We start from the raw sequence: 57,671 nt of genomic DNA on the forward strand, positions 1-57,671 counted from the left end.
AGAACATCTTTTTACCATGAAGTACTTTGGCATAATAATCTACTTTAGTAGTTACTGATAAGTTGGATAAAAGAGCTTCTGGTATAACTCTCAATAATTGATTTACTGAAATTTTATGATCTTTAAAAACTGACATAAATAGCTGATTATCAGATAAAAAGATACGTAAATATTATCAAATAAACAAGCTAAATAGTTGATTTTTAGTTTCTTAAATAGTAATTTATTGTGTTTTATAAAACAAAAAAGTCGGAAGAAAAATCTTCCGACCATGACTAGCTGTTTAGCCTGCTTTTTTTATTTTAGTATAATATTGTAACCTATGATTTCTTTCTTTTTAAAAGCCAAACATTGGCAACTATTTCTTTTATTATTCGGAATTCCATTTCTGTTTCAATTTGTGTTTTTTGTAAATGTTTTTTCTAGTATTGATATGGAAGTTGGTCCAAATCCTAATGAGTTTTTCAACTTCTTTAGTTATTTTCCAATGATTTTAATTCTTTTTGCAGCAATATTCTTTGGGTGGTTTTGGTCAATGGCAATAGGTTTGCAGCATAAAATACCAGACACTATTAAAATGAATGTAAAACGATTTAAATTCTTCTTTTTTGTTCTATTAATTTACATTTTACTACTAAGTTTTTTGATGAGTAACTTTTTAAATAGTTCTTTAACAACAATGCAAGAATCAGAAGTGGTTTCAATTATTCCGTATTTTACAATCATTATTCCGATGCATTTATTCTCGATGTTTTGTATGTTTTATATGTTGTATTTTGTTTCAAAAACAATTAAGACAGTTGAGTTACAAAGAGAATTACGATTTAGCGATTTTACTGGTGAATTCTTTTTGCTATGGTTTTATTTTATAGGCATTTGGATTATTCAACCAAAAATTAATAAAATGGTAGCAAATGATATTACTATCTAAAGAACAACACTTTCTAACTATTGATTTTTTAAGTTTAAAAAACTAACTTAGCTAACTTTTGTTGTGAGTCTTAAAAAGATATGATATCTGTAATATTGTTGACACATTTTTTAAAAACAATACAGCTAAACAGCAGTTTAGAAGGTGTAGGTTAGATTAATAAAAACTTAAATATGAATTTACCTTTTTCGAATAAAACCAACTATTTATACTTTTTTTTAATTCTATTTTTTTCAATTCATAGTTTTGCTCAAAACAAATCAAATGTTGTTAAAGACTCCGTAAATATTGAATCACCCAAGGCAATTTCAAGTGTAAATATTATAGAAGAAATTGAAATTGCTACAGAAAAAGTTAAGGACATAAAAAGAAAAACGCAATCAAAATCTTCTATTGTAAATATTGATTCAATTTACCCTGCTTACAAGGTATTTGTCACTAAAAAGCGTCGACAAGCTAAAAAATATATTTCTTCGAGTCCTAACAAACAAAAGGTAAATAATTTACTTAATGAGTGGAATCGTTATTATGAATATTTAAAATCTTGGGAAACTACTATTAATAATCAACTAGAAAAAAATAGTCTGATTTTAAATGATGTAACTTTTGATAAAAAGACTTGGGAATTAACTCTAGAAGAAGCTAAAACTCAAAATATCCCTTCAGAAATTGTAAAAAGTATTGGTGCTATTCTAGACGACTTTGAGGGTTTAAAAAAATCAATTAGAAGTCAAAACAACAAAGATTTAGTATTAGAATCAAAGATCAATTATCTAATGCTTATCACCAAAGATGTGATAGAAAAAATAAACAATTTAAAAAATACTAAAGCCTATAACATTTTTTACAAACGACACAATGTTCTATGGAATATCTCCTTTAAAAAAGCAAAAACTTCTGAAGATGACACAGGTGAAAAAACATATTTTGGAAGTGTCTCATTAGATTTTTTAAAAACCTTTGAAGGCTTATTTTATTTCTTTGGATTTCTAATAATCGTTTTAATATATTTTATTAATTACTTAAAAAAAGGTTTTGATACTTATCAGCCAAAAGATGGTCAAATAGAAGTAAAAACAAAGTCAATAATTTACAATCAATCTAGACTTGTTATCGTTTTCTTAAGTTTAATTTTTGCTAAAATAGTATTTCCAACTTTACCAGATATACTAAACAATCTACTTACGTTATTTTTGTTGCTTGCTACTATTCCAATTGTAAAACCTTTTATATCAAAAAAGTTTGAACCTATAGTTTATGTTGTTATTCTATTTTTCGCTTTAGATGGTGCAAAAACATACATTTGGTTTGAGTCTTATCAATATCGTATCTATTTATTAGTTGAGGCTTTTTTAGTGATTATAAGTCTCTATTATTTTACACATCCATACAAACAAATAAAAGCACTTACAAAAACTAAGTTGTCACAGTTTTTAATTAAACTAACACCAATATTTTATGTTTTAGTAATAGTATCCATACTATCTAATATTTTAGGGTACACTAATTTAACGGATATTACCTTAAAGATTTTTACACAAGGAGTTGTTTTAAGTGTAATATTTTATGGTGTTTTAAGAATTTTTGAAGCTATTTCATTAGCTATTACACATCGTCATTACAGTATAAAAGGTTCTTTTGATGTGAATAGGAAAATTAAGGTAGAATCAAAGTTAACGATGTATGTTAGACTCATCACATTTGTAATTTGGGTACTACTATTTTTACAGATTTTAGACCAATTAAACCCAATAATTAATTTCTTTAGTGATATATTAAGTGAGCCTTATATTATTGGTAATATTTCATTTACAATAGGTTCTATTGTAGCATTTTTATTGATTTTAATTTCTTCTTTCCTTATTACAAAATTAATTTCTTTTGCACTTGATCAAGGAGATACTACATTAAAGTTTTTGCATTTGCCAAAAGGAATTCCAAGAGCTATTTCTGTAATTTTACGTTATTTAATTTTGGCTTTTGGGGTAGTTTTTGCTGTATCATCACTAGGTGTAGATTTAACCGAGTTTAATCTTATGGCTGGTGCTTTAGGACTTGGTATTGGTTTTGGATTACAAAACGTAATTTCAAACTTTGTATCTGGACTTATTCTTATTTTTGAACGTCCAATTTTAACAGGAGATACAGTAGAGGTAAATAACCTTATGGGAACTGTAAATAAAATTGGAGTACGCTCTTCTAAAGTCAGTACATTTGATGGTGCTGATGTTGTTGTACCTAACAATAATCTTGTTTCAAATGATTTGATAAACTGGACTTTATCTAGTAGTTTAAAACGAACGGAAATATTGGTTGGAACCTCATATAGTTCTGATCCAAACAAGGTTTTAGAGCTTTTATTTGAATGTGCAAACAACCATCCAAATACTGTAAAAGACCCTAAGCCAAATGCTTTATTTAGTGATTTTGGTGATAATTCACTAAACTTTAGATTGCGTTTTTGGACTCATTTTTCAGTAGGTTTACAAACTAAAAGTGATATATCAGTAGCGATATATAATACGTTTAAAGAGCATGGTATTGAAATACCTTTTCCACAACAAGATGTATATATTAAAGATTTTCCTAAACCTGAAAAAGATACAGATAAATAAAATTATTGTAAGATAGAATTAAGGAATAGGTTATCGAAACTATTCAATAATCTTTACAAAATCTTCAAAAGCTACATAATAAGGTTGGTCTTTAAAAACCGGACTTTCCACACTTTCTGCATTGGCAATTCCTACGCCTGCAAACCACACTTTTGCGTTTTGTTTTATAGCGTGGTTTTTAAAAGTTTCCATCCAAATGGTATCATAATCTGCATTTGGGTTTTGTAGGTTTTTGGTAGCTTTTACCAAAACAAAAATAGTAGGTTCTCCTTTTTTAAATAATACAAACTGAGGGTGCCTTTTTAACTGGCTGTTTATCGCTTGAAATTCGTACCCCATTTTAGTGAGTTTTTCACCTACAATATTCATTGCTAAATTATGCAATTCTTGTGCTGTTAAAATCTGCATGATTTATTTCTTTTTATTACGTCTGTTGTAATTTTTATCTCCTCTTGTTTTAGGTTTTTTGTACTTCTTTGCAATTTCCCTTCGGTAAGAACCACCTAAATTAACTTTACTGTTCTTTTCGCTTTTTTCATGAAATGCAGGTCCAGGAACATATTCTAAACCAGTTCTGTTTTTAGATTGCTCACGGTCTTCTTTAGGGCGTTCATCTTCGGTTAAGAGTTTAGAAATTTCAACATCTTCAGGTATTTCTAAAACAGGAATCTGATAATTCATCAAATCTTCTATATTTTCTTTTGCTTTTTGTTCTTTTTCTGTTGAAAACAGAATAGTTTTCCCTGCTTTTTCAGCACGACCAGTTCTACCAATTCTATGCATATAATTTTCTGGGAAATCTGGAGTGTCAAAATTAAAAACATGAGAGACTTCATCAAAATCTAAACCACGAGCCATAACATCTGTAGCAACTAAAATTCGGTTATTGCCTTCATCAAATTGTCTTATAGAACGTATTCTGTAATTCTGAGTTTTGTTAGAGTGTATCACACAAGTTTCGCTACCAAAAACCTCTTCTAAATGTTTAAATAATAAATCTGCACTTCGTTTAAAAGCAACAAAAATTAAGACTTTATTATAGGTCTGTTTATCACTTAATAGGTGATTCAGTAAATTTACTTTGGTAAAAAAATTAGGAACATTGTAAGAAACTTGCTCAATATTATCCAAAGGTGTTCCACTTACAGCAACAGAAATCTTAGTTGGGTTTTTAAAGAAATCGTAAATCAAATCATCAACATCTTTGGTCATTGTTGCAGAAAATAATACGTTTTGTCTTCTAGCAGGAATCACATCAAAAATATTCATCAACTGAAAACGGAATCCCAAATCTAACATTACATCAACTTCATCAATTACTAATTTCTGAATCGATTTTAGTTTTAAAGCATTGCTCAATGCTAAGTCATACAAACGCCCTGGAGTAGCTACAATAATATCTTGTCCTTGTAAAATGGCTTGTTTTTGAGTATTGATATTTGTACCACCATACACACCTAAAACACGGGTGTTTATATATTTTGATAGCTTTTCAATCTCATCAACTACTTGTACAACCAACTCACGAGTTGGTACTAAAACCAAAACTCTTGGATGTTGTTGTTTAGAAAATTTTAAATCTTGCAGAATAGGCATCATGTAGGCAAAGGTTTTACCTGTACCCGTTTGTGCAATTCCAACTACATCTTTTCCTGATCTTACTACAGAAAATGCTTGTTCTTGAATTGGAGTTGGGTTTACAAAACCCAAATCATCAACAGCATATTGTAATTGTTTAGAAATCCCTAAATCTTCAAAAGTCATCACCAAATATTTTTTGCAAAGGTACGTTTAAAGTTTTGAGTTCTAAATTCTTGAATTAAGATTTAAATCGATGGTATTTTAGTAGTTTTGTCTTCGTAAAAATCCATACAAATGATTACAGATACGCATACACATTTATATTCTAGCCAGTTTGATGAAGATCAAGAAGCAATGATTCAACGAGCTAAAGATGCTGGTGTTTTACGATTTTTTATTCCTGCAATCGATTCTACTTATACTGATAGGATGATGGAATTAGAACAAAATTTCCCAAAAGATGTGTTTCTAATGATGGGTTTACATCCAACATCAGTGAAAGAAAATTACAAAGAAGAGTTAGCACATGTAAAAACATGGATAGATCAAAGAGATTTTTACGCCATTGGAGAGATTGGGATTGATTTGTATTGGGATAAAACGTTTTTAAAACAGCAACAAGAAGCATTTAGAACTCAAATTCAATGGGCAAAAGAGAAAAAATTACCCATTGTAATTCATTGTAGAGATGCCTTTGATGAAATTTTTGAAGTACTAGAAACTGAGAAAGACGATGATTTATTCGGGATTTTTCACTGTTTTACAGGAACAAAAGTTCAGGCAGAACAAGCTATTTCGTACAATATGAAATTAGGAATTGGAGGAGTAGCAACCTTTAAAAATGGAAAGATTGATCAATTTTTAAACGAAATAGACATCAAACACATTGTATTAGAAACAGATGCACCCTATTTAGCGCCAACTCCATTTAGAGGAAAACGAAATGAATCTGCTTACATTACCAACGTGGTAGATAAATTGGTTGATATTTATGGACTTTCTTTTGAGGAAATTGCCAAAATTACGACTCAGAATTCTAAAGATGTTTTCAATGTTTAAAATTTTTATTTTTGTTATTGTTTTGATGCTTTTTGTAGGATGTATCTCAAAAAAAAATACTATACAATTTAAAGGTATTTATCAATCATCAAAAATTGATGATTATTACTTTTACCTTAGATTTTATGAAAATGATACTGTTATTGAAACTTCTTCAACAGGAAAACCAAGGCATTTAAAAAATTGGTTTAATAAAAATAAAGAAAGTATCTCAAAAGGAAAATACTACTTAAAAAATGATAGTTTATTTTTTGAAACAAAATCAGATTATGGAATAATATTATACAAAGGGTGCTTTAAAAATGGAAAGCTATTGCTAAAACATTACAGTAAAATAAATCAGCATAAGAGTTTAAATGTTTATTCTTTTAAAAAAATTAACTTTAGGTAAAATAGTATTTGAAAACTCAAACCACATACTACAAAACACCTATAGGAATTGCAGAAATTGTTGGTGATAAAAACGGAATTCGATCAGTTTCTGTTTTAGATGATGATGCTATTGCAGAATCCATTCTAAATCAAAAAACACCAGAATGTTTAAAAGAGTGCATAAATCAATTAGAAGAATATTTTAAAGGAAAAAGAACCACTTTCAACTTACAATTAAATCCAAAAGGAACCGATTTTCAAAAAAAGGTATGGAGAGCTTTATTAGAAATTCCTTTTGGTAAAACCAGAACCTATTTACAACAAAGCAAGACTTTAGGTGATGTAAAAGCCATAAGAGCAGTAGCATCTGCAAATGGTAAGAACCCAATTTGGATTATCATTCCTTGTCATAGAGTTATTGGGTCAGATGGTTCTTTAACAGGTTATGCAGGTGGTATTTGGAGAAAAAAATGGTTGTTAGCGCATGAAAATCCGGTAAAACAACAATCACTATTCTAAGAATAGTTTACATTAAAAAAACTATTTTTACGTTAGTTACGTTTCTTATTTAGATGCTTCAAAAATATCTTTTTTTTATTTTTTTATGTGTTGGATTTTCTATCCAATCACAAACTGTATCTAAAGATTTTAGGGTTAAAAATATTGAGGTTAAAAAAGATACCATTCAATTAGATTCTGTGGCATTGAATCCGCAGAAATTTAAAATTTTTGATGCGAGTTTACAATTGATTCCAGAATCAAAATATCAAATGGATTTTTCTAATGCAATCTTAATCATTGATGCAAAAAAGTATCAAAAAATTACAATAGAATATTTTAGGTTACCAGATTTTATTACCAAAGTTTACACGCCTTTTGATGAGAATCTCATTTTGCCCAATGAGACCAATACTGGTAAATTATATAGTTTAACCACGAATAAAAAAGCATCCGAAATTAAACTATTTGATGGTTTACAAACCAGAGGTTTTATCACTAGAGGAATTACTACAGGAAACAATCAAAATGCAGTGACCAATTCTTCTTTAGATTTAGAAATCTCAGGAAAATTATCTAAAAATGTAGGATTGAGAGCCAATATATTTGATACCAATATCCCAATTCAACAAAATGGATATTCTCAAAACTTAACTGATTTCGATCGTGTTTTTATAGAGCTTTTTAGCAAGAATTGGAAAGTAAAAGCAGGAGATATTTCGCTTCGAAATAACGAAAGTTTTTTTATGCCCATACAAAAACAAATTGCAGGTTTACGAGTAGAAGCAAACATCAATAAGAATTTAAAAGTAGCAGCATCTGGAGCTGTAGTTCGTGGTAAGTTTAACAATTACAGAGTTACTGGTAGAGAAGGAAATCAAGGTCCGTATAAAATTTTTGGGGTTAATAATGAACCTGCCATTTTAATTATTGAAGGTAGTGAACAAGTTTTTATTAATGGTGAAAAAATTCAAGGTGGGGCAGATAAAGATTATACGATTGATTATAATTTGGCAGAAATAACATTTAATACCACATTTCCCATTACTAACGATATGAGAATTGTTGTAGAATTTCAATATGCAGATCGAAATTATACTCGATTTTTAACTTACGAAGAAGTAGAGTATAAATCTGACAAATGGAATTTTAGCGGATATTTTTTTAGTGAGAATGATGCTAAAAATCAACCTATACAACAAAGTTTAACGGATGCTCAAAAACAAATTTTGGCAAACGCTGGTGATGATACTAATGCAATGGTTTCAGAAAGTGCTTTTGTAGATGCTTTTGATGAAAATAAAGTATTGTATAAAAAAGTAACACAAGGAGCTGTTGAGGTTTTTGAATATTCTCAAAATCCTAATGACATATTGTATTTTGTTACATTTACCAATGTTGGTCAAAATAATGGAGATTATGTTTTAGATAGAAGTACTGCAGTTGGAAATATTTATTTGTATGCAGGTGTTAATCAGGGTAATTTTAGTCCTATTGTACGATTAACTGCACCAAATAAATTTCAAGCATTTGTTTTTAAAACCAATTACAACTCTCAAAAGAAAACAAAAATAGATGTAGAACTTGCAGTAAGTAATAATGATGCAAACTTATATTCGTCAATAGATGATGCTAATAATGTTGCACCAGCTGTAAAATTGAATTGGGAACAAGTATTACTTGATAGAAAGTGGCAATTAAAAAGTAAAATTTCTCATGAGTTTGTCCAAAAAAACTACACTATAGAAAACAGGTGGGAACCAATAGAATTTAATAGAGATTGGAATATTTTAACCAACAATGCAACAAAAAACTATTTTCAATCCCAACTCACACTTCAAAACAAAAAAAAGGACTTTATTCTCTATCGATTCAATCATTTGAATTACTTAAATACTTTTAATGGTAACAAACACGAGGTACAATCTAAAATGAATTTAAACAAAACTACTTTTTATGTTGATGGTAGTTTTTTAGAGAATACATCTACCTTAGAAGACAATTCTTTTTATGTAGTCAAGGGGAAAGTTGAACAAGATTTTAATAAAAAATGGTTGGGTGCATTTATCAATTTTGAAACCAACAGCAGACAAAACATCAATACCAAAGATTTTATCAATACCAGTCATCGATTTAAAGAATATGAGGCTTATTTTGGTGTTGGTGACAGTACTAAAGTTTTTGCGAAATTTGGAGTAAACTTAAGAACTAATGATAGTATAAAATCGAATGCTTTTACAGAAATTAATGATAGAAGAACTTTTTACGTAAATAGCAGATTAATTAAAAATAAAAACACCAATTTAAATATTTTTGCCAACTATAGATTCACAAAAAATCAATTTACTGAAGATGAGAAAACTTTGAATTCTAAAGTTGTTTTCAATCAGAAATTATTTAAAAATTTCATCAATTTAAATACAGTTTATGAAACTTCTTCTGGTAATGTTGCAAGACAAGAATTTATTTATGTAAAAACAGAACCTGGTTTGGGGTATTACACTTGGATTGATTACAACAATGACGGAATTCAAGATTTTGATGAATTTGAAATTGCAGAATTCCAAGATCAAGCAGAGTATTTGCGTTTGCCAAAACCTAACTTGAGGTTTATAGCCACCCAAAGAGCAAAATTTACACAATTATTAACGTTAAATCCAAGAGTTTGGAGTACCAAAAACGGACTTTTAAAAGTGATTTCTAAATTCAATAATCAAACTTATTTAAGTGTAGAAAATGAGCAAGAACGTATTGGAGATTCTTTTAACTTTAATCCTTTTCAATTGAATGAGGATGATTTAATTGGGTTAAGTTTTAATGTAAAGAACAGTTTGTATTTCAATAAAAATCTTCAGAATTATAGTACAACATATACCTATGGTAAAAATAGAAACAAGCAACAATTTTTAATTGGGAGTCAAGAGAATAATGTTGAGCTTCATCAAATCGATTTTGCACATCAATTTAAAACATTTTGGTTGTTTGAGTTGATGGGAAAAACATCAGAAAATGATTTGCAAACAGAAAATTTTAACAATAGGAATTCTACCATAAAAGCAAGTGAAATTCAACCAAAAATAAGTTTTTTGTACAATAAGAACAATCGTTTTACAGCATTCTATCATTATAAAAATAAAGAAAACACATTACAAGATTTCGAAACACTTCATCAACAAAAATTTGGAGTTGAATATTTTTATATCAGTAAGAAAAAGAACCAGATTTCTGCGAATGTAAATGTGTTTTTAAATGATTTTACAGGAAATACAAATACACCAGTAGCCTATCAAATGCTAGAAGGTTTGCAAGCAGGTAAAAATTATACTTGGAACTTAATTTTCAACCAAAAACTGAATTCCTTTTTAAATTTGAATTTAGCTTATTTAGGAAGAAAGAGTGAGAATTCTAAAGCAATTCATACAGGAAGTGTACAATTAAGGGCTATTTTTTAGTTAAAATTTTAGCTATCTAAACTGTTAAGTAACAATTATTACCTAATCTATACGTATTTTTTCTTTTCTTTGTAAGCAGATGCGTGTACTAATAGCCATACTTTTATCCAACTTAATTCTTTTACAGAGTTTTAATATTGGTTTAGAAGACTTTTCTAAGATAAAAGTCTTGTTAGAGCATGCACAATATCATCAAGAAACTTATGGTGACTCTATGATTGATTTTTTGGTAGAACATTATGGAGATAATGAGAACAATGCTCCAAATCATAAAGAGCATAAAGATTTACCTTTTAAGCAAGATTCTCTTAACCACAATCATTTGCCTTCTGTATTCACCTTAAATTCATCAGTGTTAAAACTGAAGCAAAACATAGCGATTCAAGTTAAAAAAAATTATTTTTACAAAGAATCCTCTTCTTTATTTGAAAAACCATCCGTTTTTCAACCTCCCAAATTCGCATAATTCTATAGTAACTTTTTAAGCCTGTTTACAAGAAACAGGTGTCTATTAATTATTATTTTATTATGAAATATGTTAGAATACATTATAAAATTTAGCTTAAAAAATAAGCTCATCATTTTTTTATTTATTGCATCAGTAATTGGTTTTGGTATTTATTCTTTAACCCAAATACCTATTGGTGCTGTACCCGATATTACCAACAATCAGGTGCAAGTTATTACTACATCACGTAATTTATCTACACAAGATGTAGAGCAATTTATTACGTATCCTGTAGAATTAGAGATGGATAATTTACCTGGAGTAGAAGAAATTAGATCCGTTTCAAAATTTGGTTTATCTGTAGTTACTATTGTTTTTAGTGATGATATGGGAACGTATCTTCCAAGACAATTGATTGCTGAAAAAATCAAATCTGCCTCCGAGAAAATTCCAAAAAGTTTTGGTGTACCTGAAATGGGACCCATTACAACAGGTTTGGGGGAAATTTATCAATATATTTTAGACGTAAAACCAGGTTATGAAAACCAATATTCACCAACAAGATTAAGAACTATTCAAGATTGGATTGTAAAACGTCAATTATCTGGTATCCCAGGAGTGGTAGAAGTGAATACTTGGGGTGGATTTCTAAAACAATACGAAGTTGCTATTAACCCAAACAAGTTGAATGCAATGAATATTTCTATTGCAGAAGTGTATACTGCTTTAGAAAAAAATAACAGTGTTGCTGGTGGAGGTTATATCGAAAAAACAAACGAAACTTTTTTTATTCGTGGTGAAGGTTTGGTTAAAAATCTAGATGATATAGGCAACATTGTTGTAAAAAATGAAGGAACACCTATTTATATCAAAAATGTAGCTAAAGTAGGTTTTGGAAGCGCAACTCGTTTTGGTGCTATTACCGGAAATGGACAAGGAGAGAAAGTGCTTGGGCAAATAATGATGTTAAAAAATGGGAATTCTAAAGAAATTATAAACGCTGTAAAAGAACGTGTTGCATCCATTCAAAGTTCATTACCAGAAGGTGTTTTTATTAATGGATTTTTAGAAAGAAGTGAGTTGATAGATAAAACAACTTTTACGGTTGCAGAAAACCTCATTTTAGGGTCATTAATTGTAATTTTTGTTGTGGTGTTACTATTAGGAAATTTACGTTCTGGTTTGGTAGTAGCTTCAGTAATTCCTTTGTCTTTACTTTTTGCAATCTCTTTAATGAATGTATTTGGTGTGGATGCTAATTTAATGAGTTTGGGTGCGATTGATTTTGGAATCATCATTGATGGTGCTGTTATTATTGTTGAGTTTATTGCTTATAAAATTATCACCCAAAGTGATAAATTAAAATCCCTTACAAAAGAAGCTAAACAAGAAGAACTTGATAAAATTACTTTAAAAAGTGCTTCAAAAATGATGAATTCTGCCATTTTTGGACAACTCATTATCTTAATTGTTTTTATACCAATATTATCTTTAGATGGTGTAGAAGGAAAAATGTTTAGACCTATGGCATTAACATTTAGTTTTGCTTTGGTGGGAGCTATGTTGTTTTGTTTAACTTATGTTCCTGTAGTTTCTTCATTATTTCTAAAACCAGAAAAGCAATCTAAAAAAAATATCTCTGTTCGTTTAATGAAAGTATTAAATTCTTGGTACAAACCAGTAATTCATTGGGCACTCTTTCATAAAAAAATAGTTGTTGGTTTTGCAGTATTTCTTTTAACCTCTAGCATTTGGTTGTTTAGCACAATGGGTGGAGAATTTGTACCTACTTTAGATGAAGGAGATTTTGTAATCCAACCAGTTTTAAAAACAGGAACCTCTTTAAGGAAAACCATAGAAATTACAACTAAAATAGAGCAGATTTTATTAGATAAATTTCCAGAAGTAGCTCAAGTTGTAAGTCGTATTGGAGCTGCAGAAGTGCCTACAGATCCTATGTCTATGGAAGAAAGTGATGTTATCATCAAATTAAAACCTAAAAAAGAATGGGTTTCTGCTTCTAGTAAAGATGAATTGGCAGATAAATTTAAAGAAGCTTTGGCTATTATTCCTGGAATGGAGGTAGAGTTTACGCAACCTATAGAAATGCGTTTTAATGAGCTCATTACAGGTGTAAGGGCAGATGTTGCTATTAAAATATTTGGAGAAGATTTATCAGTTTTAGCCAATAAGGCCGACGAAGTAAAGGAATTGATTAGAAATGTACCTGGAGCATCAGACATTATTATAGAAAAAGTAGAAGGATTGCCGCAAATGAGTGTGACCTACAATCGTAGTAAAATTGCACGATATGGTTTAAATATCTCAGATATTAATCAATTAATTTCTACAGGATTTGCTGGTGGAACTGTTGGGAATGTTTTTGAAGGTGAAAAGCGTTTCGATTTGGTGGTTCGTTTGGATGAAAGAAACCGAAAAAATCTAGCAAGCCTCCAATATCTCTATGTTGATGCACCAAATGGAAATAAAATTCCGTTAAGTGAATTAGCAGAAATAAAATATACTACTGGTCCTGCAAAAATTTCTAGAGATGATACCAAACGTAGAATTGTAGTTGGCATTAATGTAAGAAACAGAGATTTACAATCTGTTGTAAATGATGTTAGAAAAATTATCAATAAAAAACTAAAAATTCCTGCAGGTTACAGCATAACTTATGGTGGTCAGTTTGAAAATTTACAGAGTGCTAAAGCACGTTTAATGATTGCAGTTCCTATTGCATTAGTATTGATTTTTATTTTACTTCATTTTGCTTTTGGTTCTGTAAAAGAAGCCTTAATGGTGTATTCTGCAATTCCATTGTCAGCTGTTGGTGGAATCTTATTCTTATGGTTAAGAGATTTGCCTTTTAGCATTTCTGCAGGTGTTGGTTTTATTGCACTTTTCGGTATTGCAGTGCTTAACGGAATTGTATTAATAGAACATTTTAAAGAATTAAAAGAAGAAGGTGTAATAGATATTGAAGAACGCATAAAACGAGGAACATCAGAAAGATTGAGGCCTGTTTTGCTAACAGCAGCAGCAGCAGCTTTAGGATTTTTACCAATGGCTATTTCAACTAATGCAGGAGCAGAAGTACAACGTCCGTTAGCTACCGTTGTTATTGGTGGTTTACTTACTGCAACTATTTTAACCCTAGTTGTATTACCTGTTTTATATGCTTGGTTTGAAGAAAAAAAAGAAATTAAAATGAACAAAACTATTCTTCTAATTATTTTAACTTTCTTTACGTTTATACAAACAAATGCCCAATCTAAATTAACATTTGAAAAAACGTTGTCTCTTGCACTTAAAAACAATGCTGGCTTAAAAGCTGAAACTTTAAAAGTTGATGAAAGTAATGCCTTAGTTAGAAGTGCATTTAGTTTTGATAAAACATCATTGTATTACAGTTATGATGAAAATAATTTAGCAGTAAATAACTTACCCTTAAAAGTCTTTGGAGTTGCACAAGATTTTAAATTCCCAACAGTTTATTTCTTTGAAAAAAAAGCAAAAAAAGCCAAATTAGGTATAGAAAATAGCAATTATAGTATAAAACAACAACAACTTCAAAAGGCAGTTTATAGTCATTTTTATCAATTAAGTTATGTAAAGAATAAAGCTGAAACGTATCGTTTTTTAGATAGTTTGTACCAAGATTTTGCTAAAAAATCTGAACGTAGGTTTGAACTAGGTGAAACCAATTATTTAGAAATGATTACTGCAAAATCTAAGCAAAAACAGATAGAAATCCTTTATAAACAGACCTTGCAAGAGGTTATGCATTCAAGAGAAAAATTAAAAAGTATTGTACAGGTTGATACATTAGAAACTGTTGATGAACCATTGCAAAAATTAACAATACAAGAGATTTTTATTAAAGATAATTTAGGAATACAACACTTAGAGAATATCAAAAATTATCAAAACCTTTTATATAAGAAAGAAAAACAAAATTTGTTGCCAGATATTAGTGTAGAATATTTTCAAGGAACAAATTCGCAATTGAATTATAATATACGAGGATATCAAATAGGAGTTAAAATTCCAATATTATTTTCTGGAAATGCCTCGAAAATTAAAGCTTCTAAAATTGCAAAACAAGTTGTTTCAGCAGAACAAGCAGATTACAAAATAAAATTAGAAGCCAAATACAAATCGCTTTTAGCAATACTCAAACAGCATGAAGAAGCTTTAAATTATTACGAGTTTCAAGGGGAAAACTTAAAGAATGAAATTATAAAAACGGTAAACCGAACATTTAAAGAAGGAGAAATTGACTTTTTCCAATACATTCAAAGTTTAGAAACGGCAAAAGATATTGAGTTGTCTTATCTTAATAATCTAAATGCTTACAATCAAACAGTTATTAGTATCAATCACCTTATTTTAAATATTTTTTAAAAATGAAAAACATATATATATACTTATTTTCACTATTCATTTTAGCTTGTGGAAACAGTGAAAAATCAGCAGAATCTAATCTAAAGGAATTAGGAACAGATAATTACATAAAAATTAGTAAGCAGCAATTTGAGAGTCAGAACATGCGTTTTGGACAATTAATAGAACAACCTTTTAATACTACAGTAAAAGCAAATGGTGCTATAGATGTTCCACCAGAAAATAGATCTAGCGTAAATACGTTTATTGGGGGTTATGTTAATAAAGTTCCATTATTAGTAGGAGATAAAGTAAAAAAGGGTCAATTTGTTGCTAGTTTAAGTAGTACAGATATTGTAGAAATTCAACAAGAATATTTAGAAGTTTTAGCACAATTAGCATATCAAAAAAACGAATATACAAGACAAAAGACCTTGTTTGAAGAAAAAATTTCTTCACAAAAAAACTATCTTAAAGCAGAAAGTGTTTACAAAAGTAGTTTGGCAATGTATAATGGTTTGCGTAAAAAATTACAAATGCTTAATATAGAAGCTAGTAGTGTTGAACAAGGTAAAATTACATCAGAAATTAAGCTTTATGCTCCTATAGATGGATATGTAACCAAAGTAAATGTTAGTAATGGGGCTTTTGTTTCTCCATCAAGTAAATTGTTAGAAATTGTAAATACAGATCATATCCATTTAGAATTAGATGTTTTTGAAAAAGATATTTTAAACGTTAAAAGGCATCAAAAAATAGTGTTTCATGTTCCTGAAGCTTCTAACAAAAACTTCGAAGGTGAAGTGCATTTGGTAGGAACTTCTATAGACAATAATAGAATTATTAAAGTTCATGGACATTTAAATGACGACCAAATTCAGCTTATTACAGGGATGTTTGTTGAAGCATCAATTATTGTTGAATCAAAAAAAGGAATTTCTATAGCTAAAACTGCTGTATTAAAAAATGAATTAAATTCTTATCTTCTAGTCTTAAAAGAAGAAAAAAATAATACTTATTTTTTAGAAAAATTACCTTTAAAAATTGGTCTCGAAAATGAAAAATTTGCTGAAGTATTAAATCATAGTAGTTTTAAAGATAAAAAAATAGTAACTCAGGGTGTTTTTATGTTAAATGAATTATAGTTAAAAACGTAAATGAGGATAATCTTAATTATATTTTAAAAAAAGATGTATTTCATTTGGTTAATTGTTTTAGATAACATTTTTATTATGTTTGCAGTATACGATAACATTGATTAAAACATTAGAAAAATAGATTATGAAAAAAATAATAATAGCTTTTGGACTCTTAGTAAGTTCTTTGGGATATTCTCAACAAGAAATTAAATTGGATATTGCTGATGCATTAGTCATTAGAAGTTTAGAGTTTTCTTATGAAAGTTACCTGTCTGACGAATCCTCTTTTGGAGTATCAGCTTTATTTAACCTTGCAAAACAGGATGTTAATTTTCGATATAATGAAAATATGATGATTACCCCTTACTATCGTCATTATTTTACATCAGATTATAAATGGAACTTTTTTGGTGAAGGTTTTTTGGGTATTAATTCTGGGAAAAAAGAATCTATAAAAGATTCTGGAGTTTATGATGTTAAATATACTGATGGTGCATTAGGAATTGCTGTTGGAACAAAATATGTAGCTGAAGGAGGTTTGATGATTGATGTATATGGTGGTGTTGGTAGAAATTTGTTTGGTTCAGATTCACCAGTTATAGTTCCAAGAGTAGGTTTAAATGTAGGTTGGAGATTTTAAACAATTAATTATAAAACAAAAAAACCATCTCATTTGAGATGGTTTTTTTGTTTTATAAAACTACTAATTGATTATTCTGCATCTTGCTCTAACAAATCAAAGAATTGATTTAACTTAGGCATAATAATAATTTTTGTTCTTCTATTTTTTGCTTTGTTTTCATCAGTATCATTAGGTGCTAATGGCACATATTGACTTCTACCTGCAGCGATTAATCTTTGAGGTTTTACACCATATTTATACTGTAAAATCCTTGTAATAGAAGTTGCTCTCTTTGCAGATAAATCCCAGTTATCTTGAATGAAATCTCTTTTAATAGGAGTAGAATCTGTGTGACCTTCAATCATAACTTCCATTTTTGGTTGACCTTTAATCACCTTTGCAATCTTTTCTAAAACAGTGTAAGCTTTATCAGTTACGTTGTAGCTACCACTTTTGAATAATAATTTATCAGAAATTGAAATAAATACAACTGTCTTTTCTACATTAACTACAATATCTTTATCTTGAATACCATCTGTTAAGTTTTTAGTTAAGTGGTATTTAATAGCAAGATTAATAGAATCTTTTTGAGTCATAGCCTTTCTAACCCCATTTATGTATTTATCTTTTTCACTTAATTGAGTAATAACACTTTTAATGTTATCTGATGAAGACTGGGTTAAAACGGTTAAATTCTCTACTTGTTTAAGTGCATTTTTTTTATCTATTTTAAGAGATTTTACCTGCTCTTTTAACGCAAATACTTGAGTATCTTCTTTTTCTTTTTCGATTAAACACTTTTGTAAGTTCGTTTTTACAGCAAGAAGTTCTTTTTCTGCTTTTTGGTGTTTTAATTCTAAAGCCGCATGTTCTTTTTTAGAAACACAAGAACTTACTAAGATAATTGACAATAGGGCAACTGATAATCTTTTCATTTGTTTTGTACTATTAATTAGTTAACAAATTTAGCAAAATCAATTCATAAAAAGCGGTAATATCCATTTTTTATGAAAATTTTAAACACTATTTTTGTGTAAACATATTTTAATGAGAGTTCAAAAAATAACATTTTATATTTCAATTGTTCTTATTGTTTTAAGTTGTAAACCAAAAATTCATTTAAAAGATCATACATTAAGAGGATTTATTTTTGGAACAAGCTATAAAATAACATATTTGAACGCTGAGAATAACTATCAAAAATCTATTGATAGTTTGTTTTTTTCGATAAATAAATCACTTTCAACCTATATTCCAACTTCTGATATTTCAAGAATTAATAGAGGAGACACAACTGTTTTAGTTGATGACTATTTTATTGAAGTATTCAATAAATCAAAACGAATTTTTAAAGAAACAAATGGTTATTTTGACCCTACTGTGGGTAATTTAGTCAATGCTTGGGGTTTTGGACCAAAAAAAGAGAAAAATGATTTGTCAGAAAGAGAGGTCATACAACAGATGCGGTTTGTAGGATTCCAAAAAGTAAAATTACAGGGCAGAAAAGTTAAAAAAGAAAGTGATAGTATTTATTTAGATTTCAATTCTATTGCAAAAGGCTATGCTATTGATGTAATTGGTCGTTTTTTAGAATCTAAAGATATTGAGAGTTATCTTGTAGAAATAGGAGGGGAAATTAGAACAAGGGGTAAAAAAGAAAATGCTTCTCCTTGGGTAATTAAGTTGGTCAATCCTCTTCATAAAAATGAATTAGATCGTTTTAAAAAATTAAATTTATCTAATAAATCTATGGCTACTTCAGGCAATTATAGAAAATTTAGAATTGCAGATAATGGAGAAAAATATGTACATACGATAAACCCTAAAACAGGATATGCTTTAGAGAGTAATTTATTGAGTGCATCAGTCATCTCTAATTTAGACTGCGCAGATGTAGATGCTTATGCAACTTCTTTCATGGCTATGGGTTTAGAAAAATCTAAAAAGTTTTTAGAAAATCATAAAAATTTACATACAATATTATTATTCTCTAATAAAGAAGGTCTTCTAGAAGAATATATAATAAATACCTATAAATAGGTGCTAAATTGCTTTAAATGAATAGTATTTTTGCTATATTGCAAGCCAATAATTGGGGATAATTATTAAACTATGAAAAAATTACTACTAGTATTACTATGTTTTGTTGCTGTTTATACCACTACAGCACAGTCTAATAAAGATATTGCAAACGTTTATATTAAAAGATCACAGGAAAGTCTTGATAACCTTGAGATAGAAGAATCGCTTGAACACTTTACTAAAGCGATGAAATACATGGATACCATCACTTCTGCTAAAGTGGCTAGATTAGGTACATACATTCATTATGAGTTAAGAAATTTTCAAGAAGCGCAATCATTAGCAAAACAATACTTCTTATTAAATAGAAATAAAAAATCTGAAGAATATCGCGGGTTATTAGAACTTTATGTAAACATTAATGAAGAATTAGAAATTCAAAAAAGAGAAGAAGCAAGATTAGAAAAAGAAAGACTTGCAAAAGAAAAAGAACTAAGAAGAATAGATTCTTTAAAAACACTTTGGAATAATAAGTCAGAATCACTTTCTTTAAAAGTAGATAGTATATATGATTTCAATAAAAACAATTTAGCACTCTACGTAGCTAATGGCTTTTTTGGAATATTAAGTGACAAAGGAGAAATAATTATAAAAGCTGATTCTTATGAAGATGCTCTAAGTTTTGATGGTTTTTTTATTTTAAAAAATAAAAAAGAAGATCCTACAAAAATTTATGCTTACAATTCAAATTCAAATTCAGGCTTTGTATTACCAAGTCCATCAGATTTTAATACATTATCAACACATTATGGTAAAGTAATGTTACCGAGAGGAAATGGAAGGTTAGTTACATATCCAAACAATTCTTATGAGCCTATGGTGTATGATTTAAATGTGAAAAGGTATGTGAAAATTGCAAATAAAAAAGAATTATTTAAAAATTTAAAGAAAAATGATGTTATTGATAAATATAATAAAGATGATGAAGTCAAGGTAGATAAAGAATGGTATCGTTTTGGAGGTCACTTAGGTGGTGGTATTCATCCTTTATACTTTGCCAATAGATACCAAGTTTATTCTTTTTTATGCTCTATTGATGGGCGCGTATTAAGAGCTAGTTCAACATATCAATACATAGGGTTTTTCCATAATAATAAATACCAAGCATTAAAAGGAGATGAAACTATTTGGATAAATCAAAACGGTACTAAGGTAGGTGCTCCAGATAACGAATCTGGAAAATATGTAGGTCTATCTAAAGTGGTAAAGTTAGAAGATGGTACTTATCAAATTATGCAAGGAGGCTTTATTATTTTAGGTGATGAAAAATTAGAGAAATTACAAGATTTTTTAAGAAATAACTCAAGTAAATAACTACTTATAACATACAGGAAGAATTTCATTCTTCATTAAACAAAATCGTTCTAATTCTTTTGGAGCGATTTTTTTTGTATAATCAATTTCATCTACCTTAAAGCCAATAGAACGAAGTTTGTCAAAGTAATCTCTACCATAAACTCTAACATGGTCGTATTGTCCAAAAATTTTAGCACGTTCTTTTTTATCTGTAATGGTATCGTCTTCAAAAGTTGTTGCTCTAGATAAATCTTGTGGAATTTGAAAAATACCAAACCCTCCAGATTTTAATACACGATACAATTCTTGCATAGCTTTTTCATCATCAGTGATATGCTCTAATACATGATTACAAAAAACCACATCAAAAGAATTATCGTCAAATGGTAAATCACAAATATCAGCTTTTACATCTGCTATTGGTGATTCTAAATCTGATGTGATATACTTTAAGTTTTTTTGTTTTCTAAAGATTTTTAAAAAACATTGTTCAGGAGCAATGTGTAGTACGTTTAGTTTTTTTTCTGAAGTAAAAAAATTAGTTTCATTTTTTAAAAAAAGCCACATTAATCGATGTCTTTCTAATGATAAAGTAGAAGGAGATAAAGCATTTTCTCGCTGTTTGCCATAGCCATAAGGTAAAAATTTTCGAAAACTTTTACCATCAATAGGGTCTGTAAAGGTATTCCCTTTAAGAGATAAAGCTATTATAGGTCTTACAAGATAACCTGCTTTTATCAACCAAGGTCTAGGAATCGTATTTAGTATAGATTTAAAAACAGTTTTCAATAGAAATATTATTGATATTCTTCTCTAACAGGACAAAATACATCTGTAATCTTACAATCAGTCAAAGCTTTTCCTGAGTGTTTTGCCAATGATGGAATTTTTAAAATTGAACCTGGAGTGTAAATTTTTGTTATTCCATCAACAGTCATTTCAAATTCACCTTCAGTAACTTGCGTAGTTTGCTCATGAATATGAGAGTGTTTTGGTATTTCAGCCCCCTTTTTCACTTCCCAAAAAGCAATAGTAAAGGTTTCCATATGAACAAATCGTCCATTAAATCCTGCTATAATTTCTTTAGGATTTATATCGTTAATTCTCATTTATGATCCTTGTCTAAATTCATCTTCTTCATCGGTAACAATACCTAATGCCTCATGCACATATTTAAATGTAGAAAGTAATTCTGGTTTTCCGTTTACAATGGCTACATCATGTTCAAAATGTGCAGATGGTTTACCATCTAAAGTAGTAATTGTCCAACCATCAGCATGTTGTCTAATTCTATGAGTTCCCATGTTAGTCATTGGCTCTATAGCAACTACCATTCCTTCGACAAATTTTTTCCCTCTTCCTCTTCTCCCATAATTTGGCATTTCTGGATCTTCATGCATTTCTTTACCTAAGCCATGACCAACTAATTCTCTAACAACACCATAACCATGTTTTTCTGTGAAATTTTGTATGGCAAATCCTACATCTCCAACTCTATTCCCAGCTTTAAATTCCCTGATACCTACATATAAACTTTCTCTAGTGATGTCTAATAATTTTCTTGTTTCAGTATCAATTTCTCCTACTGCAAAAGTATACGCATGATCTCCGTAAAATCCATTTTTCTTAGCACCACAGTCAATAGAAATGATATCACCTTCTTTTAGGGGTTCTTTGTTTGGTATACCATGCACAACTTGAGCATTAGGACTCATACAAAGTGTATTGGGAAAATCATACAACCCTAAAAAACCAGGAACAGCTCCTTCTGCTCTAATAAAATCTTCAGCTAGTTTGTCTAAGTACAAAGTTGAAACTCCAGGTTTTACTTCTTTAGCAAGCATACCTAATGTTCTAGAAACTATAAGTGCACTTTCGCGCATAATTTCTATCTCTTCTTTGGTTTTTATTTTAATCATATTGAAAAAATTGAACCGCAAAGTTACTATATTTTATATTAGTTAAAAGAAAGTCTTTATTTGAAAAATGAGAAAAATCCTTTTTTCTTTTTTACAGGCGGTTCATGGTTAAAGATGATTTTGTAAATCGCTGTCCATCCTAAAAAACCACCCACATTTCTATCGTCTATAAATAAATCTGCATGAATTTTTCGACTGTATTTTTCATCAAAGACTTCTTCTGGAAAGTTTTTATTTACAGCGTAAAATTCTAATCCGTTTTCTTTACAAAAATCAACAGCTTCATCTAATTTTCTTCCACTTCTATAAGTCCAAAGAATTAATCTATGCCCTTGAGATTGTAGTTTTTTTAGGGTGTGAAATGCAAAAATCATTTCTTTACCTATTTTAGGATATGCATCTTCTACAATGGTGCCGTCAAAATCAACAGCAATAATTAAAGGATTAGTGGGTAACATTAATTATCGTAAGAATGTTTATAAGCTTTACCAGAAACAATTTTTAAAATATCTTTTTCAAGAGATTCACGAGCATATTCTACATACCTCCCAATTTCTTTTCCGTCTTTGTAGAAAATAAAAGTTGGTACTCTTAAAATATTTAGGCCTTCTTGAAGGTTATCAGGTGTTTTTTTGTTTCTGTTAACAGTAACTATCTCTAAGTTGTTTAAATTAAAATTGGCTTGCTCTAAAATTTTATAAAAACGTGGCGTTTCTCTTTTACTATCTCCACACCAAGTTCCCATAAAACCTTTGATTTTTAAACCTTTTAACTCTTCTTTTAATTGAGAAATTATTGCAGCATCGGTTTTATAAGCTGCGTATCTTTGGTCAAACCAAGTTTTGTAAGGTACTTGGTTAAATGATTCTTTGTTAGCAAATCCGACTAAATCTCCATTTTTATTTTTCTCAGCGTTTACTTTTTTTTGAGTAGCACAAGAAAACAAAGAAATAGTAAAAATCAATAAAAATAGATTTCTCATAGATTAAAAAATTAAATTACAATAAAGAATGCTGAGTCATTTCTTTTGGTTGTTCAACTCCCATTAAATCTAATATTGTAGGAGCAACGTCGCCTAAGATACCACTTTTTATTGATTTTATTTCTTTATCAATAAGTATAAAAGGAACTGGATTTGTGGTATGTGCAGTATGAGGAGAGCCATCAGGATTCATCATAGTTTCACAGTTACCATGGTCAGCGATTAGTAAAATAGAATACCCATTCTCTAAACCTGTTTCAATAACATCTTTTGCACATTCATCTACAGCTTCACAAGCTTTTACAGCTGCTTCCATAATTCCTGTATGTCCAACCATATCTCCATTTGCAAAATTTAAACATACAAAATCTGCTTCTCCTTTTTCTAAATCTTCACATAAAGCATCTCTTAATTCATAAGCAGACATTTCTGGTTGTAAATCGTAAGTCGCAACTTTTGGAGAATTTCTAAGAATTCTTTTTTCACCTTCAAAAGGTGCTTCTTGCCCTCCAGAAAAGAAAAAAGTTACGTGAGGATATTTTTCAGTTTCGGCAATTCTGATTTGTTTTTTACCAGCATTCGCTAAAACTTCACCTATTGTATTTTTTATGTTTTTATTGGTGTAAATTACATTGATTCCTTTAAAAGTATCATCGTATAAAGTCATAGTTGTGTAATACAAGTCTAACTTTTTCATATCATACTCTGGGAAATCTTGCTGAGATAAAGCATTGGTTAACTCACGTCCTCTATCTGTTCTGTAATTAAAAAACAAGACTACATCACCTTCTTTTATTGTTGCTTTAGGAGATCCATTTTCATCAGTAACAATGATGGGTTTATGAAATTCATCAGTAATATCAGCTTCATAATTTTTATTCATGGTAGCAATAACATCAGTAGTTTTTGTGCCAACACCTTTTACCACACCATCATAAGCTTCTTTTACACGTTCCCAACGATTGTCTCTATCCATCGCATAATAACGACCAGTAACAGATGCTAACTCACCAACATTTTCATTCATGTATTCTTGAACATCGTTAATGAAATAGGTTCCTGATTTTGGGTCACAATCTCTACCATCTGTAAAAGCGTGCAAATACACATTTTCTACATTGTTTTCTTTGGCTACATCAATGATGCCTTTTAAATGATCAATGTGAGCATGAATACCACCGTTAGAAACTAATCCTAATAAATGAACATCTTTATTATTTTCTTTGGCATAGCTCAAAGTATCTAATAATACCTTTTCCTTACCTAAAGTTTTTTCTTTGACTGCTTTGTTAATTCTTGCCAAGTTTTGATATACTATTCTACCAGCACCAAGGTTCATATGACCAACTTCAGAATTCCCCATTTGACCTTCTGGTAAGCCCACATGTTCTCCATCTGTTCTTAATTCTGCATTTGGGTATTTGTCATATAAACTATCGATATATGATGTTTTTGCATTGTAAATTGCTGATACTTTTGGGTCTTGGGTAATTCCCCAACCGTCCAAAATCATTAGTATAACTTTCTTGTTCATTGTCTTAAAATTGTACTGTAAAAATAACAAAGATTTTTGTGTTATTTTAAGTTTTTTACGAAACCGTTAGCGTAAATTTTTATATGATTATTGTTGTCAAGTTTTAAATAAATGAATTAGAAATTATCAAATTAACGTTAATTAAGGTTTTTTTAGTAGTTTTTTTACAGAATTGTTAAACAGCTGTTAATAAAGTGTTTTGGGTGAAACATATTTAAATATCTTAAGTCTATTAGATATAAATAACAATTATAATTAAACCCAAAAACTTATTATCATGAAAAAATTAATCTTACCAATTTTAGTATGTCTATTTGCATTCGGATCTACAAATGCAAATACTTTTAAAACACCAATTACAAAAACTTCAAAAGGAGCCTATTCTAGCAATGTAAATGCATTTTGCAAGCTGATTCAAATGGGTGACTTTGCAGCTGTAAAATCTCTTATCGCAGCTGGAGAAAATGTAAATAAAAAATCTAATGGTTTAACTCCTTTAATGTTTGCCGCTAGACATAATAAAGCAAAAATTGCAAAATTATTAATTGATAATGGAGCAAAATTAAAGACCAAATCTGATAGAGGAAATATGACTGCATTAGATATGGCAAAAAGATCAAAAGCAAAAGATGCTATAAAAGTTATTAAAGCTGCTTTATAATATTTGTTTGAATTAATTAGTATAAAGCAAAACAGGCTATCTTATTAAGGTAGCCTGTTTTTTTATTTAATTTTATCTCAAATTAAAAAAAACATAATTCATAGAATGATGAATTCTGTAAAAATTAATCAATTTAACAAAGTTTAAATATGAAATCAATATTTTAATATGTAATTTTGAGAGAATAATTCAATATTTTATATGAATACACACTTTACGTTGAATAATGTCACAAAAAAGTTGCCTAAACATTTACATAAATTTGTAGTGAGACAACCCTATGAAGAATATACAGCACAAAACCAAGCAGTTTGGAGGTATGTGATGAGAATGAATGTTGATTATTTAAGTAAAGTTGCTCACAAATCTTATATTAAAGGGTTAAAAAAAACGGGTATTTCTATAAATAACATCCCTAAAATGCAGGGAATGAACAGAATTTTAAAAGATATTGGTTGGGCAGCTGTTTCTGTTGATGGTTTTATTCCGCCAAATGCTTTTATGGAATTTCAAGCCTATAATGTGCTGGTTATTGCTTCTGATATGAGAACTATAAATCATATTGAATATACACCTGCACCAGATATTATTCATGAAGCTGCTGGTCATGCTCCAATTATAGCAAATCCTGAATATGCAGAATATTTAAGAAGATTTGGTGAGATTGGTAGTAAGGCAATTTCATCAGCAAAAGACTATGAAATGTATGAAGCTATTCGACTTTTATCAATCTTAAAAGAAAATCCAAATTCATCAGAAAAAGAAATAAACGAAGCACAAGAAAAAGTAGAATTTCTTCAAAATAACATGGGTGAACTTTCTGAAATGGCTCAAATTAGAAATTTGCATTGGTGGACTGTTGAATATGGGTTGATAGGCGATTTGCAAAACCCAAAGATTTATGGAGCTGGATTATTGTCTTCGATAGGAGAAAGCAAATGGTGTTTGCAAGAAGAGGTGAAAAAAGTTCCTTATTCTATTGAAGCAGCTCGTGTAAATTTTGATATTACCAAACCACAACCTCAATTATTTGTAACTCCAGATTTTGCACATTTAAGTTTGGTTTTAGAGCAATTTGCAAATACAATGGCAATTCGAAAAGGTGGTTTAAATGGGATACAAAAATTAATAAATTCTAAGAATTTAGGGACGATAGAACTAAGTACAGGAATACAAATTTCAGGTGTGTTCACCAATGTAATTGCTGATGAAAACGGAAATCCTATTTATTTTCAGACTACTGGAGAAACAGCTTTAGCCAACAGAGATAAAGAGTTGATTGGTCATGGAATTACAAACCATAAATATGGTTTTGGTAGCCCAATTGGTAAATTAAAAGGAATTAACATCCCCATAGAAAATATGAGTCCGAGAGATTTGGAAGCCTATCAAATTTATGAAGGCAAACAAATTACTTTAGAATTTGAAGGTGGAATAAGAGTTCAAGGTGATGTTATAACTGGAACAAGAGATCTAAAGGGAAGAATTTTATTGATTACATTTAAAAATTGTACTGTAACATATAGAAATCAAATATTATTTCAACCAGATTGGGGAGTTTATGATATGGCAATTGGTAAAGAAGTAGTATCTGCTTATTCAGGACCTGCAGATGTGAATTCTTTCCTAGATTTAGGCAAAGTTTCTGAGACTAAAACTCATAAAATAGATTATAGTTTATCTCAAAAAGAATTGTATAATCTTTATGCTCAGGTAAAAGAAATGAGAGAAGAGAATACAGCATCAGAAAAAAAAATAACAGAAATTTTTAATCAGTTAAAAAACAATTTTCCAGAAGATTGGTTGTTGTTATTAGAGGTTTATGAATTAGCTTTGCAGAATACTTATTCTATAAAATCTATCATTTTAGAAAAGTTAGAAGAATTGAAATGTAACAAAAGCTACACAAAGTTAATAGATAATGGATTAGTTTTGTGCCATAAATAAAAAATAGAAAAATGGGTTTATTTGGTATTTTTAATCAGAAAGACAAATCTGGAGAAATAAAAGAGTATTTAGAAAAAGGAGCAGTAATTTTAGATGTTAGAACTCAACAAGAGTGGGATGAAGGCCATACTGAAGGAGCAAAACATATTGTATTAAATGTGATTCCTGCTGAAGTTGAGAAAATTAAATCTTGGGGTAAACCTGTAATTGCTGTTTGTAGAAGTGGAGGTAGAAGTGGGCAAGCTACTCAATTTTTAGCTCAAAATGGAGTGGATGTTATTAATGGTGGACCATGGCAAAATGTAGATCAACACGTTGCTAAATAGTTTTAACTATTAAAACTTCTTTTTTTTAAGCGCTGAAATCTTCTGTATATTCTAAGAGATTGTGTAAGCTTTCTAATTACAGCAAAAGCACCACCAAGCATTGCGCCTACAAAAGCACCCATTGTTAAGGGGTCATAGTCGTGACCTGTAATTAAATATTTTAGATAAAAAGTTATGATTCCGATAAGAATTGAAATCAAAAAAACTTGCAGTTTCGATTTTGAAAGATGTGCGTAAAAACCACAAATTATTCCAGTAATTATAGATGTTGCTGTAATTTTTGAAAGAAACAACTTTGAGATGGAGGTGTCTTTCGAAACAAAAATAGTTGTAATAAACATGCCTATTAAAATTCCGAAAAAAATACCTAAAACTACTTTTTTAATCATTTTTATGAGGGGGAATTAATATTCATAAAAATACACAAAATTTTACATTAAATTAAATTTCTTTTTTGTGCTTTCATCACAGCTTCCATTTTACTATGTACTTGTAATTTCTTGTAAATATTTTCAATGTGTTTTCTTACTGTAGAAGGAGAGATAATCAAATTATCTGAAATTGCATTGTAATTTAACCCTTTACTTAATTGAATTAAAATTTCAGTTTCTCTCTTTGATAGTTTTATTTCTTCTTGATGAGTTGTTTTAGTGTCTAATATTTGAGGATTTCTCAATAAATTTAAAGTTTTTAATGCGATACTTGGTGTCATTGGAGCACCACCTTTAGTTACTTCTATAATACTTTTATATAACTTTTCTGCATCAATTTCTTTTAATAAATATCCATTTGCACCTGCTTTTATGGCTTTAAAAACACAATCATCATCATCTACAACGGTTAACATGATTACTTTAATTTGAGGATATTTTTTCTTGATTAATTCTGTAGCTTTTATACCATTCATTTCTGGCATCTGAATATCCATCAAAATTACATCAATGTTATGGTTTTCTTCAAGTTTACCTATTAGTTCAGCACCATTATTTGCGTGAAATTTAACAGAAATATCATCAAAAAAAGAAAGTTTTTCTCTGATGGTTTTTACTAAAAAGTAATTGTCTTCGGCAATGCAAATTTTTAAATTCATTGGGTTAGTTATTTTATAACTAAAGTATTGTTTAAATGGGTGTTAAATTATACGTCATTTGACGTATTTCTGAGTTTGGTAATAGCAATAACTTTAGTTCCTTTTTTTAGTTCTGATTTTATTTGAACTTTTCCATCAATCTCTGCCATTCTTTTTTCCATATTACTCAATCCATTCCCTAAATCTACAGTATTGATATCGAAACCAGTTCCGTTATCTTTTACAATTACTTCAAATTCATCTTCTTTCTTTTTTAGATGAACTTCTATCTCTGATGCTTCTGCATATTTAAGAGCATTATTAATGGCTTCTTGAATCACTCTAAAAATATTCATACCTACTATAGAGGTGAAAGATGTGTTTTTATCAATATCATAATTGACCTCAAAATTGATGTTTTCTGAGGCTAATTTTGCTTTTTCAACAAAAGATAATATTCTAGCGTGTAAATCTTCAACCGTAATTTCAGATTTGTTCATTGCCCAAATGGTATCTCTTAACTGATGAATGGTATCTGAAGTGAAAGAACTGATATTAGATAACTTGTCTTTTAGTTTCTGATTTGCATCTTTAGAAATGAATTTTAAATTGTCTATAGAAGAAATGATAAAAGTTAATTGAGAGCCAATATTGTCATGCAAATCTCTTGAGATTCTTAAACGTTGTTCTTGCAATCTATTTTGGGTTTTTATAGTAGCTAAGGCATCTTTTAAATCTATTTCTTTTTGGAGTTGTTTCTTTTTAAACTGATTTTTTTTGTGAACCGCATAAAAAACAATTCCTAAAATTAGAAGTGCAGAAATTAAAAGAATGCTGTATAAATTTCTGTTTTTTATGGCCAATTCTTTTTCTAATAATTCTTCTTTTTGAATTGCAATTTGCTTCTCTTTCTCAGCAGTTTTATATTTAGTTTCTATATCTGTAATTTTTGCAATAACTTTATTGTTGTAGATAGAATCATTTAAGTATTCAAATTTTGTAAAATAGTGTTTTACGCTGTCTGGTTGATAAGTATTACTCTTTACAGAAATCAATCCTTTATAAATAAATAGCAATTGTTCTGTAGCGTTAATTTTTTTTGTTTTGCTTAGTGCTGCATGGAGTTGTTTTTCCGCTATTTTATATCTTCTTTTATCGATATTTAAATTGGCTAAATTAATGTAGCTAGAAACAATACCATAAACATCATTTATTTGTTCTCTTATGGCAAGCGATTTTTTAAAAAGAGAGAGAGCTTCATCAGATTTCCCATCATTTTGATAATAAGTACCTAAGTTATTGTAGATTACAGAAAGTTCATTGTTTAATTTTAATTTTTTTGCAAGAGGTAAAGCTTTTTTGTAATAAAATTCAGAACTGTCTTTTTTCTCTAAATAACTGTATATATCTGCCAGACCATTGTAGCTGTATACATAACCAACAGAGTCTTTTAATTGCTTTCTTATTTTTAGAACTTCTTGATGGGTTTGTAAAGCTTTTTCAAACTGTTTAGAATCTTTGTATAAATTCGCAACATTATTTAAGTTCATTGCTACTAACTTATCTTGATTGAAGCTTTTATATATTTTAATAGACTCTAGAGCATAATAAATTGCAGAGTCTAAACTAAATAATTGGTTATGAGCAATACCCATTTTATTGTACAAACTAGCAATACCTAAACTATCGTTGTTGCTTTTTCTGATGTTAAGCGATTTCTTATAATACACCAGAGAAGAATCAAACTGAGCTATTCTGTAGTGAATAATTCCAATATCATTAAAACCCTGAGCAATCCCTTTTTGATTGTTTGTTTTTTCTGATAACTTAAGTGCTTGTTTGCTATATTTAAAAGCAGAATCAGCTGCAAATCCAGAGAAATACCAGCCTAAATCACCTAGATATTTAATTTTAAGAGAATCACTTATAGAAGAATCTTTCAGTTTTTCTTTTAAAGCATTTATTTGTTTTTGTTGAGAAAAAATTGAGCTAGCAAAAAGAGCCAAAAAAAAACAAATAATTAGGTTCTTGGAATTTATAATATTCATAAGCAATAAATTAGCCTACAATTTACAAATAATTTGAATATTTGTGCCTTTTTTAATTTCTGATTCAATTTTAACTTTACCATTAATTTCACTCATTCTTTTTTCCATGTTACTTAAGCCATTACCTAAAGAAACTGTTTTAATGTCAAAACCATTTCCATTATCATCAATAGCAATCAAAAGTTCATTGTTTTTTTCGTTGATAGCAATAGTGATTTTAGAAGCTTCTGCATATTTTATAGCATTATTAATGGCTTCTTGTACTACCCTAAAAATATTCATGCCTGCTAAAGAAGAGAAAGAAGTACTGTCATCGATATTGTAATTGACTTCGAAAGTGATATTCTCTGTAGCTAATTTTGCTTTTTCAATTAATGATAATATTCTAGAGTGAATATCTTCCATAGTTATTTGAGATTTGTTCATTGCCCAAATGGTATCTCTTAATTGATGAATAGTTTCTGAAGTAAATGAACTTATATTTGATAATTTATCTTTTAACTTCTGATTTGCATCCTTAGAAATAAATTTTAAATTGTCTATAGATGAAATGATAAAAGTTAATTGAGAACCAATATTGTCGTGCAAATCTCTTGAAATTCTTAAACGTTGTTCTTGTAACCTGTTTTGAGTTTTAATTGCAGCAAGTGCATCTTTTAAATCAATTTCTTTTTGTAATTGTTTCTTTTTTAATTGATTTCTTTTGTAAACCGAAAAAAACACAATTCCTAAAATTAAGAGAGAAGCTCCTAACAAAACCGAATAAAGTGTTCTGTTTTTTATAGCTAATTCTTTTTCTAACAGCTCTTTTTTCTGGTTGGCAATTTGTATTTCTTTGTCTTTAGTATCAAATTCAACTTCTAATTCTGCTATTTTAGAGTTTGTTTGTTTATTTAATATGCTATCATTAAGTTTGGTTAAAATCTTGAAGTAATTCAATGCATTTTTAACATCATTTTTATTCTCATAGTTTTTGTAGATATACTCTGTGGCATATTTTCTTAGAGGATAATATGAATTTTGAATGGCTAGTTTTTCCGATAATTTAAAATACTTTAAAGATTTAGTATAGTCTTTTTTTGCAAAGAACAAATCACCCAAATAGAGATAACTATCAGTTATACCATACAAATCATTTCTTTTTTGTCTTATTTTAAGTGCATTAAAAAACTCTTTTTTAGCTTTAGAATACATTTTCTTTTTTAAATATACTTCTCCAATATGAGTTTGAGCAAAAGGAATGCCAATACTATCCTTATTTTTTAAACATAGGCTTAAAGATTTTTTGTGATAATAAAGTGCGCTATCTAACTGATTTTTTCTTTGTTTTAAAACTCCATAATTATTGTAAGCTCCAATAAGTCTGTATGTACTAGAAACCTCTTTTTCTAAAGTTTTTATTCCTTTATTCATATAAAAAATAGCCTTTTCTAAATCTCTATTTTTTATTTGCCAACCTAGATTTATATAACTGTCTGCATAGTTTTCAAAATCATTTAACTCATTATAAATATTGCTTGCTAGAATAGTATTTTGAATAGCCAATTCTAGCTTAGATGAAAAAAAGTAGGCTAGAGATTTTTTCTTATAAACATCTGCCAAAAATTTCTTGGAGTTTAATTCTTTAGCAATGGTTTCTGCTTTAGTAATAAGCGAAAGATATTTTTTAGTGTTTGTAAGTGCTTTATCGTATTTAATAGAAAGAATTGTGTCTAAAAAAGATTCTTTAGAATTTTTTTTCTCTAAACTAAGTATAGCGTCTAAATAGTTATTGTTTTGTGCTTGATAAATTGCACAAATAAAAAAAAAGAATAAACAAAGAAGTTTCTTTTTCATAAGATGATGAAAAAAGTATTTTACTACAATTTACAAATAATTTGAATAGTTCTTCCTTTTTTCAGGATTACACTTTTTTAAAGTACCTTTTTGAGTTTAAAACTATTCTTTTTTTTAAAACAGTAATTACAAGTTGATTGTCTTTTTTACTGATAGAATTGTGACTTTAAAAGTGTTTTTTATTGAAAAATTTCACTTAAAGTAAAGTCAATATCTAAAACACCTACTTTAATTGTTTGAATTTTTTGCTGTGTTCTTTTTTGCAAAGAGTTAATTTGTAGTGGTATATGATCGAGTTTTTTAGAAATATTTTTTTCTGTTTCAATTTCTGCATAAATGACCTTTAACCTATCAGACTCTTCTATTTTTATTCGCTTGTATTTTATAATTAAATAAATACTTATTACAGCAACTAAAAATAGAAGAAATAGAGAAATAGTGTTTATATTTTCTGATAGATTTATCATCAACTAAAAGTTGTGTTATTGCAAGTAAAAAGTAATTTGATTATCACCACTACCCATAATTAGCATTGCATTTATATTTTTTTTACGTAAGTATAATGGATTATTAAACATTGCAAAAGTACCTTTAGATTTACTGTTTTTTAAGACCCAAATATGTCTTTTTTTACTTTTTTCAAAAGCATATTCATCTACTGTAAAGTTTAAGTATTTTGTATCTGCACCATTAATCATTACTTTAAATTCTACTTTTGCCCCTTTAGATAATTTTGATCCATTAGATATTGTAGCAGTTACATCACCAGAAATATCAGAAATTTTACCTTTCATATTCACAAAAGTATACCCCCAATTTTTTTGTCTAAAACTAGGCATGTTATTAGAATTGGTTGTTAAATCTGTATTTGTTGTGGTCTTCTTTTTTGTTTTTTTCTTAACTAATTCAACAACTTCTACATTAGCAAAATTTCCGTGTTTGTTAATAAATCTTTTATCAAATTCTGTACTACCAGAAACATCACCATTATCAAAATAAATTTCTCTAAAATAGAAGTATTGGTATTTACCAGATCTATAGTGTTTTTTTACCCAGTTGTCTTTTTTATCGTAGACATAGTCATAGATAGAAGTCGTATTTTTTTTGCCAGCATAATTAGATTGTTTTAAGTTGCCTTCTCTATCGTATTCATAAGTAGTTGTAGAATTTCCGTATTTGCTATTAGATTTGTACGAAGTTTTTTTACCATCTTCATAGACAGTTGTGTATGTCCCTACAATGCTTCCATCTTTACTACTAAAACTTGTTCTTGTTTCTGTCTTTTTTCCTCCTCTGTAAGAATAATTTACTTCTGCAGTGAGTTTGCCAGATTTATTGTAATCTTTTTTACTGGTAACTCTACCTTTTCTATCATTTTCATAAACAGCATAATACTTACTACCATCTTTATAGACAGACTCTCTTTTAGTAAGATGTCCTTTTCTATTGTAGGTGTATTTATATTCAGTAGAATATTTACCTCTAGTGTCACTGATGTCTTTTGTACCTGTTAAAAGTGCATCACTATTGTAATTGTAGAGTTTTTTTGTTGGACTAGAATCTGAATACGTACTATTATACCAATAATAGGTTTCAATCAGGTTTCCTTCTTCATTGTACCTTTTAATGTCTACTGATTTTTTTACAAAACCACCACTATTTTTATCGTAAGAGTAATAGTGTTGGATGACTTTCCTTACGTTTTTGTGTAAGTTTTGAGATTCTAAATTATACATTTCAGTTTGACTGAATCCGTCAAAGTGAAATAAAATGCATAAAAAAAAGATTGATAATTTCTTCATGGTTTTTGTTTTTTAAGGTTAAATATAATTATTTTAAAGGAGATGGTTGGCTTTGTTCTAGAAAACACCAACCATCTGTAACCCTAAAAAACAATCTTAATGTTGTAAATTTCTTTTTACAAATCTCACAAAAGTTTACGTAAAAAAAAATACGGCATCTGCCGTATTTTTTTCCTTTTCATAACATTTTTTTAGTTTTTTGGGGCACTGAATGATCCTTCTGTTACCGTTTTTGTAGAATTATTTGCACTTGCATTAATACCTGTAAATGTACCTGTTACTGTTGTAGCAGTGTCTTCAGTTATTTCAATTGTTCCAGATCCTATATTAAAAGTTGACATCCAGCTTGCAATTGGGTCTATAGTTCCATAAGAAATACTGTTTACATTAGTAAGGTTGTCTCCTGTTTTATATGTGCCAACACCAGTATAATTGGTAATATTAATTCTAATATATTCTCCATTTGATGTTGAGCCTTGAACAGCTAAAACACCACTAGAAACTACTGCACCTACTGTAGCTTTTAAAGATGACCAAGTTTGTCCATCTACCTTTGCAGTTAATGTACCTTCTCCAGATAACCCTAAATCTTCATCAGAACTGTTGCTACAAGATGTTAGAACCGCAACAAAAAGGAATAACATTAGTTTTTTTAAATTTTTCATACTATTTGTTTTTTAATTATTTTTGTACAAAAATGTTGTATAAACAATTGGTAATCAATACGTCATATGTCGTATTTATTTGCTTTTCTTTAGTCTTTTGTATAGTGTGGTTACAAAAATGATAATAATTAAACCAATAAGAATTGGTATTCCGTAGATGCCTAAATAAAATAAAAAACCAACTGAAGCATTTCCAAGACCACCTACTTTGTATGCATTTGGAAGTGTAATCTCAGAGAAACGATAAGACTCGAAGTTTTGTTGCGAAAAATCATCAATTTCTTTAAAATAATGCTCACTATTTTTGGTGATTTCTTTAAAATTAAAATTAGACAAGGTTTTTCCGTAAGTAACTACAAAATTCGGATCAGGTTTTTTTCCATAATCTGATAGTGAGAATTTTAATATTGTGTTTTTCTTATTAAAATATAGAGATGTTGGAGCACTAGTTTTTACATTGTCTATTGAAATGTTATCTTTAAATTGAGTGTAAAAGTTTCCATTTTCTATAGGAGATTTCCAAATAGAGCCCGTTTCTATGAGATAGATAAAGGCATTTTTTTCATCAGAATTATAACCTTCAGTAATTTTTGCATTATTGGTGTTGACTAAAAAATAGACAGTAAATTTTGTGATTTCTTTTGGAGGAAAAACAATTTCCCAAACGTACCAATTGTCATTTTCTGAATTTGGTTTTTGAAATAATTTAGCTTCATCATCGTTAATTAATCCTTTTATTTTGTATAAACCATCAACTCTTACTTCATTTACTTGGTGATGAAAATTGATATTTTCAAAAACGTTATTGATTGGGTAACCCACTTTTATTTTTAAAGTATCTGTAGAAGTGTTTTTAAAATAATAATCACCTTTAACACCAGCAAAACCCTTATACAATTGCATATAAATGTTCTCGGATTTCATCTGAATTTTCTTGTACGCAACTGTATCTTCAGGGTACAACAACGTAAAACTACCACTTCCACCAGCATTCCATACTCCAGGTTGTGCAGAATTAGAAATTAAGAAAGCTGTAAAAATGATGATGCAAAAGAAGTAAAAGGTTTTTTTCATAATTTATAATTAAAGTTTTTTGACTAAAGATTTAGCTTCTTCGAGTTTGTCTTTAGGAATTAGAATTCTAAACTCATCATTTGTTGGCCCTTTTCTTGTTAACCATTGAACATCAAATTCTAGAAGTTTTTTATCATTTTTTGCTTCAATAATTTTTAAACTTTTTACTCTTTTTTTATCAGCAAAAAGTTCAATCCTTTTATCATTTATTAAAAGATGATCAGAATATATTTTCACAAAAGGATTAACGACTCCTTTTTTTAAATGACGATAACTAATTTTCATTCTTAACCAAGGTATTAGAAAGGCTAGAGGTGCAGCAAAAACTAAACCGCCTAAAAAACTTGTTTGTCTAAATAGCATCAATACTATAGTACCCAAAATTAAAATACCAACTCCAAAATAAATATTGTCTTCTTTTTTATTTGCTTTTTCAATGTCAACAAATTCATCCCATTCTTGTTGAGAGTAGCTCCATTCTGCAAATAAATTTTCTTGATACTCCATTTTAATTTTGATACATCACAAAGTTCTATAAAACAGATTCTGAAAACAATACGTCAAATGACGTATTTAAAATTTTACTCTGTAAAATGAATGAGCTGTTTTTTTATTTCTTCTGATGATGCTTTTTCATTTGCTAGTTTTTTAGATATTTTCTCTAAAAGTAAAGAGTTTTCTTTAATAGCTTCAAAAAACAAATCAACAAATAGCCTAAATAATATCAAAAGAATTGCAGCTAGGACACCTGCATTACCAATAACCATAAAAAAGAAGGCTAGAATTACGACAAACTGTTGAATAAAAATTCTGACATAGGGCTTAAACATAATTTCTGTAGGTAAGAACTTTTGATATTTTTTATTTTTTAAAAAATCACTAAAAAATTTTCCAACATGCGTAAAAATTATTGCAGGTAATGCATATTTCATTTCTTCTAAGCCCAAAATAATTCCGTAGTTTTTTACAATTTGAAATGGTTCTTTAAAAATGGAACTAGAGTCCATTTGAAAAAGAGCAAAACCAAAAATAGATTGAACCCCAATAAAAAATCCATAATGAAAAAGAAAGAAGAATATAAGCCCATATCCACCTGTTTTATGATTGCCAAAACGAATGCTCCAAAACATTTTTAAGGCATTAAAAAGACCAATAATAATAGTTTCTACAAAATAAACAAACAGTATTGTAATTGGTGTAATTTCACCCAAGTATAAGAGAAATAATAAATAAATGGAACTTAACCAAATATATACATTTTGTTGTGTTGGATAAAAAATACTCTTGAACATTTCTATTAATTTAGAAATTTATAAACGGAAATTTAGTCTTTATTTCTACTATTTTTTGCTCTAAATTAGATAAAAATTCTTTATGTTTTTCTGAGCTAGCATTAAAAGGTTTGTGTGATAATCCTTTTTGAATGATATCAATTTCTTTCATTGATGAGGTTACTTCATTAGAAAACCATGATTCTAAAAATTTCTCCCAAATATAGTTTATGGCAGTTTTATTAGGATGAATCATGTCTTCTGCATAAAAGCGATAATCACGTAATTCATCCATCATAATTTCATAACTTGGAAAATAATGGAGGTTTTTTCTGACATCAATTACATTATGAATCGCAGCTATCAAGTGAGATTTACTTTGTGTATTTTCTATAAAACCATCTTTTAAATGACGAATAGGAGAAACTGTAAATAGAATAGAAACATTTTTATTTACTGATTTTATCAACTGAATGATAGCATCTAAACTTTGGGTAATCTCATCAACTGAAAGCAATTCTTTTAAGAATTTTTTTTGAGGGACTTTATGACAATTCGCTACAATTTCATCACTTTCTATATGTCTGTATACCCAAGCAGTTCCTAGAGTAATAACGATATGTGATACGTTTCTTAATTTTCTTTGGGTGATTGAAATAGCGCCATTTAACTTATTTAAAATAATTTTTTCATTGTTCGAACTCAAATCAGAATGACTTTCAAAAGAATGCCAACGCTCATTTTGAAAAAAAATATCTTTTCCAGAATAGGTTTTTTCATTGATGGCATTTGTAATTAATCTTTCTATAGCTTTTGGATGGAAAAGAATTCCGAATGGATTTTGTAATGTTTGAAATTTAAAATAGTTGAGCTTATCACCAATATTCTCAGAAAAACATGAGCCTAACAACAAAATTTCTGACTTATAGTTAATCAGGTTTTTAGATTCTGACTTAATTTTGATTTTTGTTTGAAGGTTCATTAGAGTAATATCAAGTTCTAATGTAAATTTAGAATAAATTTAATACTTCAACAACTTCTTGGTTTTAGAAATTCCTTTAGATTGATAATGTATAAAGTAATTGCCTTTAGGTAAATGTTGAACATCAACTTGTATAGCATGTTGTGTAGTACCGAATTTTTTATTGGTAATTTGTTTTACTACAGCCCCAATAGCATTGTAAAGTGTAATTTTTACATTTTCATTATTGCCAAAAAAAGTAATATTTATTGAGTTTACTGTGGGATTTGGGTAGATATCAATTTCTAATTCTTGGATACCAAAATTATTTGTTGAAAGCGAAGCAGAACAACCACTTTTAAAAATAGGGAGTGCATCAAAATCATCAAACAAAATAGAGGTAGCTTCCTGTTTTGTAGCACCTAACCAATCTGTTAAAATAGTACTGTAGATATTTCTAAAGTCGTATTGCATTTGCACGCCCTCTTTAATACCAACTTGAGTGTCAATTTCTGGAGCATCACCTAAAATGGTGTTATTTGCACAAGACCCAAATAAAAATAATGGAGCTGCACTACCATGATCTGTTCCTAAGCCACCATTAGAACGAATTCTTCTTCCAAATTCAGAATAGGTCATTCCAATAACTTTATTGTCTATGCCTAATAATTCAATATCATCTTGAAAAGCTTCAATTGCATCGGATAATTCTTGCAACAGAATTCCATGTCTTCCTGTTTTTTTATCTCCCTCTAGAACTTGATTGTCATGTGTGTCAAAGCCACCTAATTGTACAATGTATACTTTGGTTTTTAAGCCTCCTGAGATTAATTTGGCAACATTCTTTAATTTTTCTGCTAAATCAGAATCTGTGTACTTTTCAGATAAATTATTACCAGAGCTAGAAGCTTTTTTAATGATATCTGCATAAGCGTTGGTTTGGCTAATAGTATCGTTTACAAACTGTAAAGCATCTCCATAACAATTTTCTGGTACTTCTCCATTACTAGTTACAGTTGCTGTTCCAGGATTATCTGGATCTTCTAAAGCCATAGAAAAATTAGATACAGGGCCTTGGCAAGTTTCAGAAATAATTCTTCCAATAGTTATTGCAAAAGGATCTGTTTCGTTTTCATTTGGATAATTTTCTGGGAATTGAGGATGATTTTCGTTAAAAAAACGACCTATCCAACCAGAAGAAATATATTCTTCTGCATCAGAAGCAGAATTCCAAATATCTGTGGATCTAAAGTGTGATCTATTTTGGTTAGGATATCCTACATTTTGAATAATGGCTAGTTTTTCTTTATTCCAAACTTGTTTTATTCCTGCCATGTTTGGGTGAAAACGGGTAGCACCATCAACAGTTAATAAATCTTTTTCTGGAATGATAATATTAGAGCGAACCGCTTGTAAATTATCATATTGATTTAAATTAAAAATAGTGTTTAATCCATCATTACCACCTTGCAACTGTATCAAAACTAAAACATTTTCGTTGTCTTCTGAAAAATTATAATCTTTAGGTTTATCATTTGCAAAAAGTGGAAATCCACTTAAAGTAAAAGGTAAAGAAGCTGAAGCAATTGAACTCAACTTTATAAAATCTCTTCTATTTAATTTCTGATTTTTCTTCATAATTACATGATTTGAAATTCAGACATTTGTACCATAGTTCCTATCAAATTTCTCAATTTATTTTCTACAGAAGCTCGTAACCCAGTGTCTGATGGATTAGCTAAATAATCTGAGTATTCTACAGTCCATTCAAAATCAGGTAAACCTTGAATTAAAAAATCTTTTAAGTTGTCTATTTGGTTTTGAGAAATTTCATAATTAAAAAGCTGATTTGCCAATTCTTTTACCAAAATATTTGGGTCATCTGCATTTGTAATTTTCGAAACAACCAATAAAACTGGAATAAAGGGAGGAACTCTATATTTTTTTTTATCAATAAGTAATTGACCACCAGTGACCAATATTTTACAAAATTCTAATCTTTTAGGCAATGTATAACTATTCACCCAGGTTTTATAGAACAAAGGTTCTTGGTAATAGGCTTTCCAACCTGCTACATCTGGGTGATGAAAAATAGATTGTTCTAGATCTGTAGCCGCTAAATAAAGTAAATAAGCAAAATCATATTCTTGCTCTACAGAAATTTTTGGAGCAGAAAATAATAAAGATTGTGTTGTAGATAATAGTAAGTCTATAGGGCTTTTAATCATACAAAAGGTATTTTCATAAAAATGTTCTGATGAAAATAATACTTTTAAAGCAGGGGTGATTTCATAATCATTGTCTCTTAATATTTTTGCCAATGGTAATATAATATTTGTTTCTACATCATCAGAAATCTCTGCAGTTATAAACCACTTGTATAATTGTCTTGTAATAAATTTAGCGCATTCTTCTTGCTGAAAAATTATATCTATAACGTCTTTATATTCTTCATCTCCGTTTTCAGTAATTTCAGCATTGTTAAATCTATGAGACAAGGTTTTATTTCCTTCTGTATGTCTGTTTTTAGTAAAAAATGCATGTAAAGGATCTTCAATACCATCTCCATGTCTAATCCATCTGGCTCTCCATCCTGTTAATACTTTTGCAATTTGTACAACATCTTCTTCTGTAAAGTTGGTATAATCTCCATTACCAACAGCAGCCCCTTTTCCAAGAGTAAAAAGTTCTAATAATTCTCTTGAATAATTTTCGTTTGGAGATTTTTTTTGATTTTCATGACCACTTAAATAAATTAACATATTAGGGTCTATGGTAATCTTTTTAGTTAGTTCTTTGAAGTTACCAAGGGCATTTCTTCTTAGCAGATCCATGTAGTAAAACTCTCTGTGTGGATTTCTGTTTTCTGATACAAAATGGTTATGCCAAAACAAGGTTAGTTTTTCTATAATAGAAATGCCAGAATTTTGCATTTGTAGAAAAGACCAAGCATATAAAGATCGGTTTCTAGCTCTAAAAACACGATTTCTTTCTTGTGATGTTGGTAAATCTGGATAGATAGGAGCAGTAACCCAAGTTTTACCTTGCTTTACATCAGGATCGTTTATTTCACCTCTGTTTGTTCCATCAGGTTCATATTTTAAAGGTGGTTCCGGTAAAGGTTTATTTTCAAAAAGTTTCTCTATTGTTGCTGGTAAACCTAAGTTTACAGCCTCTGAAACTAAATCTGGCGTTATTCCAAAAGAAGTTCTCTTTAATAAATGTCTTGCTTTTTCTGCAGACCATTCTCCTGAATATATATCTAAATATGGCACGTTTTAAAGGTATGAAATAAATATAATATTAAATATCAAACCTTTAGACTACAAATAAAAAGAAAGGTTTAAATCAAATATTCTTTTGCTTTTTCCAAAGCTTTCGGAATCCCACCAGGGTTTCTACCTCCTGCAGTTGCAAAGAAAGGTTGGCCACCTCCACCTCCGTGAATCAATTTTCCTAATTCTCTGACAACTTTTCCAGCATCAAAACCACGCTCTTTAGTCAATTCTTTAGAGATATAGCAAGTTAACAAGGCTTTATCATTTTTTGGAGCAGCAGCAAAAAGTAAAAAAAGATTGTTATACTCTTTCCCCAAACCAAAAGCAAGGTTTTTAATTCCGTTAGCATCTAAATCTACTTTAGTTGCCAAGAAATTGACACCATTAATTTCCTGTAATTGATTTTTGATTTCTCCAGATAAATTTTGTGCTTTATCTTTTAACAACTGATCAATTTGTTTTTTTAGAGATGTGTTTTCTTCTTGAAGTGTTTTAACAGCTTTTACAGGTTCTTTGGAGTTGTTTAGTAAATCTTTAATTTCAAAAAGTGCTCTATTATTTTCAAAATAGAAATCTTTAACAGCATCATTAGTAATGGCTTCAATTCTTCGAATTCCTGAAGCAACAGCACTTTCAGATTTTATTTTGAAATGCCAAATATCACCAGTATTTTTTACATGAGTTCCACCACAAAGTTCAACAGATTTCCCAAATTTTACAGCCCTAACTGTGTCTCCATATTTTTCACCAAACAAAGCCATAGCACCTTGCTCAATAGCTTGTTGCATAGGGATGTTTCTTTTCTCTTCTAAAGGAAGTTTTCCTGAAATTCTATTGTTTACAAAGTTTTCTACATCACGCAATTCATCTGTAGTTAATTTTGAAAAATGAGAAAAATCAAAACGTAAATATTTAGAGTGAACAGCAGAACCTTTTTGTGTTACGTGAGTTCCTAATACTTCTCTTAATGCTTGATGCAATAGGTGTGTAGCAGTATGGTTACATTCAGTTCTATAACGTTGCTTACTGTCTACAACTGCTTTAAAAGATTCATTAAGATGCTTGGGTAGGTTTTTTACAAAATGAATGATAAGGTTATTTTCTTTCTTTGTATCTAGAATATAAATAACATCTCCATGAGCATCTTCTAAGTAACCTTTGTCACCAACTTGACCACCACCTTCTGGATAAAATGGTGTTAAATTAAATGCCAACTGATACATTTCTCCATCTTTTTTGGAAGTTACTTTTCTGTATCTAGTAATTTTTACATTTGCTTCTAACGTATCATAACCTACAAACTCTTCTACAGCATCATTATCTAAAATTGTCCAATCATCTGTAGACATTTCGCTTGCAGCTCTTGATCTATTTTTTTGTTTTTCTAGTTCTTTTTGGAACCCTTTTTCGTCTAAAGTTAATCCTTTTTCAGAGAGGATTAAAGCAGTTAAATCAATAGGGAAACCATAAGTATCGTACAATTCAAAAGCTTTATCACCTGAAATCTCTGTAGTTTTTGATGATGAAATAATATTATCTAATAAAATTAAACCTTGATCTAACGTTCTTAAGAAAGACGTTTCTTCTTCCTTAATTACATTTTCAATCAAATGCTTTTGTGCTTTAATTTCAGGAAATGCATTTCCCATCTTTTTACTTAAAACATCAACTAATCTATAAATAAAAGGTTCCTTTTTGTCTAAAAAAGTAAATCCGTAACGAACAGCACGTCTTAAAATTCTTCGAATTACATAACCTGCTCCATTGTTACTTGGTAACTGTCCATCAGCAATAGAAAAAGCAACAGCTCTAACATGATCAGAAATTACACGAGTTGCAATATCTTGTTTTTCGTTTGAGCCATATTTTGTGTTGGTTATGGCTTCTATTTCTCTAATTATTGGTGTAAAAACATCAGTATCATAATTAGATTGAACATTTTGTAAAACCATACATAAACGTTCAAAACCCATTCCAGTATCAATGTGTTTATGGGGTAAATTTTCTAGAGAACCATCTGCTTTTCTGTTGAATTGCATAAAAACCAAGTTCCAGATTTCTACCACTTGAGGATGATCTTCATTCACCAAGGTTTTTCCATCAACTTTTGATTTTTCTTCCGCAGAACGAATATCAACATGAATTTCAGAACAAGGTCCACAAGGGCCTTGCTCACCCATTTCCCAAAAATTATCCTTCTTATTACCTTTTAAGATTCTGTCTTCAGCTATAAATTGTTTCCACAAATCATAAGCTTCTTCATCCATCCCTAAGTTATCAGCATCATCACTTCCTTCAAAAACGGTTACGTATAAAATGTCTTTGTCTATTTTGTAAACTTCTGTCAACAATTCCCAAGCCCAAGCAATGGCTTCTTTCTTAAAATAATCACCAAAAGACCAATTGCCTAACATTTCAAATAACGTATGATGATAAGTGTCATAACCCACTTCATCTAAATCATTATGTTTTCCAGAAACACGCAAACATTTTTGTGAATCTGTAATTCTATTCTTTTTCGGACTTCCATTTCCTAAGAAATATTCTTTAAAAGGAGCCATTCCAGAATTAATAAACATTAGCGTTGGGTCATCTTTTGTAACCATTGGCGCAGAAGGAACAACCAAGTGCTTTTTTTCTTTGAAAAAGTTTAAAAAAGTGGAACGAATATCTTGTGATTTCATAAAAAAAGAAGTTTCCAACAAGTTGGATTGTGTTAATTTAATTTTAAAAAAACCGCTCAAAAATAGCAGTTGTAAAACATTTTGTAAATTTGTGTGTTGTTAAAAATGAGTTTTCAACAAATTCATAATTCAATACAGCAAAAATAGTATAATTCCTATTATGGCGAAAGTAAAATATTATTACGATGCAGACACCCTTTCTTACAGGAAAATTACTGTAAAAAAGAGAGACTACTATAAGAAAACTGTCTTCGGTATTTTAGGCGCTTTTTTAACTGCCTTTATTGGTTTTATTGTTTTTAGTCAATTTATAATGTCACCAACTGAACGTGCTCAAAAAAGAGAGTTGGAAAATTTAAAGCTACATTATGAATTACTTGCCAAGAGGATGGAAGAAAGTTCTGAGATTTTAGTGCAATTGCAAGAAAGAGATAACAATATTTATAGAACTTATTTTGAAGCTAATCCAATACCTGATGAACAAAGAAAAGCAGGTTTTGGAGGGGTGAATCGTTATAAATATTTAGACGGATTTGACAATTCTACAATGATAAAAAAATTAACGAAAGATATAGATGTACTTTCTAAACAGTTGGTTGTTCAGTCTAAATCTTTAGATGAAATTGTAGCTTTAGCCAAAGAAAAAGAAAAGATGTTGGCTTCTATTCCTGCTATTTTACCTGTAAAATTAGAAGACATGACAAGAATGGCTTCTGGGTATAAATGGAGAATGCATCCAATTTTAAAAATTAGAAAGTTTCATAAAGGAATGGATTTTACTGCTCCTGTAGGGACACCTATTTATGCTTCTGGAAATGGAACCGTAATTAGAGCACAAAGAAGTCCAACTTTTGGGAAAGTTGTTTATATAGATCATGGTTATGGTTACAAAACTATTTACGCTCACATGAGTAAAATAAAAGCCAGAAGAGGACAGAAAATAAAACGAGGTGATTTAATTGGTTATGTTGGTAATACAGGTCGTTCTGTTTCTTCTCACCTACATTACGAAGTGCATAAAAACGATAGAGCCTTAAATCCTATTAATTTTTATTACGGAGATTTAACTCCAGAAGAGTTTGCAGCAATGCAAAAAGCTGCTGAAGAAGAAGGGCAATCTTACGACTAAAAAAAATGTAATTGTTGAATCGTTTAACTGTTTAAAAAACATAACTTAACAATTACACATATATACAGTTAAACAATTATACAAAAAAATGCACGTAGAGTTACCTGAAAAACGATATTACAAAATTGGAGAAGTTGCCAAAGCTTTTAACGTAAACGCTTCATTAATTCGTTTTTGGGAAAAAGAGTTTGATATTATCAAACCTAAAAAGAACGCAAAAGGAAATCGTTTGTTTACTCAAGATGATATCAAAAATTTTAAATTGATCTTTAATTTGGTTAAAGAACGAGGATTTACGTTAGAAGGTGCCAAACAAAAACTAAAGAAAAACCCAGAATCTATTTTTGATCATCAAGAAATCATTAACAGATTAGAAGCTGTAAAAGCTGAATTGATTAAAATTAAAAATCAATTGTAACAAAACCTCTATTTATCATACTAATAGAGTGATTGGTCTAATAAATCTTTACTTTCTCCAAAATATTGGGTAATATTGTAAGACAAATAATCAACAAAAATTTAAATTTAGAAATTATGAAAAAATGGTTAATTCCAGTAATAGTTATCGCTGTTATTGTCTTTGGAATTTATAATTGGGCTAAAGGGTTTAATAACGAAGCAGTTGTTTTACAAGAAGATGCAAAAACTACTTGGTCTAATGTAGAAAGTGCTTACCAACGTAGAAATGATTTGATTGGAAACTTAGTAAAAACTGTGCAAGGAGCTGCTGATTTTGAAAAAAACACCTTAACAGATGTTATCAATGCAAGAGCAAAAGCTTCATCGGTTAACATCAATGCAGGAGATTTAACACCAGATAAAATGGCACAATTCCAACAAGCACAAAGTGGTTTAACTGGAGCATTGTCTAAATTAATGGTTGTTGTAGAACGTTATCCAGATTTAAAAGCAAATAAAAACTTTTTAGAACTACAAAGCCAACTAGAAGGAACAGAAAATAGAATTAATGTAGCAAGAGATCGTTTTAATGAAGGGGTAAATAAGTATAATAAGCACATTAAGATTTTTCCAAATTCTGTATTAGCAGGTATGTTTAATTTTGATGAAATGTCTCGTTACAAATCAAACCCTGGTTCTGAAAATGCACCAGATGTCAACTTCGATTTTAACAAGAAAAAAGAATAACAATGTCTAAAGTAGAAGCATTTCTTACTCCAGAAGAAGAACAAGAAATTATTTCTGCTATTCGAATTGCAGAGAAAAACACATCTGGTGAAATACGTGTGCATATTGAGGCTACATCAGAGAAAGACCATTATGAACGTGCGCTAGAAGTGTTTCACATGCTAAAAATGAATAACACCAAAGATGAAAACGCAGTGTTGATTTATGTTGCTGTAAATGACAAAAAATTTGTGATTTATGGTGATAAAGGAATCAACGATGTTGTTCCTGATGATTTTTGGAGCACAACTAAAGATGTGATGCAAAATCATTTTAAACACGGAGATTTTAAACAAGGTTTAATTGATGGAATCTTAAAAGCAGGAGAAGAACTAAAAGATCATTTTCCTTGGCAAATTGACGATGAAGATGAACTTTCTAATGAGATTTCTAAAGGATGATAAATAAAGTTTTTAGTTTTTGGTTTTTAGCTCTTAATAAAAAAAGTCTTTTTTTACTTTCTTTTTTATGCACACTAGCTCTTTTTTCACAAGGTTATAAAATTCCTGAGAAACCTAAGTTTCAAACAAGTGTATATGATTATACAAGTTTGTTAACTCCAATTCAAAAGACAAATTTAGAAAACAAATTAGTTCGTTATTCAGATTCAACTTCTACTCAGATTGTTGTTGCTATTATTTCTTCTACACAAGGTGAAAACATTGCTTATTTAGCTGCAAATTGGGGAGAAAAATGGGGTATAGGTCAGGCTAAAGAAGATAATGGAGTTTTGATGTTGTTAGCTCAAAACGATAGAAAAATAACCATACAAGCAGGTAAAGGAGTAGAACATTTATTGACAGATTTTCAATCGAAAAGAATTATTGAAAGAGTCATCATTCCTGAATTTAAAAAAGGAAATTATTATGCGGGTTTAGATCAGGGTTCTGACTATATTTTTATGACTTTAAATGGAGCATTTAAAGGAACTCGTAAAGAAAATGCTAAAGGGTTTGACTCTGGTGTTATCGTTTTTATCATATTTATCGTCATCATTTTTATCTTAATTTCTAGAGGAAATAAAAATAATAGAGGTGGAGGAAGACGTTATAGAAGACGTTCTGTAGCAGGAAGTATTTTAGATACCATTATTCTTAGTAACGCTGGTAGAGGTGGAGGAAGTTTTGGTGGTGGTTTTGGAGGGTCTTCTGGTGGTGGAAGTTTTGGAGGCGGAGGCTTTGGTGGCGGATTTGGAGGCGGAAGTTTTGGTGGAGGTGGAGCCTCTGGTGGTTGGTAAATTATGATAAAAAAAACATTTATATTTTTTAGTTTTCTAATTGTATGTAATTGTCAAAATTTTGGACAATTAAACATGTTGGGCGATTTACCAAAAGTTTTAAAAGAAGTTTCTGGAACTGAATTTGTTGAGAATTCTGAAGTAATTTGGATGTTAAATGATAGCGGAAATCAACCCAAATTGTATGCAGTTTCTAAAAAAGGAAAGATAAAAAAAGAGATATATGTAAAAGCCAAAAACCATGATTGGGAAGATTTAACATCTGATGATGAAGGCAATTTATATATAGGTGATTTTGGAAATAACAACAATAAAAGGAAGAACCTAACCATTTTAAAAGTTGACAAAAAATACTTGGATAAAAAGAATGCTGAGGTTGATAAAATAGAGTTTAAGTATCCAAATCAAGATAAATTTCCACCTAAAAAGAAAGATCGGTTTTTTGACGCTGAGTCTTTTTTCTATTTCAATAATAACTTATATATCTTTACAAAAAGTAGGGTTAAAAAGAAATACGGAAAAACTTTTTTATATAAAATTCCTGCAAAAAAAGGTAAATATACAGCTCAATTAATTGGCGAATATGACAACTGTGATGACCTAGAATGTTGGATTACATCTGCAGATATTTCATCAGATGGTAAAGCAGTAGTGCTTTTATCTCAAAAAAATATATTATTGTTTAGTGATTTTAAAAATGATAATTTTTTATCTGGAAAAGTTAGGAAAATAAAGCTAACTCATCGTTCTCAAAAAGAAGGAATTTGTTTTAAAGATAACAAAACACTTTTAATTACAGATGAAAGCGCTCATGGTTCTGGAGGAAATTTATATGAGTTAAAACTCTAAAAAATTATTATAAATTTCCAGAGCAAAAGTCCCCAACCAAATATTAAAAATAATCCACCTAAAGGTGTTATTGGTCCTAAAAACTTTAATTTTTTGTTTTTTGATGAGGAAATAACCAATCCATAAATAGAGAAAGAAAACAAAATAATCCCTACTATAAAACTATAAATAATATAGTTGTCAATTGCTAATTTATTATTCAACTGGAAACCTAAAATCAATAAAACAATAGCATGGTACATTTGGTATTTCACTCCGGTTTCAAAACTTTGTAGTTGTTCTAAAGAGAGTTTCTTTTTTAATAAATGTGCACCAAAGGCACCTAAAATAACGGATAACAAACCGAAGATAGCACCAAAAATTAATCCAATTTCATTCATATCTAAAAATCAAAACCTAAATCAAAAGTTAAACGTCCACCATCTGCACTATTAAAATAGCCAACACCGGCAACAATCATGTTTGCAGCATTAAAAAACAATCCACCACCATAAGAAGTATTTAGGTTTGATGCAGCATTTGGAAGTATAGTTAAGGCATTTGGTGTTCCCCAAACCATTCCATAATCAAAGCCACCGTATAAAACGACATTTAGCGGAATAAAAGAAGTTTTTATTTTTCTGATATTCCAACGAATGTCTGTTGAATGATAAAAAGAATTCTTACCCGTAAAACGCTCATTTCTATATCCTCTTAAACCTTCATTACCACCAATATTTGCCCCTTGATAGAATTCAAAATCTTTACCAAACGTAAAATGACCTTTGGCTTTTGAAGCTAAGACTAGTTGCCCACTTGGAATCAGTTTATGAGTAATTGCTAGAGAAGTTTTATTGTAAGAAAAGTTTCTGCTTTCATTTAAACTAGTGGTGTAGCCAAATTTTACATCAAACTCAACTCCTAATGTTGGGAATGCTGCATTATCTGAATGTTTGTAGAAGTAACTTGCTTCAGTGTTAAAAAAATGTTTTGAGTTAAATAACCTATTTCCAGCCGCGTATTGAGTTTCTAAAAAACGACCAGGTGTTCTTTCTACATCAAAGTTTTGATAAGAAGCACCAATTTTAATTTGTGCTCCTAAATCTCCTCTCCATTTAACAAATGAGCCCAAATTAAATTTTCGAATTCTAACTCTATTAAAATCTAAATTACCATCATCTTTATTTGCTTCAGGATTTTTAGAGTTATTACCAAAACCAAAAAAGTTTCTAGCAAAATTAGGGCTATTGTAATTTGCTTCTATACCTAAGTTCCAGCGATCAAAGATGTTAGCAAATTCTCCGTAATAATTCAGTTCATAACCTCCAGTTGCAAAATAATAGTATGCAGAAATAGTTTGTTGTTTTGTAAAAGGATTTCTTTCAAAATTATTTGAAGTAATCACATTTTTTAATCCAACTTTTATACCATCATCTGGGTTAAAACCTAAGGTAGGTGATAATAATACTGATGCGCTTTTTAATTTGGTATAATCATAAGTATTTGTTTTGTAATCATCAGTAATTTTTTTATGAATATTAGCTGTCTTAAAAGTATTCTTTTTTGATTTTTGGTCGTATACTTTTACGTTGTGATCATTGTTTATTTCGTAGATGTCATTATTTAAACCTCCAATAATTTTTAATTTTATAGAATTAACTCCATCAGCACCATTAACCGTAAAAACATCATCATCATCTAAACCATATATCCAGATTTCTTTTGTAATGTTATAAGAATATCTTCTTTCTAAGATGATATCTTTTTTTTCACCACCTTTTATTCTATAAACAGTAATTTTAGTATCTCCATTCAAAAATCGTTCAATTTCAAACCAATCATCCTTATGGGTTCCTTTGACTACTTGAAAACGATTTAAGGATGTAAAATACTGGTCAGAAATTTTTTGAAGATTTTTTCTTCGTCCTTTTAATTTTCTTTTAATCTCATTAATAGTTTCATCGTTAACTTCTTTTGGAAACTTGGCAAATGCACTTTCAATAACATCATCCGTTATTTGAGATTGAATTCTAGCTACTTGTTTGTCCCAAACGTCTTTGCCAGATTGTGCAATTAATGTCATGTCTAATGGATAAGCAGAATAACTAAACCATTTTGGATTCTTTAAATCTTCTGAATAAGAGCGCATACCTTTTAAAGCAGGCATAGAATTGGTTAGAAAATTTAATAAAAAACCATCACCAAAAACAGAGAAAGCTTGATCTCTATCTCTTGGTACAGGTCTATATATAATTTTATTTTTTTCTTCGAACTCTGCCCATCTCCATTGATCTTGATGTCTATCCCAATCACCAATTAACATATCAAAAAGTCTTGCTCTAATATAAGTTTCTTCGTCTAAAACGTATTTTTCATCCTTTAAGAGGTTCTTTCTTAAATCGTCTGTACTAATTAAATTGTTAGAATAGCCAAAGTTTTGTTTATCCCCATGACCTTCATCAGTTCTTTCTTCAATCATATACAACTCATCACCATAATCAAGATTAAATTCTCCCAAACCTTTCTGTTTTGGGACATAAAACAAAATTGGTTTGGTGTGATAAATATTAATGGCTTCTGCCAATTTATCAATAGTAAAAGGAGCATAAGGATGGGAGCCAGTAAAGACATCCATTAATAAACTCTCTGTAAATGTATCGTCAAATTGACCTTCTACATATTGGTCTTTAAAAACAACAGCCTGTAAATATTGTATGGCATTTTTACGTAAAGCCCTCATTACATATTCTCGACCTTGATTGTCTTTTAATCGTAAAGATTTTGATTGATGACCACCACCTCTTCTTACAGGTTTTAATCCTCCATAAAGTGTGTCTAGATTAACAGTTGGTGCAATAACCTTTGTGCCAAAGTATTTTCTGTAACGATCACCCCAAAGAAACTTATAAAAATTAGTCTTTTTAACTTCTTTATAAGTGTAAACAGATGCAGCTTTTTGTGAAAGTTTTGCGTTTGGGAATTCTAAATATTCTTTAACACTATCTTTCTGAAATACATTTGCTTCAAAAACAATTTTTCTATCTTTTGCAGTGTAAAAATGTACTGAAGAAGATCCATCTTTATAAATATCTAACCTAGCAAAACCTTGAGTTCCGTAACCAAAAACACCTCCGTTAACATTTTTTACTGCAGTTGTTTTAGATCCTGAGCCACTTACAATTTGCGGTAAATTATCTTTTACTATGTATTGTAAACTGTGCTCATGACCAGAAACAAAAATTATTTTTTCATTTTCTTGTGCTATAGTAATAATTCGTTTTCTTAATTCGTTATACTTAAAGTTTTGTTGGTCTGTATTGGTAACTCCTGATGTTTTTCTCAAAATATTTAAGGCGGAACCCAAAATAGGAGCAGGTTTTATATGACTTTTAAATGAGTAATAACCTCCATGCGGTCCATTGGTAAACATTGGGTGATGTAAGGCAATCAATGTAGTTTTACCTTGCGATTTTTTGATCATTCCTTCAAATTCATCAAAAAACTTTTTTCTAGTTTTTATTTCGCAATTATCATTAATGCCTGGGTGTTTATCCCAATTGGTAACATACCAATGTGTATCAACCACAATAATATTAATCTCGTCGTTAACTTCAATTTTCTCTAAAGGACAACCTTTTTCTGGCTGAAATGTGTTTTTACCTAAGGCTTTTTCAACTAGTTTTTCCTGTCTCTTTAATCCTTTTAAACCACTATACCAATCATGATTTCCTGGAATAAATAATGTTTTTCCAGGAAACTTTTTTCCAATATCTGTTTGAACTTTTAACCGATGTTTAGCAAGCTCATATTTTTTAGATTTTTCTTCAGGAATTCCTTTTGGATAAACATTATCACCTAAAAAAATAAGAGTAGAATTTCTCTTTGCCTTAAAAATTTCTTGATTTAAATAAGATAAAGCAGAATCTCTTTTGTACAATTCAGAATTACCAGCATCACCAACCAAATAGAATGAATGTAGTACTTCTGCATCGTTTTTTTTATAATTATGATTATCTACAACTTGCATTTTTGTAGTTGCACAAGCATACATTAATATTACAATTGATATCAGAAAAATAAATTTAAAAATTTTCATAGCTGTAAAATTAACCATTTGTAAAGAGTTTTAAATGCTCTACTGTATCAATATCAAAAAGATTTGTGTTTTTCTTTGGTGATAAAATTGAGTTAGAATTTTTATTTAGAAATACCTTTGCACCTTTATCACCTTTTATATTTAATAAATCATCAAAATAAAGCGAAGGAATTAAAGCGGGAACTCCATAGGTTTTATCGTATTTTGATGCAATAATTTTTGTAGAATTATCTTTAAAAAGTACTATCATTTCGTTTAAATAAGACAAATGAATTCCAGGTTGATCTGCCAACAAAATGAATACACTTTTAAATTTTAAATTTTCTTTTTGTAAGAATTGAATACCATGAATGATACTTGAGCTTAAGCCTTCTTCGAAATTAGAATTTACGATGATTTGTATGTCATTAAAATTAACCTGACTTTTTATTTTATTAGCATTAGCACCTAAAACACAAAAAGCATTATTTGGAGCTATTTTTTTAGCTTTTTCTAAGGTAATTTCTAATAGCGTTTTATCATCAATTTTAGCGAGCTGTTTAATACTTTTCATTCTTGATGATTTTCCAGCAGCCAAAACTAAAACAGCAATATTGCTCATTTAAGAAGTATGTATTTTACCGTTAATTTTTCGGAGTGAATAAGGTTCTTTTTTTCTGATGACAGATAAAATTTCAGCTACAATAGAAACCGCAATTTCTTCTGGAGTTTGGGCGCCTATATGCAAACCAGCAGGTGTATAAATACTATCTAAAAATTCATCTGAAATATCTGGCACAAATTCAAACAACTCATTAAACAAACGCTCTCTGCGTTTTGGAGCGCCTAAAATGCCAATATATTTTGGATTATACTCAGACAATTTTACCACATATTTTAAATCTTGCACATAACTATGATTCATAATTACGATAGCCGTGTTTTCTTCGATATCAGAAAATTGAATTGTTTCAGGACTTTCTCCAACAACAGAATTTGCGCCAGGAAAATCTGAGGTTTGTTTGCTGTCTTTTGCGGATGTAATTACATCTACTTCCCAACCTAAATTTGCTCCGGTTTTACAAAGTTTTACAGCATCGTGTTCACCACCAATAATAATTAATTTGAATGCAGGTTCTAGAATTTGAGAGAAAGTTTCAGTATTTTTTTGAGGTATAAATTCTTTAGAAAAAGAAAATTTCTTATTGTTTTTAAAGGTCACTGTAGAACCAAAATTCCCAAAAACTTCATCTTGTTTGATAAAAGTACTTTCCAGTTGTAGTTGATCTCTGTTTAAAATTGAATTGGTGAACTCAACTAAAAAATCATCTGAAACAGTAAAAGGTTCTATTAAAATGTATAAAATGCCTTCGCAACCTAATCTGTATCTACCATTATAAGTGATGATTTTTGATTTTCCATCAGCAAAAACAGATGTGCTTCTTTGAATGATTTCTTTTTCTACACAACCACCAGATACAGCACCAACTGAAGAAAAATCCTCAGAAATTAACATTCTAACACCAGGTTTTCTGTAAGAAGAGCCTTCTAAATAGACAACAGATGCCAAAGCATTTTTCAATCCTTTTTGTTGATTGATGATAGCTTGATTGATAATTTCTTTGAGTTCGTGAATCATTTAAAAAAAATGTTTTACTAATATAGAAATTTTAAAATTGTTGTGAAATTGCTTTTAATTCCATTGCAATTGTTTTCTTTCTGGCCAGTAAACTTCTGGAGAAACTTTAAAAGATTTTAGTTTTTCGATTTCCAAACTGGAAAGTGAAAATGAGTTTACTTTTAAATTTTCTTGCAATTGTTTGCTATTGCTGGCACCACTTAAAACAGTACTTTTAGAAATAGTTTGCAAACAATATTGTAAGGCTATTGCATCTGTGCCAACATTGTGTTTTAATGCTAATTGCTCTAAAAATGAATACATTTTATTGTAATGTGGATAGTTTTTATTGCTGAAAATTCTGCCATTTGCTAATGCTTCTTTAATTACAATGGATTTATTTTCGCGAATTAACTCATCAGAAATTGTGAGTAAACTTTGATCTAAAAAATTGTAAGTTACTTGAAAAACATCAAATAGTCTTTCCTCATTAATAGTAACGTCAAGAGCTTTTCGAATTACCTCTACTTGATTTGTGCCAGAGGTAGTTATTCCAATTTTTAAACGATGTTCTTTTTTTAAAATTGCTAATTGCTCTAATACTCCTTTATTTTCTAAAACTCCAGTTTCTAAAGTTGCAGAATGAATTTGATATACTTTTAAGTGAGGTAGCAATTGTTTTGAGAAATTCCATTGTTCATTTAGTTTCGCTAAACTATGTTCTTTTACTTCGTGAATTTTTGCATTTGGGTCAAAGTTTGCAGTGTAGGTATATCCCCATTTTGTTGCAATTTTGATAGAAGAGTCATTTTTTGTTTGAAGCCATTCCAAAACCAATTCTTCTGCCAATCCATAACCAGGAGCAGTATCAAAATAACGAACTCCAGAATTGTAAGCTTCTTCCAAAACTTGAAAACTTTCTTTTCGAAAAGTTTCTAAGTTAGAATTATCACAATCTTCTACTCGAACATTGATGTATTGAGGTCTTCCTAAAGCTGCTGTTCCTAAGCCTAATTTCATATTTTTATTTTTATTAAAAGTCATTTTTAAGCTTTTAACTATTGAAGATTTCTCCACAAGGTCGAAATGACAAACTAATTTATTTTTTAAGAACTACAAGATAACATAGAACAACCTACTTTGTTTCTTGCCCATTCTGGTCTTTTTGCAAACCATTTTTCGTTTTCTGGTTGTTCAGAATATGGTTTTTTTAAGAGTTGATTTAACTCGTCAATTAACGAGTAGTCACCATCATCTGCTGCATCAATAGCCAATTGTGCCATATAATTTCTAAGCACATATTTTGGGTTTACAGCATCCATTTTTTCTTTTCTTTCTGAATTCGATAAAGTTTCTTTTTGTAATCTTTCAAAATAGCTATTGAACCATAAATTCCATAATCTCTTTATTTCATCTGAAACATCATCTAAATTATAAAATGCTTTTTCTATCAAATTTAAACCTGACTTAGCATCAGAAAAATCACTTAATAATCTAAAGAAAATCGTCATGTCTGTTTCTACCAATTGCAAAGTGTCTTCTAAATTTTGAATTAGCTGAACATCGTGTTTATTGTCTGAAAATAATCCTAATTTAGACTTCATCATTTTAAAAGATTTCTCTTCAAAATCAATTTTATACTGATTTAAAACAGCTTCTAAAGGCTCAACTTCTTCTATGGTGGGATACAGTGCGTTTGCCAATTGATATAAATTCCAAAGTCCAATATTTGGTTGATTTCCATATCTGTAGCGTTTATTTTGTCTGTCAGTGGTGTTTGGTGTCCAGCCAAAATCAAATCCTTCTAACCAACCATAAGGTCCATAATCTATGGTTAATCCTAAAATAGACATGTTATCTGTATTCATCACTCCGTGTACAAAACCAACTCTTTGCCAATGAATTATCATATCTAAAGTTCGTTCAGAAACTTCTTTAAAAAAATTGATGTAGGTTTTTTTAGATGCTGTTCCTAAATGGCTAAAATGATGTTTGATGGTATAATCAACCAAGTTTTTTAAATTCTTAACATCTTTTCTAGCTGCAAAAATTTCGAAATTTCCAAAACGTAAAAACGATGGAGAAATTCGTGATACGATTGCTCCTTTTTCATAAGCAGGATTTCCATTGTATAGCACATCACGCAAAACATCATCGTCAGTTAGACTTAATGATAAAGACCTCGTAGTTGGCACACCCAAATGAAACATCGCTTCTGCACACAAATATTCTCTAATTGATGAACGTAAAACGGCTAAACCATCTGCAGTTCTAGAATATGGTGTTTCTCCAGCACCTTTTAATTGAACTTTCCAGTTTTTATGTTGATGTTCTACTTCAAATAAATTAATGGCTCTTCCATCTCCTAATTGACCTGCCCAATTACCAAATTGATGTCCTCCATAACACATTGCATAAGGTTTTGTATTAGGATATACTTGGTTTCCAGTAACAATATCTCTAAAGAATTCTGATTGTAAATCTTCTTCAGAAATCCCAAGTTCATCAGCCATTTCTTTTGAGGTATGAATCACTTTTGGTGCTTTAGTCTGTTTAGGAGTTGCATATGAAAAAACAGCTTCAGTGACTTGTCTTCTTGAATTGTCAAGATTTGGGTCAGCAGGTAATTCTTTGGTAAATGTATTTTTGATGTTTAGTTTCATGCTAATTTATCAGCGTGTAATTTTCTTAATTTTGAGAGCTTAGGTTCAATTACATAGGTGCAATAGCCTTGTTGGGTATTCTCTCTATAATAATTTTGATGCTCTTGTTCTGCTTCATAAAAAATAGGCAAAGGACTAATTTCTGTTACAATTTTATCATCATAATAGGGTTGAATTTGTTTTAAAACTTCCTCTGAAATTTGTTTTTGTTGTCCATCATGATAAAAAATTACAGAACGGTATTGTGTGCCTCTATCTGCTCCTTGTCTATTTAGTGTTGTAGGGTTGTGCGTTGTCATAAATATGACTAAAATGTCTTCAAAAGAAATACTATTTGCATCAAAAGTAATTTGAATAACTTCTGCATGACCTGTTAATCCCGAACAGATTTCTCTATA

Annotated in this window: 51 protein-coding genes (1 of these 51 running past the window's edge); 21 read left to right on the plus strand and 30 right to left on the minus strand. The window is 29.5% G+C overall.

The window, feature by feature from the left end; all coding sequences use genetic code 11:
- Window positions 1-322 precede the first annotated feature (322 nt).
- Together FP421_RS01265 and FP421_RS01270 are read left to right on the plus strand one after the other, a co-directional pair.
- Window positions 323-931, plus strand: coding sequence for a hypothetical protein (locus FP421_RS01265; RefSeq protein ID WP_159946813.1), 609 nt, complete (start codon window positions 323-325; stop codon window positions 929-931).
- Window positions 932-1,104: 173 nt separating this feature from the next.
- Window positions 1,105-3,546 (plus strand): mechanosensitive ion channel family protein, encoded by a 2,442-nt coding sequence (locus tag FP421_RS01270; protein ID WP_159946824.1) that lies wholly within the window; start codon window positions 1,105-1,107, stop codon window positions 3,544-3,546.
- A gap of 39 nt (window positions 3,547-3,585) precedes the next feature.
- Here FP421_RS01270 and FP421_RS01275 read toward each other — a convergent pair whose 3' ends face one another.
- Together FP421_RS01275 and FP421_RS01280 are read right to left on the minus strand one after the other, a co-directional pair.
- Window positions 3,586-3,954 carry a Na(+)-translocating NADH-quinone reductase subunit F gene (locus tag FP421_RS01275; RefSeq protein ID WP_159946826.1) on the minus strand — a complete coding sequence of 123 codons (369 nt, stop codon included), beginning with the start codon at window positions 3,952-3,954 and terminating at the stop codon, window positions 3,586-3,588.
- Window positions 3,955-3,957: 3 nt separating this feature from the next.
- Window positions 3,958-5,310, minus strand: a complete 1,353-nt coding sequence (locus FP421_RS01280) for a DEAD/DEAH box helicase (RefSeq protein WP_159946828.1) — start codon at window positions 5,308-5,310, stop codon at window positions 3,958-3,960.
- Window positions 5,311-5,421: 111 nt separating this feature from the next.
- On the opposite strand from FP421_RS01280, the gene FP421_RS01285 reads away from it, so the two are divergent.
- From FP421_RS01285 to FP421_RS01320, 8 genes are all read left to right on the plus strand, one after another.
- The gene (locus tag FP421_RS01285) at window positions 5,422-6,186 is read left to right on the plus strand and encodes a TatD family hydrolase (RefSeq protein ID WP_159946830.1); all 765 of its coding nucleotides are present in this window, start codon (window positions 5,422-5,424) and stop codon (window positions 6,184-6,186) included.
- Entirely contained in the window at window positions 6,179-6,577 is a 399-nt protein-coding gene (locus tag FP421_RS01290; protein ID WP_159946832.1) for a hypothetical protein, read from the plus strand. The genes FP421_RS01285 and FP421_RS01290 overlap by 8 nt, the downstream gene beginning before the upstream one ends.
- A gap of 8 nt (window positions 6,578-6,585) precedes the next feature.
- Window positions 6,586-7,077, plus strand: a complete 492-nt coding sequence (locus FP421_RS01295) for a methylated-DNA--[protein]-cysteine S-methyltransferase (protein WP_159946834.1) — start codon at window positions 6,586-6,588, stop codon at window positions 7,075-7,077.
- A gap of 53 nt (window positions 7,078-7,130) precedes the next feature.
- On the plus strand, window positions 7,131-10,508 hold the full coding sequence (locus FP421_RS01300) for a hypothetical protein (RefSeq protein ID WP_159946836.1): 3,378 nt from the start codon (window positions 7,131-7,133) through the stop codon (window positions 10,506-10,508).
- 79 nt (window positions 10,509-10,587) lie between these two features.
- A complete protein-coding gene (locus FP421_RS01305; protein WP_159946838.1) occupies window positions 10,588-10,974 on the plus strand; it encodes a hypothetical protein in 387 nt (128 codons plus the stop codon).
- A 69-nt stretch (window positions 10,975-11,043) separates the two neighbouring features.
- Entirely contained in the window at window positions 11,044-15,363 is a 4,320-nt protein-coding gene (locus tag FP421_RS01310; RefSeq protein WP_159946840.1) for a CusA/CzcA family heavy metal efflux RND transporter, read from the plus strand.
- 2 nt (window positions 15,364-15,365) lie between these two features.
- The gene (locus tag FP421_RS01315; protein ID WP_159946842.1) at window positions 15,366-16,487 is read left to right on the plus strand and encodes an efflux RND transporter periplasmic adaptor subunit; all 1,122 of its coding nucleotides are present in this window, start codon (window positions 15,366-15,368) and stop codon (window positions 16,485-16,487) included.
- A 136-nt stretch (window positions 16,488-16,623) separates the two neighbouring features.
- Window positions 16,624-17,121 carry a DUF3575 domain-containing protein gene (locus FP421_RS01320; protein ID WP_159946844.1) on the plus strand — a complete coding sequence of 166 codons (498 nt, stop codon included), beginning with the start codon at window positions 16,624-16,626 and terminating at the stop codon, window positions 17,119-17,121.
- A gap of 71 nt (window positions 17,122-17,192) precedes the next feature.
- On the opposite strand, the gene FP421_RS01325 is transcribed toward FP421_RS01320, so the two are convergent.
- On the minus strand, window positions 17,193-18,038 hold the full coding sequence (locus tag FP421_RS01325) for an OmpA/MotB family protein (protein ID WP_159946846.1): 846 nt from the start codon (window positions 18,036-18,038) through the stop codon (window positions 17,193-17,195).
- Window positions 18,039-18,150: 112 nt separating this feature from the next.
- Between FP421_RS01325 and FP421_RS01330 the strand changes: the two genes are divergently transcribed.
- Both FP421_RS01330 and FP421_RS01335 read left to right on the plus strand, forming a co-directional pair.
- Complete coding sequence (locus FP421_RS01330) at window positions 18,151-19,143, plus strand: FAD:protein FMN transferase (RefSeq protein WP_159946848.1); 993 nt, start codon at window positions 18,151-18,153, stop codon at window positions 19,141-19,143.
- A 72-nt stretch (window positions 19,144-19,215) separates the two neighbouring features.
- Entirely contained in the window at window positions 19,216-20,499 is a 1,284-nt protein-coding gene (locus tag FP421_RS01335; protein ID WP_159946850.1) for a hypothetical protein, read from the plus strand.
- Here the strand turns inward: FP421_RS01335 and FP421_RS01340 are convergent, their stop codons facing one another.
- Genes FP421_RS01340 through gpmI form a run of 6 tightly spaced genes read right to left on the minus strand, consistent with a single transcriptional unit; the run spans window position 20,500 to window position 24,916 of the window.
- The gene (locus FP421_RS01340; protein ID WP_159946852.1) at window positions 20,500-21,270 is read right to left on the minus strand and encodes a methyltransferase domain-containing protein; all 771 of its coding nucleotides are present in this window, start codon (window positions 21,268-21,270) and stop codon (window positions 20,500-20,502) included. It abuts the gene before it with no gap.
- An 8-nt stretch (window positions 21,271-21,278) separates the two neighbouring features.
- Window positions 21,279-21,590, minus strand: coding sequence for a cupin domain-containing protein (locus FP421_RS01345; protein WP_159946854.1), 312 nt, complete (start codon window positions 21,588-21,590; stop codon window positions 21,279-21,281).
- Entirely contained in the window at window positions 21,591-22,400 is an 810-nt protein-coding gene (map, locus tag FP421_RS01350) for a type I methionyl aminopeptidase (RefSeq protein WP_159946856.1), read from the minus strand. It lies immediately after the preceding gene.
- Window positions 22,401-22,456: 56 nt separating this feature from the next.
- Window positions 22,457-22,858, minus strand: a complete 402-nt coding sequence (locus FP421_RS01355) for a BT0820 family HAD-type phosphatase (protein WP_159946858.1) — start codon at window positions 22,856-22,858, stop codon at window positions 22,457-22,459.
- Complete coding sequence (locus FP421_RS01360; protein ID WP_159946860.1) at window positions 22,858-23,382, minus strand: thioredoxin family protein; 525 nt, start codon at window positions 23,380-23,382, stop codon at window positions 22,858-22,860. Before FP421_RS01360 ends, FP421_RS01355 begins: the two co-directional genes overlap by 1 nt.
- A gap of 16 nt (window positions 23,383-23,398) precedes the next feature.
- The gene (gpmI, locus tag FP421_RS01365) at window positions 23,399-24,916 is read right to left on the minus strand and encodes a 2,3-bisphosphoglycerate-independent phosphoglycerate mutase (protein WP_159946862.1); all 1,518 of its coding nucleotides are present in this window, start codon (window positions 24,914-24,916) and stop codon (window positions 23,399-23,401) included.
- A 277-nt stretch (window positions 24,917-25,193) separates the two neighbouring features.
- Between gpmI and FP421_RS01370 the strand changes: the two genes are divergently transcribed.
- The 3 genes from FP421_RS01370 (at window position 25,194) to FP421_RS01380 (ending at window position 27,850) form a co-directional block, all read left to right on the plus strand.
- Window positions 25,194-25,577 (plus strand): ankyrin repeat domain-containing protein, encoded by a 384-nt coding sequence (locus tag FP421_RS01370; RefSeq protein WP_159946864.1) that lies wholly within the window; start codon window positions 25,194-25,196, stop codon window positions 25,575-25,577.
- A gap of 201 nt (window positions 25,578-25,778) precedes the next feature.
- Window positions 25,779-27,524, plus strand: a complete 1,746-nt coding sequence (locus FP421_RS01375; protein ID WP_159946866.1) for an aromatic amino acid hydroxylase — start codon at window positions 25,779-25,781, stop codon at window positions 27,522-27,524.
- Between the two features lie 11 nt (window positions 27,525-27,535).
- Window positions 27,536-27,850, plus strand: a complete 315-nt coding sequence (locus tag FP421_RS01380) for a rhodanese-like domain-containing protein (protein WP_159946868.1) — start codon at window positions 27,536-27,538, stop codon at window positions 27,848-27,850.
- A gap of 2 nt (window positions 27,851-27,852) precedes the next feature.
- Here FP421_RS01380 and FP421_RS01385 read toward each other — a convergent pair whose 3' ends face one another.
- The 14 genes from FP421_RS01385 to alaS all read right to left on the minus strand — a co-directional run bounded on the left by FP421_RS01385 (window position 27,853) and on the right by alaS (window position 44,538).
- Window positions 27,853-28,239 (minus strand): hypothetical protein, encoded by a 387-nt coding sequence (locus tag FP421_RS01385; protein ID WP_159946870.1) that lies wholly within the window; start codon window positions 28,237-28,239, stop codon window positions 27,853-27,855.
- Between the two features lie 47 nt (window positions 28,240-28,286).
- Window positions 28,287-28,940 carry a response regulator transcription factor gene (locus FP421_RS01390; protein ID WP_159946872.1) on the minus strand — a complete coding sequence of 218 codons (654 nt, stop codon included), beginning with the start codon at window positions 28,938-28,940 and terminating at the stop codon, window positions 28,287-28,289.
- Between the two features lie 47 nt (window positions 28,941-28,987).
- Window positions 28,988-30,967 carry a tetratricopeptide repeat-containing sensor histidine kinase gene (locus FP421_RS01395; protein WP_159946874.1) on the minus strand — a complete coding sequence of 660 codons (1,980 nt, stop codon included), beginning with the start codon at window positions 30,965-30,967 and terminating at the stop codon, window positions 28,988-28,990.
- 15 nt (window positions 30,968-30,982) lie between these two features.
- Window positions 30,983-32,803 carry a tetratricopeptide repeat-containing sensor histidine kinase gene (locus tag FP421_RS01400; protein ID WP_159946876.1) on the minus strand — a complete coding sequence of 607 codons (1,821 nt, stop codon included), beginning with the start codon at window positions 32,801-32,803 and terminating at the stop codon, window positions 30,983-30,985.
- A 179-nt stretch (window positions 32,804-32,982) separates the two neighbouring features.
- Window positions 32,983-33,270, minus strand: a complete 288-nt coding sequence (locus FP421_RS01405; RefSeq protein WP_159946878.1) for a hypothetical protein — start codon at window positions 33,268-33,270, stop codon at window positions 32,983-32,985.
- Window positions 33,271-33,285: 15 nt separating this feature from the next.
- Window positions 33,286-34,605: a hypothetical protein gene (locus FP421_RS01410; RefSeq protein WP_159946880.1), complete on the minus strand. Its 1,320-nt coding sequence runs from the start codon at window positions 34,603-34,605 to the stop codon at window positions 33,286-33,288.
- Between the two features lie 191 nt (window positions 34,606-34,796).
- On the minus strand, window positions 34,797-35,270 hold the full coding sequence (locus FP421_RS01415; RefSeq protein WP_159946882.1) for a hypothetical protein: 474 nt from the start codon (window positions 35,268-35,270) through the stop codon (window positions 34,797-34,799).
- Between the two features lie 75 nt (window positions 35,271-35,345).
- Window positions 35,346-36,344: a hypothetical protein gene (locus FP421_RS01420; protein ID WP_159946884.1), complete on the minus strand. Its 999-nt coding sequence runs from the start codon at window positions 36,342-36,344 to the stop codon at window positions 35,346-35,348.
- Between the two features lie 9 nt (window positions 36,345-36,353).
- Window positions 36,354-36,851 (minus strand): hypothetical protein, encoded by a 498-nt coding sequence (locus FP421_RS01425; RefSeq protein ID WP_159946886.1) that lies wholly within the window; start codon window positions 36,849-36,851, stop codon window positions 36,354-36,356.
- A 74-nt stretch (window positions 36,852-36,925) separates the two neighbouring features.
- Window positions 36,926-37,636 (minus strand): DUF6498-containing protein, encoded by a 711-nt coding sequence (locus tag FP421_RS01430; RefSeq protein WP_159946888.1) that lies wholly within the window; start codon window positions 37,634-37,636, stop codon window positions 36,926-36,928.
- Between the two features lie 10 nt (window positions 37,637-37,646).
- Window positions 37,647-38,597: a GSCFA domain-containing protein gene (locus FP421_RS01435; protein ID WP_159946890.1), complete on the minus strand. Its 951-nt coding sequence runs from the start codon at window positions 38,595-38,597 to the stop codon at window positions 37,647-37,649.
- Between the two features lie 39 nt (window positions 38,598-38,636).
- The gene (locus FP421_RS01440) at window positions 38,637-40,214 is read right to left on the minus strand and encodes a T9SS type A sorting domain-containing protein (RefSeq protein ID WP_159946892.1); all 1,578 of its coding nucleotides are present in this window, start codon (window positions 40,212-40,214) and stop codon (window positions 38,637-38,639) included.
- A gap of 2 nt (window positions 40,215-40,216) precedes the next feature.
- Complete coding sequence (locus tag FP421_RS01445) at window positions 40,217-41,851, minus strand: DUF1800 domain-containing protein (protein ID WP_159946894.1); 1,635 nt, start codon at window positions 41,849-41,851, stop codon at window positions 40,217-40,219.
- 68 nt (window positions 41,852-41,919) lie between these two features.
- The gene (gene alaS, locus FP421_RS01450) at window positions 41,920-44,538 is read right to left on the minus strand and encodes an alanine--tRNA ligase (RefSeq protein ID WP_159946896.1); all 2,619 of its coding nucleotides are present in this window, start codon (window positions 44,536-44,538) and stop codon (window positions 41,920-41,922) included.
- Between the two features lie 160 nt (window positions 44,539-44,698).
- Here alaS and FP421_RS01455 point away from each other — a divergent pair, with 160 nt between their 5' ends.
- The 6 genes from FP421_RS01455 (at window position 44,699) to FP421_RS01480 (ending at window position 48,938) form a co-directional block, all read left to right on the plus strand.
- Window positions 44,699-45,667 (plus strand): M23 family metallopeptidase, encoded by a 969-nt coding sequence (locus tag FP421_RS01455; protein ID WP_159946898.1) that lies wholly within the window; start codon window positions 44,699-44,701, stop codon window positions 45,665-45,667.
- Window positions 45,668-45,755: 88 nt separating this feature from the next.
- Entirely contained in the window at window positions 45,756-46,085 is a 330-nt protein-coding gene (locus FP421_RS01460; protein ID WP_159946900.1) for a MerR family transcriptional regulator, read from the plus strand.
- Window positions 46,086-46,201: 116 nt separating this feature from the next.
- Window positions 46,202-46,813, plus strand: a complete 612-nt coding sequence (locus FP421_RS01465) for a LemA family protein (protein ID WP_159946902.1) — start codon at window positions 46,202-46,204, stop codon at window positions 46,811-46,813.
- Between the two features lie 2 nt (window positions 46,814-46,815).
- Window positions 46,816-47,253, plus strand: a complete 438-nt coding sequence (locus FP421_RS01470) for a TPM domain-containing protein (RefSeq protein WP_159946904.1) — start codon at window positions 46,816-46,818, stop codon at window positions 47,251-47,253.
- Complete coding sequence (locus FP421_RS01475; RefSeq protein ID WP_159946906.1) at window positions 47,250-48,089, plus strand: TPM domain-containing protein; 840 nt, start codon at window positions 47,250-47,252, stop codon at window positions 48,087-48,089. The genes FP421_RS01470 and FP421_RS01475 overlap by 4 nt, the downstream gene beginning before the upstream one ends.
- Window positions 48,090-48,092: 3 nt before the next feature.
- On the plus strand, window positions 48,093-48,938 hold the full coding sequence (locus FP421_RS01480) for a hypothetical protein (RefSeq protein WP_159946908.1): 846 nt from the start codon (window positions 48,093-48,095) through the stop codon (window positions 48,936-48,938).
- On the opposite strand, the gene FP421_RS01485 is transcribed toward FP421_RS01480, so the two are convergent.
- The 7 genes from FP421_RS01485 to msrA all read right to left on the minus strand — a co-directional run.
- Window positions 48,935-49,318, minus strand: coding sequence for a DUF423 domain-containing protein (locus tag FP421_RS01485; RefSeq protein WP_159946910.1), 384 nt, complete (start codon window positions 49,316-49,318; stop codon window positions 48,935-48,937). The genes FP421_RS01480 and FP421_RS01485 overlap by 4 nt on opposite strands.
- A 2-nt stretch (window positions 49,319-49,320) precedes the next feature.
- Window positions 49,321-53,013, minus strand: coding sequence for a metallophosphoesterase (locus tag FP421_RS01490; protein ID WP_159946912.1), 3,693 nt, complete (start codon window positions 53,011-53,013; stop codon window positions 49,321-49,323).
- A gap of 10 nt (window positions 53,014-53,023) precedes the next feature.
- On the minus strand, window positions 53,024-53,614 hold the full coding sequence (locus tag FP421_RS01495; protein ID WP_159946914.1) for a nucleotidyltransferase family protein: 591 nt from the start codon (window positions 53,612-53,614) through the stop codon (window positions 53,024-53,026).
- Window positions 53,615-54,631, minus strand: a complete 1,017-nt coding sequence (locus FP421_RS01500) for an XdhC family protein (RefSeq protein ID WP_159946916.1) — start codon at window positions 54,629-54,631, stop codon at window positions 53,615-53,617.
- Window positions 54,632-54,685: 54 nt separating this feature from the next.
- Window positions 54,686-55,630 (minus strand): aldo/keto reductase, encoded by a 945-nt coding sequence (locus FP421_RS01505; protein ID WP_159947129.1) that lies wholly within the window; start codon window positions 55,628-55,630, stop codon window positions 54,686-54,688.
- Between the two features lie 86 nt (window positions 55,631-55,716).
- A complete protein-coding gene (locus FP421_RS01510; protein WP_159946918.1) occupies window positions 55,717-57,273 on the minus strand; it encodes a protein adenylyltransferase SelO in 1,557 nt (518 codons plus the stop codon).
- Window positions 57,270-57,671, minus strand: partial view of a peptide-methionine (S)-S-oxide reductase MsrA gene (msrA, locus tag FP421_RS01515; RefSeq protein WP_159946920.1) — the 3' portion only. Its footprint extends 135 nt past the window's final position; the window shows 402 of its 537 coding nt (coding positions 136-537); its start codon lies beyond the right edge, outside the window; the stop codon is at window positions 57,270-57,272. The genes FP421_RS01510 and msrA overlap by 4 nt, the downstream gene beginning before the upstream one ends.

The sequence above is a fragment of the Polaribacter septentrionalilitoris genome (assembly GCF_009832745.1).
Classification (GTDB): domain Bacteria; phylum Bacteroidota; class Bacteroidia; order Flavobacteriales; family Flavobacteriaceae; genus Polaribacter; species Polaribacter septentrionalilitoris.

Bases quoted from the DNA above. Each gene is read 5' to 3' on its own strand.
- FP421_RS01265 (WP_159946813.1), top strand. From the start codon at position 323: ATGATTTCTTTCTTTTTAAAAGCCAAACATTGGCAACTATTTCTTTTA.
- FP421_RS01270 (WP_159946824.1), top strand. From the start codon at position 1,105: ATGAATTTACCTTTTTCGAATAAAACCAACTATTTATACTTTTTTTTA.
- FP421_RS01275 (WP_159946826.1), bottom strand. From the start codon at position 3,954: ATGCAGATTTTAACAGCACAAGAATTGCATAATTTAGCAATGAATATT.
- FP421_RS01280 (WP_159946828.1), bottom strand. From the start codon at position 5,310: ATGACTTTTGAAGATTTAGGGATTTCTAAACAATTACAATATGCTGTT.
- FP421_RS01285 (WP_159946830.1), top strand. From the start codon at position 5,422: ATGATTACAGATACGCATACACATTTATATTCTAGCCAGTTTGATGAA.
- FP421_RS01290 (WP_159946832.1), top strand. From the start codon at position 6,179: ATGTTTAAAATTTTTATTTTTGTTATTGTTTTGATGCTTTTTGTAGGA.
- FP421_RS01300 (WP_159946836.1), top strand. From the start codon at position 7,131: ATGCTTCAAAAATATCTTTTTTTTATTTTTTTATGTGTTGGATTTTCT.
- FP421_RS01305 (WP_159946838.1), top strand. From the start codon at position 10,588: ATGCGTGTACTAATAGCCATACTTTTATCCAACTTAATTCTTTTACAG.
- FP421_RS01310 (WP_159946840.1), top strand. From the start codon at position 11,044: ATGTTAGAATACATTATAAAATTTAGCTTAAAAAATAAGCTCATCATT.
- FP421_RS01315 (WP_159946842.1), top strand. From the start codon at position 15,366: ATGAAAAACATATATATATACTTATTTTCACTATTCATTTTAGCTTGT.
- FP421_RS01320 (WP_159946844.1), top strand. From the start codon at position 16,624: ATGAAAAAAATAATAATAGCTTTTGGACTCTTAGTAAGTTCTTTGGGA.
- FP421_RS01325 (WP_159946846.1), bottom strand. From the start codon at position 18,038: ATGAAAAGATTATCAGTTGCCCTATTGTCAATTATCTTAGTAAGTTCT.
- FP421_RS01330 (WP_159946848.1), top strand. From the start codon at position 18,151: ATGAGAGTTCAAAAAATAACATTTTATATTTCAATTGTTCTTATTGTT.
- FP421_RS01335 (WP_159946850.1), top strand. From the start codon at position 19,216: ATGAAAAAATTACTACTAGTATTACTATGTTTTGTTGCTGTTTATACC.
- FP421_RS01345 (WP_159946854.1), bottom strand. From the start codon at position 21,590: ATGAGAATTAACGATATAAATCCTAAAGAAATTATAGCAGGATTTAAT.
- map (WP_159946856.1), bottom strand. From the start codon at position 22,400: ATGATTAAAATAAAAACCAAAGAAGAGATAGAAATTATGCGCGAAAGT.
- FP421_RS01355 (WP_159946858.1), bottom strand. From the start codon at position 22,858: ATGTTACCCACTAATCCTTTAATTATTGCTGTTGATTTTGACGGCACC.
- FP421_RS01360 (WP_159946860.1), bottom strand. From the start codon at position 23,382: ATGAGAAATCTATTTTTATTGATTTTTACTATTTCTTTGTTTTCTTGT.
- gpmI (WP_159946862.1), bottom strand. From the start codon at position 24,916: ATGAACAAGAAAGTTATACTAATGATTTTGGACGGTTGGGGAATTACC.
- FP421_RS01370 (WP_159946864.1), top strand. From the start codon at position 25,194: ATGAAAAAATTAATCTTACCAATTTTAGTATGTCTATTTGCATTCGGA.
- FP421_RS01375 (WP_159946866.1), top strand. From the start codon at position 25,779: ATGAATACACACTTTACGTTGAATAATGTCACAAAAAAGTTGCCTAAA.
- FP421_RS01380 (WP_159946868.1), top strand. From the start codon at position 27,536: ATGGGTTTATTTGGTATTTTTAATCAGAAAGACAAATCTGGAGAAATA.
- FP421_RS01385 (WP_159946870.1), bottom strand. From the start codon at position 28,239: ATGATTAAAAAAGTAGTTTTAGGTATTTTTTTCGGAATTTTAATAGGC.
- FP421_RS01390 (WP_159946872.1), bottom strand. From the start codon at position 28,940: ATGAATTTAAAAATTTGCATTGCCGAAGACAATTACTTTTTAGTAAAA.
- FP421_RS01395 (WP_159946874.1), bottom strand. From the start codon at position 30,967: ATGAATATTATAAATTCCAAGAACCTAATTATTTGTTTTTTTTTGGCT.
- FP421_RS01400 (WP_159946876.1), bottom strand. From the start codon at position 32,803: ATGAAAAAGAAACTTCTTTGTTTATTCTTTTTTTTTATTTGTGCAATT.
- FP421_RS01405 (WP_159946878.1), bottom strand. From the start codon at position 33,270: ATGATAAATCTATCAGAAAATATAAACACTATTTCTCTATTTCTTCTA.
- FP421_RS01410 (WP_159946880.1), bottom strand. From the start codon at position 34,605: ATGAAGAAATTATCAATCTTTTTTTTATGCATTTTATTTCACTTTGAC.
- FP421_RS01415 (WP_159946882.1), bottom strand. From the start codon at position 35,270: ATGAAAAATTTAAAAAAACTAATGTTATTCCTTTTTGTTGCGGTTCTA.
- FP421_RS01420 (WP_159946884.1), bottom strand. From the start codon at position 36,344: ATGAAAAAAACCTTTTACTTCTTTTGCATCATCATTTTTACAGCTTTC.
- FP421_RS01425 (WP_159946886.1), bottom strand. From the start codon at position 36,851: ATGGAGTATCAAGAAAATTTATTTGCAGAATGGAGCTACTCTCAACAA.
- FP421_RS01430 (WP_159946888.1), bottom strand. From the start codon at position 37,636: ATGTTCAAGAGTATTTTTTATCCAACACAACAAAATGTATATATTTGG.
- FP421_RS01435 (WP_159946890.1), bottom strand. From the start codon at position 38,597: ATGAACCTTCAAACAAAAATCAAAATTAAGTCAGAATCTAAAAACCTG.
- FP421_RS01440 (WP_159946892.1), bottom strand. From the start codon at position 40,214: ATGAAGAAAAATCAGAAATTAAATAGAAGAGATTTTATAAAGTTGAGT.
- alaS (WP_159946896.1), bottom strand. From the start codon at position 44,538: ATGAAATCACAAGATATTCGTTCCACTTTTTTAAACTTTTTCAAAGAA.
- FP421_RS01455 (WP_159946898.1), top strand. From the start codon at position 44,699: ATGGCGAAAGTAAAATATTATTACGATGCAGACACCCTTTCTTACAGG.
- FP421_RS01460 (WP_159946900.1), top strand. From the start codon at position 45,756: ATGCACGTAGAGTTACCTGAAAAACGATATTACAAAATTGGAGAAGTT.
- FP421_RS01465 (WP_159946902.1), top strand. From the start codon at position 46,202: ATGAAAAAATGGTTAATTCCAGTAATAGTTATCGCTGTTATTGTCTTT.
- FP421_RS01470 (WP_159946904.1), top strand. From the start codon at position 46,816: ATGTCTAAAGTAGAAGCATTTCTTACTCCAGAAGAAGAACAAGAAATT.
- FP421_RS01475 (WP_159946906.1), top strand. From the start codon at position 47,250: ATGATAAATAAAGTTTTTAGTTTTTGGTTTTTAGCTCTTAATAAAAAA.
- FP421_RS01480 (WP_159946908.1), top strand. From the start codon at position 48,093: ATGATAAAAAAAACATTTATATTTTTTAGTTTTCTAATTGTATGTAAT.
- FP421_RS01485 (WP_159946910.1), bottom strand. From the start codon at position 49,318: ATGAATGAAATTGGATTAATTTTTGGTGCTATCTTCGGTTTGTTATCC.
- FP421_RS01490 (WP_159946912.1), bottom strand. From the start codon at position 53,013: ATGAAAATTTTTAAATTTATTTTTCTGATATCAATTGTAATATTAATG.
- FP421_RS01495 (WP_159946914.1), bottom strand. From the start codon at position 53,614: ATGAGCAATATTGCTGTTTTAGTTTTGGCTGCTGGAAAATCATCAAGA.
- FP421_RS01500 (WP_159946916.1), bottom strand. From the start codon at position 54,631: ATGATTCACGAACTCAAAGAAATTATCAATCAAGCTATCATCAATCAA.
- FP421_RS01505 (WP_159947129.1), bottom strand. From the start codon at position 55,630: ATGAAATTAGGCTTAGGAACAGCAGCTTTAGGAAGACCTCAATACATC.
- FP421_RS01510 (WP_159946918.1), bottom strand. From the start codon at position 57,273: ATGAAACTAAACATCAAAAATACATTTACCAAAGAATTACCTGCTGAC.